Consider the following 50,275-nt stretch of genomic DNA (forward strand, 5'->3'; position numbering starts at 1 on the left):
ACCCCCGACCGCGCACTGGCGTTCTACGTCGGCCTGCGCTCGTTCGCACCCTAGGCGCGACATGAGTGTCTGCATGGAAACCACCAGCGTGCCGCGGTGGGGCATCGAGGCGCGGGCCCTCACCGACGCCGGGCGCACCGTCACGGTCCTGTCGTTCGGCGGGGCCGCCGAGGCGCGGGCGCGGGTGCTCGTCGCGGGCTTCGCCGGACGGCGCGTCAGCTGGCTGCGAATGCCGCCCGGGTGGACGGCGGGCGCCGAGGCCGTCCTGGGTCGCGAGTTGGCGGCGGCCCGCGTCGGATGGCGCCTGGTCCTGGTCGGCGACGAGGTGACGGTGCTGCAGGCGCGGGCGCTGGCCACCGCCGCCGGCGCGCTGGACCAGGAGATCCTCTCCGACGTGGTCGGCACCGACCTGCGGCGCGTGTACTGCGCGCACTGCCATCAGGTGCACGCCACGGACTCGGCGCCGGGCGAGCGCTGCACGTGCCTCACCTGCGGCGCCACGCTCGTCGTCTACCACCACGTCTCGCGCCGTCACGGCGCCTATCTCGGATACATGTGCGATGCGGAGGAACGCCCTTGACGATGCTCGTAGTCGGCTCGCTCGCCGACCTCACCGACGACGTCCGGCACCTGCGTCTCGTCGACCCCGCCGGCGCGGCGCTGCCGTCGTACGCTCCCGGCAGTCACGTCGTCCTCGCGTGCGGCTTCGGGGCGGACGGACGTCCGCGGCGGAACTCGTACTCGCTCACCGGGTCCGGGGTGGAGCCCGGCGCCTACTCGATCTCGGTTCGCCGTGACGACGCCGGCCGCGGCGGGTCGCTGTATATCCACGCCCTGAGTCTCGGCGAGAGCGTCGAGGTGAGTCGTCCGCGCAGCGCGTTCGCGCCGGTGTCGACCGCCCGGCATCACGTGCTGGTCGCGGGCGGGATCGGGGTCACGCCGATCCTCTCGCACGCCCGGGCGGCCGCGCGGTGGGGACGCTCGTTCGAGGTGCACTACGTGTTCCGGGACGGCGACGGTCCACACCTCGACGATCTCGGCAGGCTGTGCGGCAACCGTTTACGGGCCTATCGGGGCGCGGACGAGCTGTGGTCGGCGCTGGGGCCCGCCCTGCTCGACCGCCCGCTCGGCACCCACCTCTACACGTGCGGTCCCGCGCCGCTGATCGACGAGGTGAGCCGTCGAGCGCGCGCCGCGGGCTGGCCGCCGCAACGAATCCATCACGAACACTTCGGGATCGCCGACCTGGATCCGGGAACGGCCTTCACCGTCCGGTTGCGGCGCACCGGCGTCGACGTCGACGTGCCGTCCGGGACGAGCATGATCGACGCGCTGGAACGGCGCGGGGTGGCGGTGCCGAGCCTGTGCCGTCAGGGTGTGTGCGGCGAATGCCGTGTCCCGGTTGCCGCGGGTGCCGTCGCACACCGCGATCTCTATCTGACCGACGACGAGAAGGCTGCGGGTGACTGTGTGATGCCGTGTGTGTCCCGTGCCGGAGGACCCCGATCGGAGCTGGAACTGTGAGTACCGCAATGGATTCCCGAGTGCCGCCGCGGGTGGCCGCCTTCCCGTTCCCGTTCCCCCGCGACACCTACCGCTACAGCACCAACGTCGAGCCCGCCGGCGGCCGCGCGGTGACCGCCGCGGGTGGCTGGGGCGAGCACGTCGTCGACGTCGACGAGCGCTAATCTGACCGAACTCGCCGAACGCGACCGCATCCTGGCGGCGGATCCCACCCGGTTCCAGGCGTTGCCGCACATGGAGATCGCGCAGTGGGACGCGATGCTCACGATCATGCGGTCGCTGGCGGCGTCGTATCCGAGGGTGATGTCGCTCGAGCGTGACGGCGGGATCTGGCGGTGGACCAACCACGCCCTCGACCTCGAGCAGGCGTTCGTGCACGGGGAACGGGCGACGCTGCCGGAGCCGCCGCTGCGGTTCATCGGCCGGCAGATCCAGGAGGACGTCGTGCTGCTCGACCAGCGCGAGGGGCAGCTGTGGGGCGACGCGGGCCTGGTGACGTTCGCGGCCGACTGGTCGCTACGGTTCGACGTCGGCATGAGCTTCCTGCAGATCCACGGCCCCGTCCCACGGATCCACGCCGAGGGCGTGGTCACGCGAGCGCAGAGCTTCCTGATGCGGCTCGAGACGGGACAGCAGTTCCGGCGGACCAACTGGACGCTCACGGTCGACGGCCGGCTCGACACCTCCACCGAGACGTACCCGGAGTGGGGGCGGGACCGGCGGACGCTCGCGGACGGTCCGCTCGCAGAGGTGGGGGAGCGGCTGCACCTGCGGGTGGAGGTGCAGCACCTGATCCGCCTCGGCGCCTCGGGCGCGATCATGTTCCTGGTCCGCACCCACATGCTGCCGTTCACCGACATCGTGCTGGTCCCCGAGTGGGCGCAGCGGGTGCACGCCGTCCTGTCCGAGCTGCCCGACGACATGGCCGAGTACAAGGGCATCCCCCGGATCCGGCAGCCCGGCATCGACTGGCTGGCCCGCTACGGCGTCCGATTCGGGAGCTGAAGGGACCGTTCGTACGCTGCGCGCGCACGAACGGACCCTTCAGCCAGGGGCGGCGGTTACGATCGGCCACATGGCCATCCTGCATGCCGCACAGCTGTCGCCCTCCAAGCCCGAACTGATCGCAGCCTGGATGCCGGCGGCGCCCTACTACTCGGGCGGGACGCCCACGCTCACGCCGGTCGGTGCGTACCGCTTCGACGATCCCGCCGGCGAGGTCGGCATCGAGACGCACCTGGTGCGCGACGCCGACGGCACGATCTACCAGGTGCCCCTGACCTACCGCTCGGCGCCGCTCGCGGGGGCACGGTTGGCGGGCGAGATGGAGCACTCGGTGCTCGGGCACCGCTACGTGTACGACGCCACCACCGACCCCGTCTACGTGCAGCAGTTACTCGCGACGATCTACGGCGGTGGCCGTGAGGTGGAACAGTACGTCGAGGTCGAGGGCTCCGAGCCGAGGCTGATCGACAACACCGCCTACGCGTCGGGCAGCGGTGTGACCGGCGCCCCGACGCCCACCGTCACCGGTGTCGGCGTCGCCGCGGACGGCCCGGACACCGTGATCAGTGCGGGTGGGACCACCGTCGTGGTGCACCACCGCCCGCTCGATGTCGAGCCGGGCGGGCCGGTCCTGCAGGGCGAATGGGACGGCGGCCGAGGAGTTTTCGCGTCGGTGCGCTGACACCGGCTCCCCCCGGATAGCAGAATGTCACATACGTTCAGTTGGACTGAACGTATGTGACATTCGGTCACGCGAGGGGCGGTCAGTTGCCCCGCGCGATCCACTCCTCGAGGTGCGGCGACTCGGTGCCGAGGGTGGTGCCGTCGCCGTGCCCGGTGTGCACGCGGGTCTCGGCGGGCAGCGCGAACAGCTTGTCGCGGATCGACCCGATGATCGTCGGGAAGTCCGAGAACGAGCGGCCGGTGGCGCCCGGACCCCCGGAGAACAGGGTGTCGCCGGAGAACAGCTCGCCGGCCTCGGGCAGGTACAGGCACGTCGAGCCGGGAGAGTGGCCCGGGGTGTGGATGGCCTGGATTTCGGTGCCCGCCACGGCGATCCGCTGACCGTCCTCGAGCGCCTGGTGTCGGACACCCGGGTGGGTCATCTGCCACAGGACGTCGTCGGCCGGGTTCAGCAGGATCGGCGCGTCCAGCTTCTCGGCCAGCTCCGGTGCGACGGTGACGTGGTCGTTGTGACCGTGCGTGCACACGATCCCGACCACCTTGCGGCCGCCGACGGCGTCGATGATCGGCTGCGCGGTGTGCGCGGCGTCGATCACCACCACCTCGTCGTCGTCACCGACGAGCCAGATGTTGTTGTCGACATCCCAGGTGCCGCCGTCGAGTTCGAACGTTCCCGACGTGACGACGCGGTCGACGCGCAACGCGCCGCTCACAGGACCACCACCGAGCGCAGCACCTCGCCGCGGTGCATCGTCTCGAACGCCTGCTCGACGTCCTCGAGCTTGATCCGCTCGGTCACGAACTTCTCGAGCGGCAGGCGACCCTGCTGGTACAGGTCGACGAGCATCGGGAAGTCGCGCTCGGGCAGGCAGTCGCCGTACCACGACGACTTGAGCGAGCCGCCGCGCGAGAAGAAGTCGACCAGCGGCATCTCGAGCGTCATGTCCGGGGTGGGCACGCCGACGAGGACGACGGTGCCGGCGAGATCGCGCGCGTAGAACGCCTGCTTCCAGGTCTCGGGGCGGCCGACGGCGTCGACCACGACGTCGGTGCCGAAGCCGTCGGTGAGTTCCTGGATCGCCTCGACGACGTCGTCGACCTTCGACACGTCGACGGTGTGGGTGGCGCCGAGTTCGACGGCCCACTCGAGCTTCTTGGCATCACGGTCGATCGCGATGATCTTGTTCGCGCCGGCCAGACGCGACCCCATGATCGCGGCGTCGCCGACGCCGCCGCAGCCGATCACGGCCACCGAGTCGCCGCGGGTGACGTTGCCGGTGTTCATGGCGGCACCCATGCCGGCCATGACGCCGCAGCCGAGCAGGCCGACGACGGCCGGATCGGCGGTGGGATCGACCTTGGTGCACTGCCCGGCATGGACGAGGGTCTTGTCGGCGAACGCACCGATGCCCAGGGCCGGCGTCAGTTCGGTGCCGTCCTCGAGGGTCATCTTCTGCTTGGCGTTGTGCGTGTCGAAACAGTACTGCGGGCGACCGCGCTTGCAGGCACGGCACTTTCCGCACACCGCACGCCAGTTGAGTACGACGAAGTCGCCGACCTCGACGGTGTCGACACCCTCGCCGACGGCCTCGACGATGCCCGCCGCCTCGTGTCCGAGGAGGAACGGGAACTCGTCGTTGATGCCGCCGTCACGGTAGGTGAGGTCGGTGTGGCACACGCCGCACGCCGCGATCGCGACGACGGCCTCGCCCGGTCCGGGATCCGGAATCGTGATGTTCACGAGTTCGACGGGCGCATCCTTCGAGCGGGCGATGACGCCCCGTACCTGCTGCGGCATGGTTTCTCCACTCCATTCGGTCGACGTGAACACGGGCGCACACATGGTGGGGTGCGCATCCCACTACGAGGCTAGCCATGAGCGGGCGGCCCCGGGACTGGTCGAGCGGAGGGGTGAACCTGGCCGAACGGTCAGGTCGGTCAGGGGATCGGCCGAATACCGGCCTCGCCACCGAGGGCGGCGGCCTCGGCCCTGGTTGCGACGTCGAGCTTGCGCAGAACGCCCGCGACGTGGAACTTCACCGTGCTCTCGCTGACGCCGAGCCGATCGGCGATGACCCGGTTGCGACGTCCCGCCACCAGGTGCCCCAGTACCTCGAGTTCGCGGGGGCCGAGGTCGGTGAGCGCATGGTGCGCGGTGGGTGCCGTCGGCGCGTGCAGCGGCAGTGCCGCGACCACCCGCGAACCCCAGCCGGGCGTCGACTCGATCTCCACGGTCCCGCCCAGGGTTTCGACGCGGGGACGCAGTTGCCTGTCCAGGTCTGCGATGTCGGCCAGGCCGTGGCCGTCGTCGCGGATGTCCACCACCAGTTCGGTCTCCGGGCAGGTCCAGGCGACCCGGATCCGGCCGACGTCTCCCTGCGCGGACAACGCGAGTACCGCGCCGCGGACGACGGCGCGGGCCGCGTGGGCCACCTCGCCGGGGACGGCGCATCCGGCCACCGGCGGCTCCACCAGGTCCAGGTCGAGGTTCCGGTGGCGCAGTAGTCCGCGCAGTTCACCGCGGAGGCGGGCGAACGCGGTGACGACGGATTCCTCGGCGAACTCCCGGTGCGTGTCCACCGAGGTCCGCAGACCGATCAGGGCCGCCGACGCCGTTTCGCGCGCCGCCGCGCGGGCGCGGGTGTCGTCGAGGTCGTTGGACCGCAGCGTCGAGAGCAGCGTCTCGAGCGTGGTCGCGTGCACCTCGGTGAGTTCGGCGATGGTGCGGGCCCGCTCGGCGGAGGCCGCCCGGGACTCGGCGAGGTAGGCGGGGCTGGCGCCCTGCACCTGCAACTGGATACCGGTCGCGACCAGCCCGAACATGGCTCGGACGGACTCGAGTGGCACCGTCCGGGACAGCGGGCCGCGCGGAACCACGACCAGCAGGGTGTCGGTGTGGTCGAGGATCGCGTACACGTCGCGGGAGCTCCCCGCGATGGTTGCGCGGCCGCGGTGGATCTGACCGTGTTCGAGATCGGCTCGCAGGGAATCCAATTCGGCGATCGTCACCCGATCGACGATGTTCGGGTCGCCGGCAATCTTGCGGGGACGGCCCGTGCACTCGCGCGTGAAGATCACCAGGGCCGTGTGGGGAACCGTCTCGGTGAGCAGCGTCGAGAACCGGCGTCCGATGTCGGAGAGCCGCCCCACCAGAACATCGCGCAGGCCGTCCAGCAGGGTTTCGGTTCCGGTCTCGCTCACCTGGCCACGATATCGGGACGGCGGGTGGGCCGTCCCGACCCACCCGCCGCTGTCCCCACCAGGGTGGGTCAGGAACCGAAGGGCCATTGCAGCGAGCCGAACGACGGCAGCTCGAGCGATCCGAGGACGGTGCCGACCGTGACCGGAAGAATCCCGCCCGCAGCCAAGGACACGGCGGCGCTGAGCGATGCCTTCACTCCCGTCTCGGTGAGCGTGCTGGGCACGGTGACCGCCACTGTGGTCGCCACGTCCGGCGTCGTGGCGGTGATGGTGCCGGAGTGCCGTTGATCGAGAACCGAACGGTGCCACCGGAAACGTGGTTTCAGGGAATCGGGGTGAGTGGCCTGATTGATCGGTACTGGTGTGGCTACCGACGTGTCGAGTCGGTCGGGCCTCGGCCCGATCAGTCCAGTCTCGAAATACTGGACTGATCGATGCTGGAGGAGGGCTCGGGGCGCGGTTCGTCGGGTCGCCGAGCTTCGGCGGTGTCGAGGATGCCTGCCAAAGGTGCTGCGGGGCGAAACTGTTCGGGCCGAAACGGGCCCCTCTCGTGCTCCCCGGGCGCGTACCGGTAGACGAACGCGGCCAGGGCAGCGATGCAGAGGAAGGTGATCAGAGTGCTCATGAGCACGATTCTGGGAAGAAGTGGCGTTGAAATGAACGGCCAGTATGCGAATACTGGACCGCATGATGATGCATGCACTCGGTGCCCGGGCGGTGGCGCGCGACCTCGGCGCCTGGCAGGACGAGTCCGGACGGCGCACGTCGCGCCCCGCGTACCGGGCCCTGGCCGACGGCATCCGACTGCTCGTGCACGACGGTCGCGTTCCGTTGGGGACGGCGCTGCCGAGCGAACGTGAATTCGCGTCGGAGTTGAACGTGAGTCGCACGACGATCACCACGGCGTACGCGGTGCTGCGCGACGAGGGCTATCTGGTGAGCCGGCAGGGATCGCGCAGCACCGTGACCCTGCCGGCCGCCGTCGACTCGGACCGGAGGAGGGTCCACGCCCATCTGCCGGTGCCCGAGGGTGTCGGGGTGGACCTCAGCTACGCCGCCATGGTGGCTCCGGCGGAGGAGATCAGTGAGGCTTACAGCGCTGCGCTGCAGTCTCTTCCGCCGTTCCTCGAGACCCACGGCATGGAGCCGGTGGGGATAACGGTGCTGCGGGAGGCGGTCGCGGCACGCTACCGCGCCCGGGGCCTCGACACCGACGTCTCACAGATCATGATCACCTCGGGTGCCCAGCACGCCCTGCGGCTCCTGCTGGGCGTCCTCACCGCTCCGGGGGAGCGGGTGCTGGTCGACCATCCGACGTACCCCAATGCGCTCGAGGCGATCCGGCGGGTGGGTGCACGCCCGGTTCCGGTGCCGGTGCGACCGGAGGGAGGTGCGGCCCGCGCCTGGGATCTGGGCGGGATCCGAAGCGCCGCACGGCAGACCGCCGCCCGGATGGCGTACCTGCTGCCGGACTTCCACAATCCGACAGGCCTGTGTCTGGACGCGCCGGGCCGGGCCGAACTGGCCCGGATCGCCCACGAGACCCGGATGACCCTCGTCGTCGACGAGACGATGGTCGACGTCTGGCTGGATGCGCCACCGCCACCCCCGGTCGCGTCGTTCGCGCGCGGCGCCGGGGACTCCGACGTCGTGACGGTCGGCTCCGTCTCCAAATCGCACTGGGGCGGATTGCGGGTCGGCTGGATCCGGGCCAATCCGGAACTCATCACGCGCCTGGTGGGTTCGCGGTCTGCGCTGGATCTGGGAACCCCGGTCATGGACCAGTTGGCCGCCGTGCGCCTGCTCCAACGGGGCGACGCCCCGATCGAGGTCCGCCGGGAACAGTTGCGCACACAGCGCGCCGCACTGCTCGACGAGCTGTCGGCCCGCCTACCGGACTGGGTTCCCACGGTCGGCACCGGGGGGATGTCGCTGTGGCTGCGGATGCCCGAACCGGTATCGACGGCGCTGGCCGCGACCGCGCCGAGCCATGGTGTGATCCTGGCGGCCGGAACGCGTTTCGGTGTAGAGGGCGCGTTCGAACGGTTCGTCCGGCTGCCTTACGCGCGACCGGTCGACGAACTCCGGCGCGCGGTGGCCGGCGTCGCGGCGGCCTACGACGCGCTCGGCGTGGCGCGCGAGCCCGCCGAGCCCGCGCTGGTGGTGTGAACGAGTCGCCGCACCCGTAACGGCGGATCACCCGCTCGGTGCGTCCGTCTTCCGCCAGGATGATCCGCATGCGTGAGATCACCCTCGACCTCGATGCGGTACGCCTTCAAGCCCTGACCTGGGGACCGGAGACCGGCCGGCTGGCAGTGCTGCTGCACGGCTTCCCGGACACCGCGCACACCTGGCGGCACCTGGGGCCCGCGCTGGCGGACGAGGGCTGGCGAGTGGTCGCGCCGTTCACCCGCGGGTACGCACCGTCGGCGGTGCCGGAGGACCACAGCGGTCATGTCGCCGCACTGATGGACGACGCCGTCGCGATCCACGCACGACTGGGCGGCGGGTCCGACGCCGTGCTGGTGGGACACGACTGGGGCGCCACCACTGCGAACGCTCTGGCCGCCCACGCCGAGAACCCGTTCGTCGCGGTGGCGTCGCTCTCGGTCCCGCCGTTCGCGGCCCTGCGGACGCCGGCGGCGGTCCGCGTGCTGCCCCGGCAGCTGCGCAACAGTTGGTACGTCCTGTTCAACCAGCTCCCGCTGCTGCCCGAACGCCACGCGGAACGGCTGGTTCGCCGGCTGTGGGCCGACTGGTCACCCGGGTACGACGCCGGTGAGGACCTGCCGGCCGTGCTGGAGGCGATCGCCGATTCGGCGCACCGCCGTGCTGTATTCGGCTACTACCGGAACTTGCTCCGGCCGTTCCCGCGTCCGCCCGCGCGTTACCGGCGCTGGGCCGGAGCCGAGATGCGGCTGCCGGCGGTCCCGACGCTGTATCTCCACGGCGGCGGCGACGGCTGCCTCGATCCGCGGCTCGCCGTGCTGGTGGGGCCCGGACTCCCGCCGGGCAGCGAGACCCACGTGATCGAAGGGGCGGGCCACTTCCTCCAACTCGAGCAGCCGGCGGCGGTCAACGCCCGGATCGTGGAGTTCCTCGCCGGGCACTGACGGCGACGCTCGGCTGGGGCCTCCCCGCCGAGCGTCGCGTGCAGACTGCCGTGGAGCGGCTCAGCGCCAGAGCGTGTCGACGTCGGTCGCGCTGTGGGCGGGCGGCTCGGGCGTGCGGTTGGGCGTGCGCGAGAAGCGCGGCGCCGGGGCGTGCTGCGGCACGCCCTCGATCTCGATGATCCCGCCGCGAGCCGCGACGTGCGGATCCTGCGGGGCCTCGGCGAACGTGAGCACCGGGGTGGTGCAGGCGTCGGTGCCGTCGAAGATCTTGGTCCATTCGTCGCGGGACTTCGACAGGAACCGGTCGGTGAGGATCTGGCGCAGTTCGGGCCAGCGGGCGGCGTCGTTCTGGCCCGGCAGCTCCGCGGGATCCAGTTCGAGGCCCTTCAACAGCACGGCATAGAACTGCGGCTCGATCGCGCCGACGGCCATGTACTTGCCGTCGGAGGTCTCGTAGGTGTCGTAGTACGGGGCGCCACCGTCGAGCATGTTCATGCCACGCTCGTCCGACCACATGCCGATGCGGCGGAAGTTCCAGATGATGTGCGACAGCGCGAGCGTGCCGTCGACCATCGCGGCATCGACGACCTGGCCCTTGCCCGAGGTCTGCCGCTCGATGATCGCCGCGAGGATGCCGAACAGCAGGAACATCGAGCCACCGCCGAAGTCGCCCACCATGTTCAGCGGCGGCACCGGACGCTCGCCCTTGCGGCCGATCGCATGCAGGACGCCGGTCAGCGAGATGTAGTTGATGTCGTGACCCGCGGAGTGGGCGAGCGGTCCGTCCTGCCCCCAGCCGGTCATGCGGCCGTAGACGACGCGGGGGCAGCGCGCGAGCACCACGTCGGGACCGAGACCCATGCGTTCCATCACGCCGGGGCGGAAGCCCTCGATCAGGATGTCGGCGCGACCGAGCAAGTCGAGGACCTTCTCGACGTCGGTGGGGTTCTTCAGGTCGGCCTCGACGACCCGGCGGTTGCGCGCGGTCTGATCCCCGACCGTGCCCTCGGGCGGGATCTGCCCGGCACGCTGCACGCGCACCACGTCCGCACCCAGATCGGCCAGCAGTGTCGCGGCGTGCGGACCCGGTCCGATTCCGGCGAACTCGACGACGCGGATCCCGGTCAGCGGGCCCTTACGCTCGGTCCCTGCAGCAGTCACGGCATACCTCTTTCTGGATGGTCGACCTCATTTCCTGTGACGGTAACCCCTGCGGATGCGACTTTGTGTCGCGGGTCACGGGAAACCGGCCACTTGTCTCCGGCACTGATCGGGGCGCACAGTGGATGGCATGGCCTTCCCCGGAGAACTCGTCGCGTTCCTGGCCAGCACCGACCTGGACGTCTCGTCGATGTTCTACGTCGACACGCTGGGCCTGGCCGTCACCGAGCGCACGCCGTTCGCGCTCGTCGTCGACGGCGGTGGCGGCACCGAACTGCGCATCACCCTCGTCCAGTCGAAGGCCGACACCGGGTACACAGTGTTGGGGTGGCGCACGAAGGATCTGTCGGCGACGGTCGACGACCTGCGGGCCAGAGGCGTCGACTTCCTGCGCTACCAGGGGATGGACCAGGACGAGCACGACGCGTGGACGGCGCCCGACGGCACCCGGGTCGCGTGGTTCCACGATCCGCACGCCAACGTGCTCTCGATCCACCAGCCGCCGGCCTGATCCGGTGGGATTCGCCCTGGCCGCGGGTGCGCGGCTGCACTACGAGGTGCACGGAGACGGCGAGCCACTGGTGCTGTTGCACGGCAACAGCGAGAACCTCGGCTATTTCGCCGGGCAGGTTCCCGCGTTCGCCGCGACCTACCGTGTGCTCGCGCTCGACACCCGCGCGCACGGTGAATCGACCCGGGGCGACGGCCCACTGGACTTCGAGCGCTTCGCCGACGACGTGTGCGCGGTCCTCGACGCGACCGGTGTCGAGAGTGCGCACGTCCTGGGCTACAGCGACGGCGGCAACACCGCCCTCACGCTCGCGCTGCGGCACCCGGCGCGGGTGCGATCGCTGATCGTCAACGCCGCCAACCTCGATCCGGCCGGACTGGGGCCGATGTTCCGGATTCCCGCGACGGCGGCCTGGATGCTCGGCGGTCTGGTGGCGCCGCTGTCGCGAGGCCTCGCGCGGAGACGCGAAATGCTGGGCCTGATGGTGCGGCATCCCCACATCGCGCCGGCCGCGCTCGCCGCGATCGACGTTCCGACGCTGGTGATCGTGGGGGAGCGCGACGTGATCCCCCGGCGCCACACCGACCTGATCACGCGCTCGATCCCGGGTGCCGAACTGGTGGTCCTCCCCGGCGCGGGCCACGCGTCCGCCGAGGAGCGACCCGATCTGTTCAACGCCGCGGTGCTGGACTTCCTGGCCCGCGTGGAGGCGCGCGGCTAGAGGATCTGCGCCGAGACGAACCCGGCGAGCAGCACCGCGAACGCGCCGATCTCGCCGACGACCAGTGCGATCATCGCCACACGCAGTGCCGCGTCGGGGCGCTCGAACTGGTTGGTGGTGTCGCGGCGGGCGCCGTGCACGATGTAGCTGCCGATGGCCGCGACGAAGAAGAACACCAGGATCCCCGCGCACGTCGCATTCGCCGCCGTCGGCCAGCCGCTGAGCTCGACGAACGCCGAAACGAGAAGCGTCGCAAACGAGTACAGGAGCGCCGAGCGGTGCGCGATGTCGACGTACGGGTGCGCGAGATGATTCGGCGACGTGTGCATCTGGTGGTACTTCCACACCCCGAGGAGCAGGGCCAGCAGGAAGATGAGCCCCGCCGCGAGCAGTGTCAGGCGGGTGTCGAGGCCGAGTTCCATCGCGACAGTATGACCTGCGGCAACCGCATATAGTCCGACGCATGCGTCCCGACACTTCCGCTGACATTCCCACCCGGATCGGTACCCCGCTGAGCCCGAGCGCCACCCGCGTGATGCTGCTGGGCTCCGGCGAACTCGGCAAGGAGGTGATCATCGCCCTGCAGCGCCTGGGCGTCGAGGTGATCGCCGTCGATCGCTACGCCGACGCCCCCGGTCACCAGGTGGCGCACCGCGCGCACACCGTCGACATGGGCGACCGCGAACAACTGCTGCGCGTCATCGAGGACGAGCGCCCGCACTTCGTGGTGCCCGAGATCGAGGCCATCGCCACCGAGGCCCTCGCCGAGGTGGAGGAGCGCGGACTGGCCGTCGTCATCCCCACCGCGCGGGCGACGCAGCTGACGATGAACCGGGAAGGCATCCGCCGTCTCGCCGCCGAGGAGCTGGGCCTGCCGACGTCGCCGTACGCGTTCGCCGATTCGCTGGACGAGGTGCGTGCCGCCGCCGAGCAGATCGGGTTCCCGTGCGTCATCAAGCCGGTGATGTCGTCGTCCGGCAAGGGGCAGTCCGTCGCGCGCAGTGCGGACGATCTCGAAAGCTCTTGGGAATACGCGCTTTCCGGCGGACGGGTCAACAAGGGGCGGGTGATCGTCGAGGGCTTCGTCGACTTCGACTACGAGATCACCCAGCTCACCGTCCGCGCCGTGGACGGCACGCACTTCTGCGAGCCGATCGGCCACCTGCAGGACGCCGGCGACTACATCGAGTCGTGGCAGCCGCAGGCGATGACCCCAGCCGCGCTCGCCGCTGCACGTGACGTCGCGGAGAAGGTGACCACCGCGCTGGGCGGACGTGGCATCTTCGGCGTCGAACTGTTCGTCAAGGGCGACGCCGTCTACTTCTCCGAGGTGAGCCCCCGCCCGCACGACACCGGACTGGTGACGCTGCGCTCGCAGCGGTTCTCGGAGTTCGAGTTGCACGCCCGCGCGATCCTCGGCCTGCCCGTCGACACGACGTTGGCTGCCCCCGGCGCGTCCGCGGTGATCTACGGCGGCGTCGAGTCGGTCGGTGTCGCGTTCGAAGGCGTCGCCGACGCCCTGGCGGTGCCGGAGACCGATCTGCGCCTGTTCGGCAAGCCCGAGGCGTTCGCGCGTCGTCGCATGGGCGTCGCGGTGTCCACCGGGCCGGATGTCGAGACGGCCCGCGAACGGGCCCGCGAGGCGGCGTCCCGGGTGCGCGTCGTCGTGCCGGAGTGACGTGAGCGCCGGGGTCGAGGTTCTGCTCGGCCTGGTGATGCTCGTCGGGTTGGTCGGCGTCGTGGTGCCGATCCTGCCCGGCACGCTGCTGATCGCCGGTGCGCTGCTGGTGTGGGCGATCGTCGACGCCAGCGCTGCCGGGTGGGGCGTCTTCGTGGCCGGGGCCGCGCTGATGGTGGGCGCGGGGATCATCAAGTACACGTGGCCCGGACGCCGGATGCGCGACGCCGGCGTCCCCAACCGCTCGGTGATGTTCGGCGGGTTGGTCGGGATCGTCGGCTTCTTCGTGGTGCCGGTGGTGGGACTGCTGCTCGGGTTCCTGCTCGGCACGTACGCGGCCGAGGCGGCCCGGCACCGCACGCACCGCGACGCGTGGGGCTCGACCGTGCACGCCACCAAGGCCGTCGGACTGTCGATCCTGGTCGAACTGTTCGGCGCGCTCCTCGCGGTAGGCCTGTGGCTGGGCGCGGTGCTGTTCGTCTGACCGCCCGGTCGGGCCAGTCACAAGTCGAGTTCGCGGGCGAGCAACGCGGCCTGGACCCGCGACGCCAATCCGAGCTTGCAGAGTACCCGCGACACGTGCGTCTTGATCGTGGGAGCTCCCACCCCCAGTTCCCGGGATAACCCGGCGTTGGACAGGCCCTGCCCCAGCAGTCGCAGCACCTCGAGCTCCCGGTCGGTCAGGTCGGCGAGTGCCGTCGGTGGGGTGCGGCGTGCGGGGACTCGAACGAACTGGTCGATCAACGCGGACGCAGCACGCGGAGCCAGCACGGACTCTCCGGCCGCGACCGTGCGCACCGCAGCGGTCAGTTCATCCGCAGTCGCGGTTTTCACGAGGAACCCCGACGCGCCGGCGCGCAGCGCCCCGAACACGTACTCGTCGAGGTCGAACGTGGTGAGTACGACCACCCGACTGTCGGTGGTGTCGGTAATCGCACGCGTGGCCGTGATGCCGTCCGTGCCGGGCATCCGCACGTCCATCAGGACGACGTCCGGGCGATGGGTGCGGGCGAGGGTCACCGCCGATGTACCCGAATCCGCCTCGGCCACCACGTCGATGTCCGGTTGTCCATCGAGGATCATCGCGAGTCCCGCGCGGATGGCCGCGTGATCGTCTGCCAGCACCACGCGGATCGGCAGTCCATCGCGCTCGTTCATTCGGACGCTCCTCGTGACTCGAGCGGCAGCACCGAATCGACGATCCAGCAGTCCTGTGTCGCGCCGGCGTGGAGTCGGCCACCCAGCAACTGGGCGCGTTCTGTCATGTTGCGCAGTCCCTGTCCTCCGGACGCAGCGGAGGGCTCGTCGCCCGGGCCGCGTGGTATCGGGTTGTGCACGCGCAGCCGAACGGCATCGGCATCCTGCTGGATCGTGATCGAGATCTTCTGACGGGGAGCATGTTTGACCGCATTGGTGATCGATTCTTGCGCTATTCGGTACGTGGCGTGGTCCACGACGCTGGTCAACGTATCGGGATTCGTCGCGACGCTGGCTTCCACGGCGCTTCCGGCCGCGCGCGCACCGACGATCAGCATGTCGAGGTCGCTCAGGCGTAGCGGGGCGCCAGGATCATCCGGATCGCTCTCGGCGCGGAGTAGATCGATCATCGAGCGCATCTCGTCAAGCGCGGCGACGCTCCCCGCCCGGATGGCGGTCAGGACGTTGTCGAGAGTTGGATCGGTCCCGGTCGTCCCTCGAGACAGCGCGGCCTCCGATTGAATCGCGATCGCCGACAGGTGACTCGCGATCACGTCGTGCAGATCCCGAGCCATGCGATTCCGTTCGTGGGCGACCGCGGCCGCCCGGTCCGCCTCCGCGAGGGCCCGCATCGACTCTGCCCGTGCCCGTTCGGCGGCCGCGACCTCCTGGTGACGACGGATCGCGAGCGCCCACCACACGGGCGTCGTGAAGAACAGTGCGAGGACGATCCCCGCCGCCGCGGCTGCGCGGCCGTCCTGCCATCCGACGTAGGCGGCAGCAGTGAGAACGACGACCGCCGCCCCGGTGGAGTAGCAGACCGCCCGGCTGACTCGGGGCCGCCCGTACAACACCGCGGCGTAGACGAGATCGGAGAGAACCAGCCACACGGGGACGGTGGGTCCCAGTGCGAGGTCGATGGCGGTCAGGACCGCCCCCACGGTCAGGGCGGCGGCCGGGTACGTGCTGCGGAAGGTGTCCGCAGCGGCGATCGCGACGAGCAGCGCGACCCGAACACCGGCGGGGGTGGAGCTCGGCCCGGTGCCGAGTTGAAATGCGCCGACGGCATACAGGACCAACCCGATGACGAGCATCCCGCCCGCGATCAGGAGGTCCTCTCGGCGGCGGGAACGGTCGGTCCCCGTGTGCCGACGCGTCCACAGGCCACCACGCGGCGGTGTCGATGGGTGCGCCATCGCTCCATCACAGCACAGCGGGACGCCGGACCCGTCATACCAAGTGATGACGTCGCGGCCGCCCGGAGGCCGATGTGTCGGCTCCAGGGCTCCTGCAGGATTCGTGGCATGCAGATACGACTTGCGGCAGTGTTCGGAGTGCTCCTGATCGTCGTCGGGGCCGCGTTGTGGCTGTTCGCGCGCGACGCCGAGTTCTTCTGGTTCCGCGGTGGACCGCTCGGCGTCGTGCTTGGTTTGGTCGGGGTGATCGACGTCGTCAGCGCGCGTAGGACCGACACCAGTGGCCGTTGACGTGAACGTGGTGCTGCTGGCGTCGCTGGCAGGCCTTGCGCTCGTGGACAGTACGAGCATCGGAACGCTGGTACTGCCGGTGTGGATGCTACTCGCGCCCGGGCGCCCACCCGTCGGTCGCATCGTCCGCTACCTGATCGTCATCGCCGGGTTCTACCTCGTCATCGGCGCGGCCCTCCTTACCGCGGCGCGGATGGGCCTCGACGTCGGAGGCCGGATGTTGGATTCGCCTGCGGCAAAGGCGGTCCAGTTGGCCGTCGGCGCGGCATTGTTCGTGCTGAGCTTCCGCTTCGACTCGAAGAAGCGCCGCGAACGTGGCGAGTCGAGTCGGGTCATCCGTTGGCGCGATCGGGCCCTCTCGGCGGGCGGGTCGGGTGGTGTCACCACACTGGCCCTCTCGGCGGGAACGCTGGAGCTGGTCACGATGATCCCCTACCTCGCGGCCATCGCGCTGATCGTCTCCGTGGGAGCGCCCGCTGCTCTGTCGATCCCGCTGCTGGCCGCCTACTGTCTGGTGATGATCGTCCCGGCCGTGACCCTGCTGGGGCTGCGGATATTGGTCGGGCAGCGCGCCGACGGCGTCCTGCACCGGATCGACGACTTCTTCACTCGCAACGCGGACAGCGCCGTGGGTTGGGCGTTGGGAATCGCGGGCTTTCTGCTCGCGATGGACGCCGCGAGCGCCCTGTTCGCGTTATGAGGACGTCCGGAAGAACCAGTCGTCGTCGTGCCCACGATTGGTCATCGTCGCAGCTCAGCCGCAGCGGTACCACTCGCGCGCGTTGCCGCCGAGGACGGCCTCGAGGTCGTCCCCGACGGCGTCGGCGATGACGTCGACGTCGGCGGCCTCGAACGCGCGGCGGGCACGGGTGCCGGGCAGGTCGGTGCCGAACATGAGGGCCTTCGGGTTGACGGCGTGGATCTGCCGGATGACGCTGCCGACGTCGTCGATCGAGGTCCGTCCGAAGCCGGTGGCCTTCACCTTGGCGCCCCGGTCGACGAGGTTGAGCAGGTACCGCAGCCCGCGCGTCGACATACCCAGGTGGTCGATGCTGACTGCGGGCAGCTTCGCGAACACCGGTTCGAGCGACAGCAGCAGCGTCGCGTCCACGTAGAACTCGGCGTGCCAGCCCACCAGTTCGTACGCCCGCAGGGCCTGCGTCGTGAGGACCTGGACGTCGGTGGCGCTGCGCCGCAGATTGAAGCGCACCCCGCGGACCCCGGCGCGGTCGAGCGCGAGGATGTCGTCGTCGGTGGCGTCGGGGTCGAGGTGCGTGACGCCCACCCAGCCCTCGCCGAGTTCCTCGAGCGCGGCCAGCAGGCCAGGCCCACCGAGCGTGCCCTGGTACGACGCGGTCACCACCGCACCACCGTCGACGCCGAAGCCCGCCATGCGGCGGCGGTAGTCGTCGATCGTGAACGGATCGGGCAGATACCCGTTGTTCTCCACCAGCGGGAACCGCGGATCGATGATGTGCACGTGCGCGTCAAACACGTGTTCATCATGCCTCCCGAAACAGCTGAAGGGGCCCTTCACGCGCTGACGGCGCGTGAAGGGACCCTTCAGCCGGGTGACGGAGTGCGTCAGGCCTTGTGCGGCTCGCTGGCGCGCAGCATGTCCTCGCGCTCGACGACCTTGACGCGTTCGCGGCCCTCGGGCTCACCGAGGGAACGCTCGTGGGCGTCGAGGCGGTACCAGCCCTGCCACGTGGTGTAAGGAACACCCTTGCCCTCGAGGAACTCGATGATCGCGTCCTCGCCCGGCTCGGCGGCACCCGCGAAGTTCGGGGAGTCCTCGAGCAGGCATGCGATGGTCTCGTTCGCGTCGCCCTTGGTGTGGCCGATCAGGCCGACCGGGCCACGCTTGATCCAGCCGGTGACGTAGGTGGCGTCCATGAAGCGTGACGCGCCGTCCGCAGTGTCGTCCGCGAGGACACGCCCAGCCTCGTTGGGGACGGTGCCGGCCTGCTCGTCGAACGGCAGCTTGGCGATGTTCTGCGACAGGTAGCCGACGGCGCGGTACACGGCCTGGACGTCCCAGTCGTTGAACTTGCCGGTACCGCGGACGTTTCCGGTGCCGTCCAGTTCGGTGCGCTCGGTGCGCAGGCCGACGACCTTGCCGTCCTCGCCGAGAACCTCGTGCGGCGACTCGAAGAAGTGCAGGAACAGCTTGTGCGGGCGATCGCCCTGGTCACGGATGGCCCAGTCCTGCAGCGTGTTCGCGACCATGTCGACCTGCTTGGAGCCGCGACGCGCAGCCTCGGAGCCCTCGTCGTAGTCGATGTCCTCGGGGTCGACGATGACCTCGATGGTGGGGGAGTGGTCCAGCTCGCGCAGCTCGAGCGGCGTGAACTTGGCCTGCGCCGGGCCGCGACGGCCGAACACGTGGACCTCGACGGCCTTGTTGTTCTTGAGGCCCTCGTACACGTTCGCGGGGATCTCGGTGGGCAGCAGTTCATCGCCGGTCTTCGCCAGGACGCGGGCGATGTCGAGCGCGACGTTGCCGACGCCCAGCACGGCAACCTTCTCGGCCTCGAGCGGCCACGTGCGCGGGACGTCCGGGTGGCCGTCGTACCAGGAGACGAAGTCGGCGGCGCCGTAGCTGCCCTCCAGGTCGATGCCCGGGATGTTCAGGGCGCGGTCGGCGTTGGCGCCGGTCGAGAAGATCACGGCGTCGTAGTAGCGGCGCAGATCGTCGAGGGTGATGTCGTTGCCGTAGTCGATGTTGCCCAGCAGACGCACAGCGTCCTTGTCCAGCACCTTGTGCAGGGCGGTGATGATGCCCTTGATGCGCGGGTGGTCCGGCGCGACGCCGTATCGGATGAGGCCGAAGGGCGCCGGCATCCGCTCGAACAGGTCGATGCTCACCTCGGTGTCGGACTTCATGAGCGCATCGGCGGCATAGATTCCGGCCGGGCCGGCACCGACGATGGCCACGCGCAGTGGACGAGTCTGGTCAGTCATCTGAGGCGAACTACCTTTTCGATTGGACGGACGTGCTGGTGGTTGTGCGACAGCCGTGTGTGAAGCTCCAGCTTAAACTAAGCCCTACCTAACACGCGGTGCTGTCGGACTGTCGCGGGCGGTGGATTCCCCCGAACCCACCGTCCCCCGCCTTCATGCTAGAACTCGCACGGCGACCGCACCCGATACTCCCGGTGTGTTCTACCCCCGGGTAGTACGCCGTTGTTTGGGAGGTCACAAACAGCGATTGTGCCTTGGACTGTTCGCGACCCGGTTGGAGAGGACCCGGGCAGTCAGGGGAAAATCGCAGGTATGACCGATCAGCAGGAGCCCCTCGACGACCCCTCGCGCACGACGGCGAAGCCCTTCATTCTCGCCGTGTCAATAGTGGCGATCTTGATGATCGGAATTATCGTCTCCGCGCTGCTGCGACCGGCCGAGGAGAGTCGATCCGATGCCGATCGGATCAACGCGTCCGTCAGTGATTTCGTCCGCGCGAGCAACAACGACGATGCGGACGCGATCGACCACATGGTGTGCCAGGGATTTGCCGAGGAACGCTCCCCGATCGCCGGCCGTGAGGGCGAGATCAAGATCGAAGAAGTCACCAATGCGGCCGTGAACGGCACCGCCGCCACCGCGGACGTTCGGATCGACGCGGGCGACGGCAAGGGCGCCGCCACCTCGACGTGGCAGTTCGTCCACGGCGACGGCATCTGGCTCGTCTGTAACTGACCCGCCGCACCTGCACAGTTCTCGCGTTCTCGACCCTCCGCGTGCTACGCCCCACCGGGCACTGTGGAAAGCTGGGACGGTGAGCTACGCAGGTGACATAACGCCGCAGCAAGCCTGGGAGCTGCTGCGCGAGCATCCGGAAGCCGTGCTCGTGGATGTGCGGACCGACGCCGAATGGCGATACGTCGGGTTGCCCGACACGTCGTCGATCGACCGCCGGACCGTGCTCATCGAATGGGTGAGCTATCCCACGGGTGCGCGCAACGAGTCCTTCGTCGACCAGTTGGTCGAGGCGGGCATCGTCGGTGGCGCCGACGCGGAAGCAGCGCGTCCGGTGATTTTCCTGTGTCGCTCCGGGCAACGCTCCATCGGTGCGGCCGAGGCCGCGACCGCCGTCGGTATCGGACCGTCGTACAACGTGCTCGACGGGTTCGAGGGCGGGCTCGGGTCCGACAACCGTCGCGGCACCACCGGCTGGCGCGCCGTGGGCCTGCCGTGGAGGCAGTCGTGAGCGCCATCCCGCAGGGCGGGTCCTTCCGCAAGACGTTGCCCGACTCCGTGCGTCCGGCCACCCTCGGTGTCCGCGGCGGCACGATGCGGTCCGGCTTCGAGGAGACGTCCGAGGCGATCTACCTCAACTCCGGCTTCGTCTACGAGTCCGCCGAGGCGGCCGAGCAGGCGTTCACCGGCGAGGTCGACCACTTCGTGTACTCCCGTTACGGCAACCCCACCGTGAAGATGTTCGAGGAGCGGCTGCGTCTGCTCGACGGCGCCGAGGGCTGCTACGCCACCGCGTCGGGCATGTCCGCGGTGTTCACCGCGCTGGCCGCGCTGCTCGGCAAGGGCGACCGGCTGGTGGCCGCACGCAGCCTGTTCGGCTCGTGCTTCGTGGTGTGCAACGAGATCCTGCCCCGCTGGGGCGTGGAGACCGTGTTCGTCGACGGCGAGGACCTCGACCAGTGGGAGCAGGCGCTGTCGGTGCCCACCACGGCCGTGTTCTTCGAGACGCCGTCCAACCCGATGCAGACCCTCGTGGACGTCCGCAAGGTGTCGGAGATGGCGCACGCCGCCGGTGCCAAGGTGGTGCTCGACAACGTCTTCGCGACCCCGCTGCTGCAGCGCAGCCTGGATCTCGGCGCCGACGTGATCGTGTACTCGGGCACCAAGCACATCGACGGCCAGGGGCGTGTCCTCGGCGGCGCGATCCTGGGTCCCAAGGACTACATCGACGGCCCGGTGCAGCAGCTGATCCGGCACACCGGTCCGGCGCTGAGCCCGTTCAACGCGCACACCCTGCTCAAGGGTCTCGAGACGATGCCGCTGCGCGTGAACCACTCGGTGGACAGCGCCCTGCGTATCGCGCAGTTCCTCGAGGCCGAGGACGCGATCCGTTGGGTCAAGTACCCGTACCTCGAATCGCACCCGCAGCACGAGCTCGCGAAGTCGCAGATGAGCGGTGGCGGCACGGTCGTCACGTTCGAGCTGGACTCGGCCGAGGGCGAGGGGAAGAAGCGTGCCTTCGAGCTGCTGAACAAGCTGCAGGTCATCGACATCTCCAACAACCTCGGTGACTCCAAGTCGCTCATCACCAACCCGGCCACCACCACGCACCGCGCGATGGGACCGGAGGGGCGCGCCGCGATCGGCCTGTCCGACGGCGTCGTGCGCCTGTCGGTCGGCCTGGAGGATCCCGAGGATCTGCTGGAGGATCTGGCGCAGGCACTGCGCTGACGCTCGCTGTGTAGTGGCCGAATGTCACACACGTTCGGTCCGACTGAACGCATGTGACATTCGGCCGGAGCGCGAACGGGAGGGGTTGGGTCATCGACGTCGTACTGCTGGGCACCGGCAGCGCCGACGGGTGGCCCAACCCCTTCTGCGTGTGCGCGTCCTGCCGCACCGCCGCCGCGCGCGGCGAGATCCGCGGTCAGACGGCCGCCCTCGTCGACGGCACGATCCTGCTCGACTGCGGACCGGAGATCCCGCGGGCCGCGGTGCACGCCGGACGTTCCCTCGCCGGCGTCCGCCACATCCTGTTCACCCACGCGCACCCCGACCATGTCGGTCCGGCGGCGCTGCTGTTCCGCGCGTGGGTGCGGCGGGACGAACCCCTCGACGTGATCGGGCCGCCCGAGGCGCTGGACCTGTGCCGCGACTGGGTGGGCCCCGACGACCCGGTGCGGTTCGTCCCGGTTGCCGCCGGTGACCGAATCGACCTGGACGGCTACACGATTCGCGTGCTCGAGGCCGCACACACCGCGATACGTGACGGCGACAGCGTGCTCTACGACGTCGCCGCCCCGGAGGGCGCGCGGATGCTGTGGGCCACCGACACCGGGCCGCTGCCATCGTCGACGCTGGACGCCGTCCAGGATGCGGGATACGACGCGGTGTTCCTCGAGGAGACCTTCGGGACCCGCACCGACCTCTGCGCCGGACACCACGACCTGACGACGTTCCCGCGCACGCTGGCCGCACTGCGCGAATCCGGCGCGATCACCGACGCCACCGACGTGGTGGCCGTGCACCTGAGCCACTACAACCCGCCCACCCCGGAACTGACGGAGCGCCTGGCGCCGTGGGGTGCCCGGGTGGTGGACGACGGGGCGACGGTGACCGTAGGGGCGCAGACGGTGACCGAGACGCCGGGGCTCCGGCGCACCCTCGTCCTCGGCGGCGCCCGCGCCGGCAAGTCCACGTACGCCGAGGCGCTGCTGACGGCGCATCCGCGGGTCACGTACCTGGCGACCGGCGGGGTGCACGAGGGAGATCGGGAGTGGGCGGAGCGGATCGCCCTGCACCGGGCCCGACGCCCGGCGGGGTGGACCACCGTCGAGACGGCGGACGCGTCCGCGGTGCTGCGGTCCGCCCGCGAACCCGTCCTGCTGGACTGCCTCGGCACCTGGCTCACCGGACGCCTCGATCACCACGGCGTCTGGACGGGTGGCGATTGGGCCGCGGTGGATGCCGATGTGAGCGATCTGCTGGACGCGATGCGTTCGGTGACGGTGCCGGTCGTGGTGGTCAGCAACGAGGTGGGCAGCGGTGTGGTGCCGCCGACGTCGGCGGGTCGACGGTTCCGGGACCTGCTGGGGCGGGTGAACTCGGCGGTCGCGGGTGAGTCGGAGAGCGTCGTGCTGGTGGTTGCGGGCGTGGCGACACCGCTGCGCTGAGCGCCCACTCCGGGCCTCTGCGCACGGGAACCCGCGCCGGCGCTCGAGGAATGGGCGCTGACGCCGAATCATTCCTGCGGGAGTCGGCGGCGGCCTAGGCTGTCAGGTGGGGCCGCGGCGGGGGTGTCCGGTTCGAGGTGTTCATGACATCGGTACAGGGTCAATGTGATTCGGCGTTCTCGGCTGTCCGCGATGTCTTCGAGGACAGCTTCGCGGACGGCACGAACCTGGGTGCCGCGGTCGCCGTCTACGCCGACGGCCGACCCGTGGTGGACCTGTGGGGCGGCGTGGCGGACCGGCGCACCGGACGGGCGTGGGCCTGGGACACCCCGTGCGTGGTGTTCTCCTGCACCAAGGCCGTGACCGCGGCGGCGGCGCTGCTGCTCACCGAACGCGGTTACGTGACGGTGGACGCGCCGGTCGCGCAGTGGTGGCCGGAGTTCGCGCAGAACGGCAAGGGCGGCGTCACCGTCGAACATCTGCTCACACACCAGGCCGGACTGCCGGCGTTCGACGAACAGGTGTCGGTGGCACAGGCGGCCGAGCCGGCGGCGATGGCGGAGCGGCTCGCACGGCAGGCCCCGGAGTGGGAACCCGGCACCGATCACGGCTACCACGCCCTGACCTTCGGGTGGCTGGTCGGCGAACTGGTCCGGCGGCACACCGGGAAGACGGTGGGACAGTTCGTCCACGAGGAGTTCGGCACCGACCTGTGGATCGGGGCGCCGGCGGGGACGATCGCCCGCTCGGCCCGGATCAGCGTCCCGCGCCGCGGGGAGCCGTCGTCGCCGCTGACGGACGTCGCGACGCAGACACGGATCGACTCGGCCTACGCCGAGCCCGGCTCGCCGATCTTCCGGGCCACCACGAATCCGGTTGCGTCGTACAACGATCCGGCAGTGCTCGGCGGCGGATGGCCGGCCGCCGGGATGGTGACGACGGCCCGCGCGCTGGCCCGGTTCTATCGCGACCTCGTGCACGGCGTGTCGTTGAGCCATGAGACGCTGGACGACGCGCTGCGCGAACGGGTCCGCGGCCCGGACCGGGTGCTGCTCACCGACAGCGCGTACGGCCTCGGCTTCATGCGTCCGGCGCAGAGTTTCGAGCTACCCGAGGTGGCTCGTGACACCGCGTTCGGTCACCCGGGCGCGGGCGGGGCCGTCGGCCTCGGCGACCCCGACCACGGACTGACGGTCGCGTTCGTGCCGAACCTCAAGCGCGACTACTTCGCCGGTGACCGTCGCGCGTACCGGCTGATCGAGGCCGCGTACGCCTCGATCGCGTGAAACATTCTCTTTCAGAACGGGTTCGCGGTTCGCCCCACCAGATCGGCCACGGATTCGAGGACGAGTGTCGGACGGTACGGGAACGTCTCGACGGTTGCGCGGGTGGAGATTCCGGTGAGCACCAGGATGGTCTGCAGCCCGGCCTCGAGCCCGGACACGACGTCGGTGTCCATCCGGTCGCCGATCATCAGCGTGTTCTCCGAGTGCGCCCCGATCGCGCGCAGCGCCGACCGCATCATCAGTGGATTCGGCTTGCCCACGTAGTACGGCTCACGGCCGGTCGCGCGGGTGATCAGGGCCGCGACCGAACCGGTCGCCGGCAGCGACCCGTCGCGGGACGGGCCGGTGGCGTCCGGGTTGGTGGCGATGAACCGCGCGCCGCGCTCGACGAGACGGATCGCGGTGGTGATCGCCTCGAACGAGTACGTGCGGGTCTCACCGAGCACCACGTAGTCCGGGTCGTTGTCGGTGAGCACGTAGCCGATCTCGTGCAGCGCCGTCGTGAGGCCGGATTCGCCCACCACGTAAGCACTTCCGCCGGGACGCTGGTTCTTCAGGAACGTCGCGGTGGCCAGCGCGGAGGTCCAGATCGACTTCTCCGGGATGTCCAGGCCGCTGCGCAGCAGGCGTGCCCGCAGATCCCGCGGCGTCCGGATCGAGTTGTTGGTCAGGACGATGAACGGCGTTCCCGCCTCCTGCAGTTCGGCGAGGAAGGCGTCGGCGCCGGGAATCATGTGTTCCTCGTGGACGAGCACGCCGTCCATGTCCATGAGATAGGTCCAACCGGGGTTCCGCTCGTCGGTACTCACACCACCAGTATCCGTCATGCCCCGATCGCCGGTCCGAGCACCGCCCACGAGTCCTGCATCTCGGCCTCGAACACACCCCAGGTGTGGCTGCCCACGTCCCGGTAGACGACGGTCGCAGGGATCCCGAGCGACCGCAGGCGGGCGTCCATCACCAGGGTGCAGCGCATCGTGACCGACTCCAGCAGACCGCCCACAACGCCCTGCGGGATGGCGATCAGCGGGTCGAGGCGGTCGATGGCGCCGGGCATACCGGACGCGGCGGACAGGTACAACACCTTGCCGCGCAACCTTTCTGCCTGCACCACCGGGTCGTGCTCGATCCACTGCGGCCCGCCGACGGGACCCCACATGTTGTTGACGTTGCCGCCGCCACGCAGTTCGACCATGGAGCGGACCATCGCCTGCCCGTTGAAGTCGCTGGTTCCCGCGCACCCGCTGTACGAGCCGACGGCGCGATAGACGTCGGGTGCCTGGATCGCGAGGTCGAGCACCGGGCCCGCTGCCATCGACACCCCGCCGAGGGCGTTGACGCCGGTGGTACCGAACTGACGATCGATCACCGTCGGTAGTTCCCGGGTGAGGAAGGTCTGCCACTTGTTGCGGCCCAGCACCGGATCGTCGTCGGCCCAGTCGGTGTACATGGAGAACTTGCCGCCCACCGGCAGCACCACGTTGACGTGCTTGTCGGCGAAGAACTGCGTCACGTCGGTGTTGTTGTACCAGGAGACGCCGTCCTCGCCGCCGGTGATGCCCGTGAGCAGGTAGAACGTGGGTGCCGGCCCGCCACCGACGGGATGGATGACGTCGCTCGAGACCACTCGGTCCATCGACGGCGAGTACACCGAGATGCGGGTGACGCGGTCGCTCACCTGGACCGTCCCCGCCACGTACGCGACGCCCGACGGAGCGGCCCGCGCGGTGAGCGCCCCGCCGAGCAGGGAGACCACCAGCACTCCGACGAGAGTGATCGAGTGGAGGAACCAGTGCTGTGCACCGGCGCTCGCCCCAGAGCTTCTCATCGCGCACCTCCGGCCGAATCGGCCTGAATTGCTTTCTGGCTGAATGAAGCTCACGCCAGCATATCCGCGGGAGTCGTGCCGGGGTGGCGCTTCCGGACGGCGTCGGACCCGGGAGCGTGCATTTTCCGCCCGATCGGTCTTGGATGTTCGGTATGGACGGCAACCGAACTCCCGATCCGGTCCGCGTCGCGGCCGGATCCGTCGCATTCCTCGGCGACGCTCTGCGCTTCGCGGCGGGCACCACGCTGGATCTCGCGCGCCGCGTGCCCGGGTTGGAGGCCGGTCTGGCCGCGCTCGAGTCGCGCGGCGCCGAGACGCTGCGGGCGGCGGACGAGCTCTCCGACCGCGTGCTGCGGGTCGTGGTGCGCCGAGTGGTGGCGGCCGCGCTGGCGGAGGTGGACATCACGGCCGTCGTCCGCGACCACGTCGACCTCGACACCATCGCGGAAGGCATCGACATCGAACGGATCGTCGACCGCGTGGATGTCGACGCCATCGCGGCGCGGGTGGACATCGCGCCGATTCTGGACCGGGTCGACGTCGACGACGTCGCCGCGCGCGTCGACATCGACCGGATCATCGACCGGGTGGACGTGGATGCGATCGCGGCGCGGGTGGACGTGGATGCGATCGCCGCGAAGGTGGACGTGGACGCGGTGATCGAACGGGTCGATCTGGTGGATCTGTCCAACAGCGTGATCGACGGCGTCGACCTGCCGCGGATCATCCGCGAGTCGACCGGGTCGATGTCGACCGAGGCGGTCCGCGGTGCGCGCAGTCAGGGCATGCAGGCGGACGACGCGGTTGCGGGCTTCGTCGGCCGACTGTTCGGCCGGGGCGAGTCGGATGTGCAGGATCCCGGCACCGGTGGTGATCGGTGACCGGCACCGTCCGCGAGGATCCGCCGCACCGCCCAGCCGGCATCGTCACCCGCGGTCTGGCGGCGGTGATCGACATCGGCATCGTGCTGACCATGCTGGTCGGCGTCTATCTGGCCCTGATGTTCGCGCGATTGTTGTTCTCGCCGCAGGATTTTCGCTTTCCGGAGGTTCGGGCGATCCTGTCGGTGACGACGTTCCTGGCGCTGTCGGTGCTGTACCTGACGGCGTTCTGGGCCACGAGCGGTCGAACGGTCGGGGCCGTCGTGATGGGTCTGCGGATGGTCAGCCGCAACGGCCGCCTCGTGCGCTGGCCACGGTGCGCCGCCCGCGCGGTGCTGTGCGTGCTGTTCGGGTTCGGGCTGCTGTGGGTGGCGATCGACCCGAGACGCCGCTCCCTGCAGGACATCGTCCTGCGCACGTCGGTGGTCTACGACTGGCGCGCCGACCCCACGATCGTCGAACACCGCGCCCTGCGCGACTGAGACGGGGGTTACTCCGCGTCGGTTGGTCGGGGCATACTCGAACCCAATCGAATCAGGTAGACGATCGGAGAACCGGTGGTACAGGGACTGAAGTTGGGTTTGAAGGCGTCCGCGGAGCAGTTCGGGCCGCGTGACCTGGTGGAACTGGGCGTGATGGCCGAGGAACACGGCCTCGACAGTGTCACCGTCAGCGACCACTTCCAGCCGTGGCGGCACAACGGCGGCCACGCACCGTTCTCGATCGCCTGGATGACGGCGGTCGGCGAGCGCACCCAGCGCCTGCAGCTCGGCACCTCGGTGATGACGCCGACGTTCCGCTACAACCCGGCCGTCGTGGCGCAGGCGTTCGCGACGATGGGCTGCCTGTACCCGGGACGCGTCATGCTCGGTGTCGGCACCGGTGAGGCGCTCAACGAGATCGCGACCGGCTTCAAGGGCGAATGGCCCGAGTTCAAGGAGCGTTTCGCGCGCCTGCGCGAGTCGGTGCAGCTGATGCGCGACCTGTGGACCGGCGACCGGGTCGACTTCGAGGGCGAGTACTACAGCACCAAGGGCGCCTCGATCTACGACGTTCCCGAGGGCGGCATCCCGGTGTACGTGGCGGCCGGTGGCCCCGTCGTGGCGCGCTACGCGGGCCGCGCGGGCGACGGCTTCATCTGCACGTCCGGCAAGGGCATGGACCTGTACACCGAGAAGCTGATCCCCGCGGTGAAGGAGGGGGCCGAAAAGGCGGCCCGCAACTTCGCGGACATCGACCGGATGATCGAGATCAAGATCTCGTACGACACCGACGCCGACGCCGCGCTCGAGAACACCCGGTTCTGGGCGCCGCTGTCGCTGACGGCGGAGCAGAAGCACTCCATCGACGATCCGATCGAGATGGAGGCGGCCGCCGACGCGCTGCCCATCGAGCAGGTCGCCAAGCGGTGGATCGTGGCGTCGGATCCGGACGAGGCTGTCGCGCAGATCAAGCCGTACATCGATGCCGGCCTCAACCACCTGGTGTTCCACGCGCCCGGTCACGACCAGAAGCGGTTCCTGGACCTCTTCGAGCGCGACCTCGCCCCGCGCCTGCGCGCCCTGGCGTGACGGGCGCCGACGCCGGTTCGCTCGGGGCCGGCATCTAGGCTCGTTCCCATGGAAGCCAGCGAGGAAGTCCGGGCCGCGGCACGCCGAATCGGTGACGTATTCGGCGTGCCGCCGCAGGTGTTGCGGTTCCGGGCGGCGGTGGACCCGGACGGAGACGGCGAGGAACCGCCCGAGGTGTCGATCGCGGTCGGCGACGGATGCCCCGCCCCGGGGTACGCGTCCTACGCGACTCTCGACATGGAGAGGTTCCCGACGAACGTCACCACCGAGGACGGCCGCCCGATTCGCACCGAGCTGATCACCGTCGGACGTGCCGACTATCGGCTCCTGTCCGACGTCCTCGCCCAGTGCGCGTTCCAGATCGCGTCCGGATCATTGCACGTCACCCCGAACACCATCGTTCCCAACGCCGTTCATGCGGCGGATCCGGACCGTTCCACCCGGCACGTGTTGCTGGTCGTCCCGTTCATCTGGTCGGCGCTCGAGATCCTCGTCGAACGAGACGAGGATGTGACCACATGGTTGCAGGCGGTGCCGATCACCGACGCCGAGTTGCAGTTCGCCTCCCGGTTGGGCGCCGACGAACTGTTCACACGACTCGAATCGGCGGGCGCCGACGTGTCCGACATCGACCGCCCCTCGGTGGTCTGACCCCCGCTGGCCGAATGTCACATACGTCCAGTCCAACTGAACGCATGTGACATTCGGCCACAGCGGCGGCGACGGTCAGCGGCGGGTGAGGGCGAACATCCGCAGGTTCCGGTCGGTGCGGCCCTGGTAGACGGCGTACGCGCCGGCCAGTTCGACGAACTGCTTGTACAGCCGGTCCTTCTCCTCGCCGTCGACCTGCTCCGCGAGGACGGGGATGTCGCGTCCGGCCATCGTCACGCTCGCCTCGGGCTGCGCGAGCAGGTTCGACGTCCACGCCGGGTGGTGCGCCTGCCCGAAGTTGCTGCCCACGACCACCAGACGGTCGCCGTCACGGATGTACAGCAGCGGGCTGGTGCGGCGCTGCCCGGACTTGCGTCCGACCGTGTTGAGCAGGACCGTCGGCGCGCCGATGGGGCCGAGGATCGTGTAGCGGCCCTTGCTGCGCAGGAGCAGTCGACGGTCCACCCCGGCGAGCCGGCGGATGGTCCACGACCCCAGCCCGGTCGCCGCGAACGCGGTGCCCGGCCCGCGCAGGATGCTGTTCTCCGAACCCCACCGGACGTCCGGGAATGACGATTCGCTCATGGGCGCCGATTATGCGCGATCGTCACTAGGCTGTCGCTCATGGCTGATTCGGGCACCGTGTCGAGCGTCTACATTGCCTCGCCGGAGGGCGATACCGGGAAGTCCACGGTCGCGTTGGGCGTGCTGCACATGCTGTGCGCGTCCACCGCGCGAGTGGGGGTGTTCCGGCCGATCGCGCGCGGCACCGACGAGACCGACCACATTCACGAACTGCTCGTCGAGCACACCACCGCGGACCTGAGCTACGAGCAGTGCCTGGGCGTGACGTACGAGCAGGTGCACGCCGACCCGGACGGCGCCCTCAGTGAGATCGTCTCCCGCTACCACCAGGTGGCCGAGCAGTGCGACGCAGTCGTGATCGTCGGCAGCGACTACACCGACGTCGCGAGCCCCAGCGAGCTCGGCTACAACGCGCGGATCGCGGCCAACCTCGAGGCGCCGGTGCTGCTGACGTTGCGCGGGGCCCGCCGCACGCCGCACGAGGTGGCGCAGCTCGCGAACCTGTGCACCGCCGAGCTGGCGACCCAGCACGCGCATCTCGTCGCGATAGTCGTCAACCGCTGCGATCCCGATCGGCTCGAGGAGTACGCGGCCGCGCCGGACGCGGCCGGGGTGCCGGTGTGGAGCCTGCCGGAGATTCCGCTGCTGGTCGCCCCGACGATGGCCGAACTGCTCGACGCCATCGACGGCGAGCTGTACAGCGGTGACACCGCGCTCCTACAGCGTGAGGCGCTGCGGGTGATGGTAGGCGGCATGACTGCCGAGCACATCCTCGAGCGGCTGTCCGAGGGCACCGTCGTCATCGCGCCGGGCGACAGGTCCGACGTGCTGCTCGCTCTCGTCAATGCCCATGATGCACAGGGGTTTCCGTCGCTGGCCGGAATCATCATGAACGGCGGGATCGCGCCGCATCCCGCCGTGGCGAAGCTGATTGACGGACTGAACCCACGGCTGCCGATCCTCACCACCGCGATGGGCACGTTCGACACCGCGAGCACCGCGGCGCAGACCCGCGGCCGGGTCGGGGTCGCCTCGCTGCGCAAGGTCGACACCGCACTGAGCCTGATGGAGCGGCGGGTGGACTCGCGGACCCTGACGGATCTCCTGAAGCTCGAGATCCCGTCGGTGATGACCCCGCAGATGTTCGAGTACCAGTTGATCGACCGCGCTCGTGCCGACCGCAAGCGCATCGTTCTGCCCGAGGGCGACGACGATCGGATCCTGCGCGCCGCGGGCAGGCTGCTGCGCCGGCAGGTGGTGGATCTGACGATCCTCGGTGACGAGGCGAAGGTGCGTGGGCGGGCCGCCGAGCTGGGTGTGGACCTGTCGTCGGCCACCGTCCTGGACCCGCACACGTCCGAGTACGTCTCCGCGTTCGCGGCCGAGTACGCCCGGCTGCGGGCGCACCGCGGCATGACGATCGAACGGGCCCGGGAGATCATGGCCGACATCTCGTACTTCGGAACGATGATGGTGCACAAGGGGATTGCCGACGGGATGGTGTCCGGTGCGGCGCACACGACGGCGCACACGATTCGGCCGTCGCTCGAGATCATCAAGACCCAGCCAGGGGTGTCGACGGTGTCGAGCGTGTTCCTGATGTGCCTGTCGGACCGGGTCCTGGCGTACGGGGACTGCGCGGTGGTGCCGGATCCGACGGCCGAGCAGCTGGCCGACATCGCGATCTCGTCGGCCGACACGGCCGCCCGATTCGGGATCGAGTCGCGCGTCGCGATGCTGTCGTATTCGACGGGAGAATCCGGTACGGGCATCGGCGTGGACAAGGTGCGTACCGCGACCGCCCTAGTGCGCGAGCGGCGCCCCGACCTGCCGGTGGAAGGCCCCATTCAGTACGACGCCGCGGTGGAGCCCACAGTCGCGAGCGCGAAGCTGCCCGGTTCGGCGGTGGCGGGCCGGGCCACGGTGTTCGTCTTCCCGGACCTCAACACCGGCAACAACACGTACAAGGCGGTGCAACGCAGCGCGGGCGCCGTCGCGGTGGGGCCGGTCCTGCAGGGTCTGAACAAGCCGGTGAACGATCTGTCCCGCGGCGCGCTGGTCCAGGACATCGTCAACACCGTCGCGATCACGGCGATCCAGGCGCAGGGGGTGTCGTCATGACCGAACGTATTGTGCTGGTGATCAATTCGGGGTCGTCGTCGATCAAGTTCCAACTGGTCCACCCGGTGCCGGGTGATGCCGTGGGCTCGGGTCTGGTGGAGCGGATCGGGGAGCCGGCGGGACGGATCGTCTACCGCCACCCGGGCGGCGTGATCGAACGCGAGCTCTACATTCCAGATCATGCGGCGGGCCTGCGCGCTGCCGAAGAGGTGATCGCCGAGACCGGCCCGCCGCTGCGCGAGCGCGGCATCGTCGCCGTCGGTCACCGGGTGGTCCACGGCGGCGCGGTGTTCCACGAGCCCGTCCTGATCGACGACGCGGTTCTGAAGGAGTTGCGGCGGCTGTCGCCCCTCGCGCCGCTGCACAATCCGCCGAACGTGGTCGGGATCGAGGTGGCGCGCAAGCTGTTGCCGGACGTCCCGCACGTCGCGGTGTTCGATACCGCGTTCTTCCACACGCTGCCCGACGCGGCCGCGACGTATGCGATCGACGCGGAGGTGGCGCGCGCGAATCGAGTGAGGCGCTACGGATTCCACGGAACCTCGCACGAGTACGTGAGCGGGCGGGCGGCGGCGTTCGCCGGCCGCGACGACGCGGAGCTGAACCAGATCGTCCTGCACCTCGGCAACGGGGCGTCGGCGTCCGCGATCCGCGGAGGGCGTGCGATCGACACGTCGATGGGCATGACACCGCTCGAGGGTCTGGTGATGGGCACCCGCAGCGGCGACCTGGATCCCGGCGTCATCCTGCATCTGGCCCGCAACGCCGGAATGAAGGTGGACGAGATCGACGACCTGCTCAACCGGCACTCGGGGCTCAAGGGCCTGTGCGGTGTGAACGACTTCCGCGCGTTGCTGGGGCTCGTCGCCGACGGGGACGGGGCCGCGAAGCTCGCCTACGACGTGTACGTGCACCGGCTGCGCCGCTACATCGGCGCGTACCTCGTCGAACTCGGCGGCGTCGACGTCATCACGTTCACCGGTGGGGTGGGGGAGAACAACGTCGACGTCCGGCGCGACGCCCTTGCGGGTCTCGACCGTCTCGGTATCGTGGTCGACGAGACCCTCAACCAGTCGCCCGATCGGGGCGAGCGCCGCATCAGCACAGAGGGTTCCTCGGTCGAGGTGCTCGTCGTTCCCACCAACGAGGAGCTCGCGATTGCACGGAAGGCGATCGCGTTGACCTGAATCGGGAAGATCGGTGTCCGTCGGCGGGAACTGTCGGGACCTTCGACCCTCGTGGCGGAACCCTCGGACGTCCGACTATGTCCGGTATGGTTGCCAACCCCGAGATCGACACAGCTCCACCACGCACGCTGACACCGTCGCGGCCGACGACGGCAGGTCGTGCGGCAACAGGTTCCAAGGGGTCGTTCATCTACAAGATGATCACGACCACCGATCCCAAGGTGCTCGGGATCATGTACCTCGTCACCGCGTTCGCGTTCTTCCTCATCGGTGGCCTCATGGCGCTGCTGATGCGGAGCGAGTTGGCGATCCCGGGTCTGCAGTTCCTGTCGAACGAGCAGTTCAACCAGCTGTTCACGATGCACGGCACGATCATGCTGCTGCTGTACGCGACCCCGGTCGTGTTCGGCTTCGCCAACTACATCGTTCCGCTGCAGATCGGCGCGCCGGATGTCAGCTTCCCGCGCCTGAACGCGCTGAGCTACTGGTTCTACCTGTTCGGTGGCCTGATCGCGACGGCCGGTTTCATCACCCCGGGTGGTGCCGCCGACTTCGGCTGGACGGCCTACGTGCCGCTGTCGAATGCGGTGCACACACCGGGGGTCGGCGCGGACCTGTGGATCATCGGATTGGCGCTCGGTGGTGTCGGCACCATCCTCGGTGGCGTCAACTTCATCACCACCATCGTGTGCCTGCGTGCCCCCGGTATGACCATGTTCCGGATGCCGATCTTCACGTGGAACATCCTCATCACGTCGCTGCTGATCCTGCTGGTGTTCCCGCTGCTCGCTGCCGCGCTGATCGGTCTGTGGGTGGATCGTCACCTCGGTGCGCACCTGTTCGACCCGGCGACCGGCGGAGTGATGTTGTGGCAGCACCTGTTCTGGTTCTTCGGTCACCCCGAGGTGTACGTGATCGCGCTGCCGTTCTTCGGCATCGTCTCGGAGATCTTCCCGGTCTTCTCGCGTAAGCCGATCTTCGGTTACAGCGGCCTGGTGTACGCGACCATGGGCATCGCGGCCCTGTCGATCGCGGTGTGGGCGCACCACATGTACGCCACCGGTGCGGTGCTGCTGCCGTTCTTCTCCTTCATGACGTTCCTCATCGCTGTCCCGACCGGTGTGAAGTTCTTCAACTGGATCGGCACCATGTGGCGTGGACAGCTCACGTTCGAGTCGCCGATGCTGTTCTCGGTCGGCTTCCTCGTGACCTTCCTCTTCGGCGGCCTGTCGGGCGTCCTGCTGGCGAGCCCGCCGCTCGACTTCCACGTCACCGACACGTATTTCGTCGTCGCGCACTTCCACTACGTGCTCTTCGGCACCATCGTGTTCGCGACCTATGCCGGCATCTACTTCTGGTTCCCGAAGATGACCGGCCGCATGATGGACGAGCGCCTCGCGAAGTGGCACTTCTGGACCACGCTGGTCGGCTTTCACCTCACCTTCCTGGTCCAGCACTGGCTCGGTGCGTCGGGCATGCCGCGTCGCTACGCGGACTACCTGCCCACCGACGGCTTCACCACGCTGAACACGATCTCGACGGTCGGCTCGTTCATCCTCGGTGCCTCGACGCTGCCGTTCCTGTGGAACGTCTTCAAGAGCTACCGCTACGGGCAGATAGTCACCGTCGACGACCCGTGGGGCTACGGCAACTCGCTCGAGTGGGCCACCACCTGCCCGCCGCCGCGCCACAACTTCACCGAGCTGCCCCGGATCCGTTCGGAGCGTCCGGCGTTCGAGCTGCACTACCCGCACATGGTCGACCGCATGCGCGACGAGGCCCACGTGGGACTGGGGCACGGCAAGGACAAGAACGCGGACACGGTCGCCGAACTGCAGCACGAGACGAGGGTCTGACGGTGGACGACGGCACGAGGTACCGCAACTGGATGGTCGAGCCGGCTCCGGCCGAGACCCGGCCCGAACCGCGCCGACTGCTGGCACCGCTGCTCACCGTGGTGCTGGCGCTGGCGACTCCGCTCGTCCTGCCGATCCCCGTCGCCGTCGTCCTCGTCCTCGCGGCGCTGTCCTGGTTCGGTGCGCGAATCCAGGAGTCCGGCAGTTCGAGCCGGGCCGACGGGGCGCTCAGAACAGGCTTCGCGGACGGACGGCGTTCGCAAGATCCACGAGCGTATAGCGGTGAGTGGGCGTAGGCGCACTGCGCGCCATCGCTCGCAGTGAGGACTCCGTCCCCGCGCGCAGGCCGCGTTCGGTGAAGGGAACACCGAGCAGCGGCTCGCGCGCGGTGGTGGGGGTGTGCCCCTCGAGGAGCCATTGGAGCGCGGTGCCGAGCACCACGGTCCGCATCTGCGGCCCGCGGCTCTCGGCCCGCGGCAGGGCCTGCACGCGCCGAGCCGATTCTCGCAACGTGGCTTCGGTGATCTTGCGGATCGGCCGCACCGCGAGGTACGTCAGGACCGCCGTCATCCGGGCGAGGCCGTAGCTGCGCGAGCCGGTCGGCACCTGGTCGAGGGCGGTGACCGCGCCGTGGACGTCGCCGTCGGCGGCGCGGCGTCGGGCCGATCCGAAGGCGGCACTGACGACGTTGCGATCGATCCGCCACACCGTCTCGTAGTAGGAGACGGCCGGAATCCGCCAGCGGTCGACTCCCTCCTCGTCGCTGTGATCGAGCAGCAGCTCGGCGGTCGCACCGAGGGCGAGTTTGGGCGCCACCTCGCCGGGCAGTGCCGAGTACACGGCGTCGAAAGATGCGTAGGCGGAGGTCAGTTCGTTCGACAACAACGACGCGAGCCCTCGGTACCACTCGATGCGCCAGTCGTGCGGGTGCGTCAGGGCCAGCGGCCGCAGCAGTTGCCGGGCCCGGCTCGCCTCGCCGAGATCGAGGTACGAGCGCACCTCCGCGAGCGGCAGTTCCACCGACTTCAGCACCTCGCCGGAGCGGCCTTCCCGGGCCCGATCGAGGACGTCCAGCATCAACTGCGGATCGCTGTGCGCCGCGGCGTTGACCAGTGCGGCACCGGGATCGTCGGAGTCCACCAGCGGCACCGCGAGAGCCTGGGCAACCTTGTAGGCGTCGAGTTTTCGTGCGCGCTCGACGCCGTCGACGAACACGTCGGTCTGTTCCACGAACCCGTCCGCGCCGAACGTCGCGCGTTGGCGGCTGAAGACGGTGGACAGGGCGGGATGCTCCTGGTCGTCCTGGCGGGAGACGATCTCTCGCAGGACCCCGGTGAGCTGAGCGGACAACTCGCGGGCGGAACCGAATCGACGGTCCGGGTCGGGATCGATCGCGCGCAGCAGCAGCCGTCGGTACGAGTCGTACTCGGCGAGCAGCGGGGCCCGCTCGGGGGACGGCAGTCCGTCCACGTAGCGGCCGTTCTCGGACGGCAGATCGAGCGTGAGTGCGGCGAGAGTGCGGCCGACGGTGTAGATGTCGGACGCGACGGTGGGCCCGGTCTCGGTGATCTCGGGTGCCTGGAAACCGGGGGTGCCGTACAGGTAGCCGTAGCTCTCGAGGGGTGCGACGGCGCCCAGGTCGATCAGCTTGACCTGTTCGTCGGTGACCATGACGTTGTCTGGCTTGAGATCGTTGTACGCCAGGCCGATGGAGTGCAGGTACTCGAGGGCAGGCAGGATCTCGAGGATGTACGCGATGGCCTGATCGACGGGCAACCGGTCGGGTCGCCGGTAGGTGGACAGGATGTCGCGCAACGAGTTACCGCCCACGTACTCCATCACCAGGTATCCGGCCGGCGGGGAGCCTTCCTTCTGGAATTCGACGAAGTTGTAGATCTTGACGATGCTCGGGTGCTCCACCTCGGCGAGGAACTGTCGTTCGGATGCGGCGACGGCGCGGGACTCGGCGTCGCCGAGTTGGAGAAGACCCTTGAGGACCACCCACCGGTCGTCGACGTTGCGGTCGATCGCGAGGTAGATCCACCCGAGGCCGCCGTGGGCGATACACCCCTGCACCTCGTACTGGCCGGCGATCACCATGCCGGGGGCGAGTAGTGGCGCGAACTCGAAGCGGGACCCGCAGTTGGCGCAGATACCGGACGTCGGGCCCGGTTCGCCGTCGGTGGACCGTCCCACCGGCTTGTTGCATTTCCAGCAGAACCGTTTGCGCTCCGGGACGTGCGGATCGGTGAGGACTGCGGACGCGGGACCGCGCAGCGGGACCGGTGGCACCTCCACCAGTCCGTCTCCGAGTCGACGTCGTGAGACCGTCCGGGTGCGTTGCGTGCGGGCCCGGCGCCCGGTGGTGGGTGCGCTCTCCTGGGTCGACATCGGCTCGTCCGCGTGCTGTGTGGCGCGCGTCTGCGCGATCTCGCCCGTGTCGACCGTATGCTCTTCTGCCGCATCCTTTCCCGCCATCTATCCTCCGTTCTCGCTGCCTCGTCAGTCCCGGTAGGTGGGGGGTGGTGGTCCCGGTGAGGGGCCCAGTCCGGAGAGCCATCTCTGATAGATCCTCTCCCACGTGCCGTCGTTGCGGATCCTTTCCAGTGTGCCGTTGACGAATCGCACCAGATCATCATTGCCCTTGGTGATTCCGATGCCGTAGGGTTCCGGCCCCAGACTCGGTCCGACCATCCGCAGATACGGATCCTGCGTCGACATCCCGGCCAGCAGCGTGTCGTCGGTGCTGATCGCGTCGACCTGGCGTTGCTGCAGCATCACCAGGCAGTCCGACCACGTCGGGACCGTGACGACGGTGGCGTCGGGTTGCGCCCGGACGATGCGTTCGAGGGAGCGGGTGCCGGCGACCGCGCACACCCGTTTGCCGGCGAGGTCCGCGACGTCGGTGACGGGGGAGCCCGCCATCACCAGGATCCGTTGCTGCGCTTGGTAGTACACCGTGGAGAAGTCCACCCGCTGCCGCCGGTCGCACGTGATGCTCATCGTCCGGGCGACGATATCGACTCTCGAATCCTTCAGGGCCTGTTCACGTTCGGATGAGGTGAGGATGCGGAACTCCACCTTGTCGGGGCTGCCCAGCAGGTCGCGGGCGATCTCCCGGGCGACGTCGACGTCGAAGCCCTCGATGTCCCCGGTCGCGGGATTGCGGAAGCTCATCAGGTTGCTGCCGGTGTCCAGCCCGACGACGAGCCGACCGCGTTCGCGGATGGCGTCGAGCGACGCGCTGGGCGGTATCTCGCCGGCCGGGAACGGTCGCAGGCTGGCGGTCGGGTCTCCGCAGTCCACCGGCGGTGTCGGGGTCGGCGCCGAGGTCACGATCGACGCCCCCTCCGGTAGCGGCGCAACGCTGTACGTCTCGGTGGGCGGGAGGGTGTACGGGTCGGGTGGCGTCGAGCACCCGGCGGCGATCGCGGCCACCACCCCGACGACCACGACGGTTGTCGCAAGGTGCCGAAGCGGCATCACTGGTATTCCCGCAGGCGGGGCCACAGGCCCACCGGTATACCGATGGCCGCGACCACCGTGAGCACCAGCGCGCCGGGCCCGAGAGCCGACAGCACCGTCGACGAACGGGAGATGTCGCCTCTCAGTTCGGCGCGGGCGGCCTCGGCGCCGTCCGACAGAGCGGCGTCGACGATGTCGAACTGCGAGGCCGCCGTCGCGGGATCGGTACCGACCGTCGTCATGGCGGCGGCCGTCCAGTCGCCCACCGTGAGCGCGTCGATCATGCGTTGGTGCGACGCGGTCCAGCCGTCCAGCGCCTGCACCGCCCGGTCGGCGTCGTCGCGTCCGACGTCCACCGAGTAGTTGTCCAGCAGATTGCGCAGTTGGTCGGTGTCGTCGACGAACACCTGCGCGTGCTCGGCCTTCTCGTCGCGGCGGACCAGTTGCAGGATCTCCTGGGTGCGGGCCTGCTGCGCGAGGATGCGCGCCGCCGCGAACGTCGAGAGCGGCTCGGAGCCCTGCCGGACCGCTTCGTGCGCCGACACCGCGGAGATGATCCCCGCGACCAGCATCCACACCAGCAGCGCAGCCATGGCCGTGGTCGTCAACAGGAGCCCGGCGTTGAACGTGCGCCTGGTCCGCCTCGACAGCACCACCTGCGTCGCCACCAGCGCGGCCAGCAATGCCACGAGCAGCCCGATCGCGAACCACGGCGGGCGGGCGAACCCGGACTGCGGCGCCAGCGATGCGGCCGCACGTTCGGTGTGCAGGGCCTGTGCCAACGGCAGCAGGTCCGTCTGCATCAGCGCCGACGCCTCCGCCAGGTACGCGGTGCCGACCGGGTTGCCGGCGCGGTTGTTGGTGCGTGCGGTCTCGACCAGCCCCGTGTACACCGGGAGCTTCGTCGCGATCTCGGTGAGCAGCCGTCGGCCCTGGTCGTCGCCCGGCAGCCCGTCCGACGTCGCGACCAACTCCGCGGCCGCGGTCCCGATGGCCTGCGAATAGCGGTCCCTGTCCTCGCTCGGTTCCACGCCACCGGACAGGAAGGCGGTGGCCGCGGCGGCATCGGCGACCGACAGCGACGCGTACAGGTTCTGTGACGATCGGGCCAGCGGCTCGGTGGTGGACAACAGGGTGTCGATGTCCTGCTTGCGCTCGCCGGCCACCATGGAGGCGATCAGACCCGCCGCCACGGTGCCGAGCAGCAGTGCGACGCCGACGGCGAGCAGGCGGGCGGGTGTCGATCGCAGCAGGTCACGCGCGGCGTGTGGGCGCACGTGGACGCGGGCGGCGCGATTCGGCGGCGCGTCCTCCCACCTCGCGTCCGCCGCGTGCGTCGACTCCGTCGTCGTCTCCGGCACTGCCACGGCTCATACCTCGGTTCGCCGTCCGTTTGGTTCGCCGTTCCGTAGTGCCGAGCATATAAGCAGCACCGGCAGGTTGTTCCGCCGATTCGTGATGCGGCGGGGAATACTGTGGGGACAGGTGAGCGGCTCGGCGGACAGGGCAGGTGAGAGGCACTCCATGCGCGGTGACGGAGACGGTTGGGCGACGACCCCCGACGGGGTACGGCATTGGGGCCGGCACGGTGCGGCGGGGCTGTTGCTGCGTGCCCCGTTGGCCGACGGTTCGGCCGGGGTGCTGTTGCAACACCGTGCCGCGTGGAGTCACCAGGGCGGGACGTGGGCGCTGCCGGGCGGCGCGCGGGACAGCCACGAGACTACGATCCACGCTGCGGTGCGCGAGGCGCAGGAGGAGACCGGTATCGACGTCGGTGCGGTCCATGTGCGCACCGAGCGGGTGACGGCGAGTGTCGCCGGCGGCTGGACGTACACGACGGTGATCGCCGACGCCGACAAGACGCTGGCACTGGTCCCGAACGGGGAGAGCACCGAGCTGCGCTGGGTGCCCGAGGCCCAAGTGGAGCACATGCCGCTGCATCCGGGTTTCGCCACCGCGTGGCCGGGCCTGCGGACCACCGAGGTGCGGGTGCTGCTCGACACCGCGAACGTGCTCGGATCCCGGCCCACCGGTTGGTGGCGCGATCGGCCGGGCGCCACGACGGAGTTGCTGGACCGGATCGCCCAGGTCCTGCCCCGCACGATCGAACTGCCCGACGGCGGATTCGGGTGGCTGCCGCGCATCGAGGCGGTGCTCGAGGGACAGGCCCGCGCCGCCGGCTACGTCGACACGCGGATCCCGGTGCACACCGCCGCCGGCAGCGGCGACGACGAACTGGCGCGGCTCGCGGCCGGCGGCGGGGCACTCACCGCCGTCGTGACCGCCGACCGCGGACTGCGCGACCGGCTGCCCGAGTCGGTGCTCGCACTGTCGCCGTCGGCCGTGCTGAACTGGCTGGACTGACGGCCGGCCGCGGCCCGGCCTGCCTCAGCCGCGGTCGAGCACGAAACGGCGGCCGTGGATCTCCGTCGGACGGATCTCGACGAAGTTGTACTTCGCGGTCGGCACCCACGACTGCAGAGCGAACTCCTCGGCGGCGTTGATCTCGTCGAACCGCACGAGGGTGCGCGCGATGCCGTGGACCACGATGCTCCACGCCGACGTCGCGTCGGCGTGATCGACCTGGAACGTGGTCATCGGCTTGAGTGTGAGCTCGGTGAGCTTGTCGCCCTCGGCGGTACGGAAGTAGATCTTGCCGTCGTGCACCACGTAGTTGACCGGGTAAACATCCGGCCGGTCGTCGGTGACGAGGATGAGCCGACCGAGGCGTTCGGTGGACAACAGGTCCAGCGCGTCCTGTTCGGTGAGAGCGGCGACGGGGTTTGTCCGGTCCTGCATGTCTGCTCCGATCCTCGGTGAGCCTTCACCCTCGACTCTGCCCGCTGCGGCACGCTCGTGCCACCAGGTTCGGGTGTGAGCTGTGCATCACCGTGAGGTGTCCAGAATGCGGCGCAGCTGTCGCGCCTGGGCGGCGAGTTCGCCGTCGGTGGTGAACAGTTCGGTTTCGTCGACGCACTCGTCGGATGTCCACCACACCGTGCGGTGGCGCAGTCGATGCCACGGTCCGGTGGCAGACCCGGCGGCGGGAGCGAAGTGCGCCGTCAACTCGACGGTCGGGATCGGTGCCGGCGCAGTGCGTATCGCGAACAGTCCCGGAGGAAGCGCGTCGAGCAGGATCGCGGCGCGCTCGACACCGGTGAACTCCAACCCCGGGCGCAGCCGGATCCACACGTCGAACTCCGGGTCCGGTCCGCCCGCGAAGGGACGTGCGGCGTTGATCGGACGGATGTCGAGGTGCTGCGAGAAAGGCACGAAGTCGATCGGGATATCCAGTCCCGCAAGACTGTCCGGGTCGACGGCCGTCTCTATCGACGGTGCGTGCCGGGCGGCAGCAGCACCTCGCGACAGACGGACCAGTGCCGTCGCGGCGGTGCCGGCGCGCACCTGCACGCCCGGTGACCGGCCTGCCGGTCCTCGCTGCACCGTCATGTCGATCGGGCCGGGGCGCACCGGGGCGTAGAAGTGCGCGGTGGCGGCGGCGGGGACGGCGCCGGTCTCGACGGAAGCGGCCCGCAGCATCGCCGCGAGCACCATGCCGCCGTGGATGCCGTCGAAAGCGCGCCAGGTGTCGTCGAATCGGGTGGGGAAAGGATCGAAGGTCGTGGTCATGACGAGAACTCCTGTGCGGTAACGGTTTGCGGGGGAATCTGTGCGGTCGGCCGGGGCGACATCGCGAGCGCGGTGACGGCCCCGAGCGCGGCGAGGGCGGCGATGGTCCACCACGCGGCGGTGAAGTCGGACGCCGCGAGAACGGCGACGAGGATCGCGATACCCAGGACGCTGCCGAGTTGGCGGCTGGTATTGACGACCGCGCTGCCGGTGGCGCCTTGGGCGGGCGGCAGCGTCGCGGTGGCGGTCGAGAGAATCGTCGGCAGGGCGAGTCCGACACCGGCGCCGGCGATCAGCCACCCGGGAAGCAGGCCCGTCGCGTAGTTCGGTTCGGTGTGGACGCTCGCGAGGATGAGCACGGTGCCGGCGCCCCACAGTGCACTGCCGAGACCGGCGACGACGCCGGATGGCAGGCGCCGGCCGAGGACCTGGCCGACGATCGCGAAGACCGGGACCAGCAGCGGGCCGGGCGCCACCGCGAGACCGGTGCGCAGTGCCGAGTAGCCCCACTCGGTCTGCATCCACAGGATGTTGGCGAGCAGGCCGGCGGCGAACGACGCGCTGAACGCGACCGCGGTGACGTTGGACCACGCGAACGGGCGCACCCGCAGCAACGCCGGGTCGACCAACGGATTGCGGTGACGCACCGTGCGCCGAGCGAACCAGGCCAGCGCGAGGACTCCGACGGCGACGGCGACCAGGGTGCCGGCGTGCGTCCATCCCCAGTCGGGGCCCTGCACCAACGCCAGCGACACCGCGCCGAGACCGACCGCGAGCAGACCCGCGCCGGGAAGGTCGACGTCGGTGGGGTGCGGATCGCGGGACTCGGGCACGATGCGCGCGGCCGCCCACAGCAGCACCACGCCGATCGGCACGTTGATCAGGAAGATCCAGCGCCACGACGCGGACACCAGCAGTCCGCCGAGTACGGGGCCGAGGGCCGACGCGGCGGCGCCGGTCGCGGCCCACAGGCGCACCCCGAGCGCGCGTCGGGCATCGGGCAGGGCCGCGATGAGCAGGCCCAGGCTGGCAGGGGTGAGCGCGGCGGCGCCCGCGGCCTGCGCCAGGCGGAACAGGACGAGCAGCCACAGTGACGGGGCGAGGGCGCACGCGGCGCTCGCGATCGTGAACAGCGCCAGGCCTGCCAGGAACGCGCGTCGGCGTCCGACGCGGTCGGCCCAGCGGCCGGCCGGGATCAGCAGGGCCGCGTAGACGATCGCGTAGGCGCTGAGGACCCAGCTCAGCTGGGAGAGCGATGTGCCGGCGAAGTCGGTGGCGATGTCGTCGAGGGCGACGTTGACGACGAACAGGTCCAGGGCCGCGACGAACGGCGCCCCGGACAGGATGGCGATGAGCGCACCCGGATTCTGACTTTTGTTTTGCATAGTCAGGTAGTGTGGACCCTGGCTATGGATTTAGCAAGCCAGGGCGTAGTCTGGGTGCATGGAGACGGCACGGCTCGACGGGTTTCTCGCGGACCGCGACGCGTGGCGGGCCACGCAGTGTTCGATCGCGAAGGCGATGGACGTGATCGGTACGCGCTCGGCGATGCTGATCTTGCGCGAGGCGTACTACGGCACAACCCGTTTCGACCACTTCGCGGAACGTGTCGGGATCGCCGAGGCGGTGGCGGCCGCACGGTTGCGGGAACTCACCGCCGAGGGACTGTTCGAGCGGCAGCCCTACAAGGAGCCGGGGCAGCGCACCCGGCACGAGTACGTCCTGACCGAGAAGGGGCGGGATGTGCTGCCCGCTGTGCTGGCGCTGATGCAGTGGGGGGACAAGTACCTGCAGGGCGAGCGCGGTGGGCCGCTGGACCTCGCGGACGACACCTCCGGCGAACCCGTCCACGTCGAGGTGCGCAGCGAATCCGGGCGTCGGGTCCCACTGGGCGAGCTGCGGGTGGTCCCGAACGTCACCGCCGAACAGGCGCGGAGGGCGATGGAACGGGACAGGGAGCGGTAGGGCGGGGCGTCAGCCCTCGGCTTTCTTCTCTTCCCGCCGGTTGCGGAGGAAGACCAGCGGCAGAACGAGCGTGGCGAGGGCGGTCACCAGCCACACGACGAGCGTCGCGAGAACCCACGTGCGCCAACCGGAGATCGACAGGCCGCCGAAGGCGGACGCGATCACCAGGGCGACGAAGGTCGACACCAGTCCGATCCCGCCCAGGAATGCGGGTGCATTCTTGGCCGCGATCTTCGTGATGAACGGTGACAGCACGCTCTGCGCGATCGCGAAGAGCACGACGGCGGTCACGAACCCGGCGGCGCTGACCGACACCTCGGGCAGCAACCACACGGCGGCCAGGATCCCGACCGCGGCCGAGCCCAGGAAGAACGCACACCTGATCAGAAGGCGAATCATGTTCCGGCCCTTTCGTGTAGTTCGGGCGAGTGTATCGATCAGCGGCGCCGTGCGGCGGGTAACGTGGCCGAACGTCCGTGGCGACCTCTCAGGGGAGGGGGGTGGCCGGTAAGAACGGATGCGGGATCGAGACGCTTCATTGCTTAGGCTTGGTATGTAGATCAATCCGGGCAGATCGGTGAGGGGGCCAGGCGGGTGTTGCGGAGAATGTGGCCCGAGGCAGGTGAACTACCGCGTCGGCGGGGCCATCTCGCGGTGCTCGTCCTGTGGGCGATCGCGTCGGTGGTGTTGGTGTTCACGACCGTGCGTCCGTGGATGCCGACGATCGGAATCTTCGCCGGCGGAGCCGACCTGGACGTTTACCGCGACGGCGCGCGGCACGTCATGGAGGATCTGCCGCTCTACACCGAACCGGTGATCCACGGCCTGCTCTACACGTACACGCCGTTCTCGACGCTGATGTTCATCCCGTTCGGACTGTTGCCGGGCGGGATCGACAAGTACATCTGGATGGGGGCCAACCTAGTCCTGCTGGTTGCCATCGTCGCGCTGTGCTGGCGGATGCTCGGGTATCGGATCACGCCGTACCTGGTGGGTGTCTCGGCGCTGCTGGCGGTGGCGTGTACGTTCCTCGAACCGGTCCGCACGACCCTGTTCTACGGCCAGATCAACCTGGTCCTGATGGCACTGGTGCTGTGGGACGTCTCGCGCGGCGAGAACAGCAAGCTCAAGGGCGTCGGTGTCGGTATCGCCGCCGGGATCAAGCTGACGCCGGCGTACTTCGTCCTCTACTACCTGGTGCTGCGGCAGTGGCGGGCCGCGGCCGTGGCCGTGGGGACCATCGCGGCCACCATCGGCGTGAGTTGGCTGGTGCTCCCGAACGATTCGTGGCAGTACTGGACCAAGACGTTCTTCGAGTCCACCCGCATCGCGCAGGACGAGCACCCGTCGAACCAGTCGTTGCGCGGCGTGATCGCGCACCTGACCGGGAAGCCCGCGCCGACGGTGCTGTGGGTGGTGCTCGCGGCGATCGTCGTGGTGGTCAGCATGTGGATCGTGCTGCGTCTGCACCGCGGCGGCGAGCATCTCCTCGCGGTCACGGTCGCGGGGCTGAGCGCCGCGGCAGTCTCGCCGTTCTCGTGGAGCCACCACTGGGTGTGGTTCGTGCCGCTGCTCGTCTACATCGTGCACCGGGCACTGACGAACTGGTGGTGGTGGCTCGCGGCGCTCGTGATCGCGGTCGCGACCGGGGCCTGGCCCTACCGGTGGGACGAGTACGTCGTGGTGGTGGGGCTGTTCCTGTTCCCGCCGTGGTGGACCGTCGCCGACGTCCTGATGAACATCTACATCCTCCTCTACGTCGGAGTGTTGATCGGGGCCGGCATCGTCGCGGCCCGATGCACACCCGACGGAGTGCACGACCATGTACCGGCCGCCGATGCGAACCGGACATAGTGTCACCATGTCGGGCATGCGTATTCGACATGTGATCGCCCTCGTCCCCGCCGCACTGCTGCTCCTGACGGGTTGCAGTGACAGCGAGGAGACCTCCGCGTCCGGCCCGTCGGCAACCACCTCCGTGCAGGGGACGGCCGCTCAGGACGACTCTGCCGCGCTCGACGCCGCGGTCAAGGAGATGTGCAGCCAGGTGACCGCCTTCCTCGACAGTTCCGAGGCCCAGGCGAAGGGGACGGGCGAGTCGTTCGACCGTGCGGCCCAGGGGCAGGCGTTCCTCGATCAGCTGAAGGCGAACTCGGCCGTCTGGGTCGCCTCCTACAACATGCAGGCCGAAGCGGTGGGCGCGCCGCCGCTCGACCCGAGTACCGCCACCTGGGAGGACATGCCCGAGGCGAGCCGCGCAATGATCGAGGACTCGGTCGACGGGGCCGTCTCCGGAACCTGCTGACCGAGGCGCCGAGCGGTGGTCAGCCGCGCAGCGCGTCGGACAGCGCCCGCGCGGCGGCCTCCGGGTCGTCGGCGGCAGTGATGGCGCGCACGACGACGATCCGGGTGGCGCCGGCTTCGAGGATCTGCGGCAGCCGCTCCTGGTCGACGCCGCCGATGGCGAACCACGGCCGCGTCGGAGCGGCGTCGGCGGTGCTGCGGACCAGTTCGATGCCGGACGCCGTCCGGCCCGGCTTGGTGGGGGTGGCCCACACCGGCCCGGTGCAGAAGTAGTCGACGTCCTCTTCGATCGCGGCGAGGCTGGCCTGCGCGCGGTTGTTGGTGGAGCGTCCGATCACGACGTCGGGGCCGACGATCCGGCGCGCGTAGTGCACCGGCAGGTCGTTCTGGCCCAGGTGCAGGACGTCGGCGCCCGCGGCGAGCGCGAGGTCGGCGCGGTCGTTGACGGCGAGCAGCGCGCCGTGCCGGCGGGCCGCGGCACCGATCACCGCGAGCGCGGCCAGCTCCTCCTTGACCTCCATCGGCCCGAGTTCGCGTTCGCCCGCCGAGCCCTTGTCGCGGAGCTGGACGATGTCGACGCCGCCGGCGAGTGCCGCTTCGACGAAGTGGGCCAGATCGCCCTTGTCGCGGCGGGCGTCGGTGCAGAGATAGAGGCGCGCGTCTGCGAGTCGCTCGCGGGGCGTCAGGCGCTTGACGGACTGGGAGGCATGCACACCTGGAACGGTAGTCTCTAATGCGGACGAATCAACACGGGAGTCCCAGGAGCGCAGACTGTGCGCGGGGCTGAGAGGGGGCCTGCCGGCCCCGACCGTCATACCTGACCCGGATCATGCCGGCGCAGGGAGTGAGGTGGAGAAAAGTTGACCCGATCGGTTTCCGTCGTGGGTGGCGGTGTCATCGGCCTGTCGATCGCCTGGCGTGCGGCGCAGCGCGGCTGGACGGTGAAGCTGTACGACCCGGCACCGGGAAGCGGTGCGTCGTGGGTGGCCGGCGGCATGCTGGCCCCGCTGTCGGAGGGCTGGCCCGGTGAGGAGAAGGCGCTGGCGCTGGGGGCGTCGTCGCTGCAGCGGTGGCCGGACTTCGGCGCCGAACTGGAAGCCGTCGCGGGGGTGACACTGTTCACGTCCGACGACTCGCTGACCGTCGCGCTGGACGCCGCCGACGCCGCGGACCTGCACACCATCGCCGAGTGGGTGGCAACGCAGGGGCACGAGCTGAAGATCTTGAACCGCGCGCAGATCCGGGAGTTGGAGCCGTCGCTGGGCCGCGGCATCCGCCTGGCGCTGCAGGCGCCCACCGAGTTGGCCGTCGACAACCGGCTACTGGTGCAGGCGCTGCGGACGGCCGCCGTCGCGGCCGGTGTGGAGCTGATCGAGCAGTCGGTGACCGACCTGGAAACGCTCACCACCGATCAGGTGGTGCTGTCGGCGGGATCGAACTCGGCGCAGCTGTGGCCGGATCTGCCGGTGCGTCCGGTGAAGGGCGAGATCCTGCGTCTTCGGTCCCGGCCGGGCGTGACGCCGGCGCCCCGGCGCACCATCCGCGGCAGTGTGCACGGCCGGCCGTCGTACCTGGTGCCGCGCGCCGACGGCATCGTCGTCGGTGCGACGCAGTACGAGTCGGGCCACGACACCCAGGTCACCGTCGCCGGGGTGCGGGACCTCATCGCCGATGCGGAGGCACTGATGCCCGCGATCGGCGAGTACGAGCTGTACGAGGCGAAAGCCGGTCTGCGCCCGATGAGTCCGGACAACATGCCGATCATCGGCCGCGTCTCGGATCGGGTGGTGCTCGCGACCGGGCACGGGCGCAACGGCATCCTGATGACCCCGGTCACCGCGGACGCGACCGTCGCGATTCTCGACGGCAACCCCCTGGCGGAGGCGGAAAGTGCCGCCGCCGAACGATTCACAGCAGACGTATGAGCGGGCATGAGTGAGGTTTGGATGAGTGAGTTGATCGGTATCACCGTCAACGGTGAGGACCACGAATTCGACGGGCCGCTGACGGTGGCCGAGTTGCTGGATCGGCTGGAACTGCCGCAGCGCGGCATCGCGGTCGCGGTGGACGGTGCGGTGTTCCCGCGCGGCCGGTGGACCGAGTCGGTGGGCCGCGGCTGGGAGATCGAGATCCTCACGGCGGTGCAGGGTGGCTGAGATGGGCAAGCTGACGATCGCCGACCGCACGTTCGGCTCCCGCCTGATCATGGGCACCGGCGGCGCCGCGAACCTCGCGGTGCTCGAGGAGGCGTTGGTGGCGTCGGGCACGGAACTGACCACCGTCGCGATGCGCCGCGTCGACGCCGCGGGCGGCACCGGGGTGCTGGACCTGCTGCGCCGCCTCGACATCGCGCTACTACCGAACACCGCCGGCTGCCGCGGCGCGGCCGAGGCCGTGCTCACCGCGCAGCTCGCGCGCGAGGCGCTCGAGACCGATTGGGTGAAGCTCGAGGTGATCGCCGACGAGCGCACACTGCTGCCCGACGCTATCGAGTTGGTCAGCGCCGCAGAGCAATTGGTGGACGATGGCTTCACCGTGCTGCCGTACACCACGGACGACCCGGTGCTCGCGAAGCGCCTCGAGGACGTGGGCTGTGCCGCGGTGATGCCGCTGGGCTCGCCGATCGGCACCGGTCTGGGCATCTCGAACCCGCACAACATCGAGATGATCGTCGATGCCGCGAACGTGCCGGTGATCCTGGACGCCGGCATCGGCACCGCGAGCGACGCGGTGCTCGCGATGGAGCTGGGCTGTGACGCGGTGCTGCTCGCGACGGCCGTCACGCGCGCGAAGGACCCGGCGTTGATGGCGTCGGCGATGCGCGGCGCGGTCACCGCCGGCTACGAGGCCCGGCACGCCGGCCGCATTCCGAAGCGGTTCTGGGCGCAGGCGTCGTCGCCGATGTAGGGAGACACGCGGATCACGGATTGGTCGAAATACCTGGCCGAACGCGCGCGGGCGACATAGGCTCGGCAGCGACTGCTCCGTTGGTTCCAGTGCCGGGATAGGACATGCCATGTCGACGCTGAATGCAGATCTTCTTCAACTCCTCCGTTCGGATGTCGTGGCGTGGAACGCCCGACGTGACAAAATGCCCGACGCTCCGGACCTTCACGGGATGGATCTGTCGGGTGCCGACCTCGCCGGTGCCAACCTGACGGGCGCCAACATGGCGGGTATCGACCTGTCGGGAGCGGACCTCACGTCCGCGGAACTCGGTGGCGCCAACCTGACGGGAGCCAATCTCGCCGGCGCCGTCGCCGCGGACGCCGACTTCAGCAAGGCGTATCTGACGAACGCCAATCTGTCGGGTGCGGTGCTGACGCTCTCGTTCCTCACGTCGACGTACCTGGCGCACGCGATCCTCGCCGGGGCGGACCTCTCGGGCGCGTACATGACCGGGGCGCACCTCGAGGACGCCGACCTGACGGGAGCCAGATTGGCGGGCGCGTACCTCGCGCACGCGGATCTGACCGGCGCGGTGCTCGCCACGGCCGACGTGAGTGGTGCAGATCTCACCGACGTGACGATGCCGGACGGCGCCGTCCGGGCCTGATCCGGGTGGTCCCCGACTCTGTCTCAGGGTTCGTGTCATCCCTGGGTATGACACGGATGTAGACCTGCGACCGATGCGCGGAGGTCCCCTCATCGGGCATTGTGGTCCCCATGATTGAAGTGAGGGGACTGACGAAGACCTACGGGTCGACGAAAGCGGTGGACGATCTCACGTTCTCCGTGAAGCCGGGCATCGTCACCGGCTTCCTCGGCCCGAACGGTGCCGGCAAGTCGAC

The 50,275-nt window shown here is 69.5% G+C and carries 56 protein-coding genes, 1 pseudogene and 1 riboswitch (1 of these 58 running past the window's edge); of the genes and pseudogenes, 36 read left to right on the forward strand and 21 right to left on the reverse strand.

Annotation, left to right across the window (positions count from 1 at the left end; translation table 11 throughout):
• The 5 genes and pseudogenes from DEU38_RS12720 to DEU38_RS12740 all read left to right on the forward strand — a co-directional run.
• Nucleotides 1-54, forward strand: the end of a protein-coding gene (locus DEU38_RS12720) for an ethanolamine utilization protein (protein WP_114721656.1). It extends 324 nt beyond the left edge of the window; the window shows 54 of its 378 coding nt (coding positions 325-378); the start codon falls outside the window, past its left edge; it ends in the stop codon at nucleotides 52-54.
• A gap of 19 nt (nucleotides 55-73) precedes the next feature.
• Nucleotides 74-580: a dimethylamine monooxygenase subunit DmmA family protein gene (locus DEU38_RS12725; protein ID WP_114721658.1), complete on the forward strand. Its 507-nt coding sequence runs from the start codon at nucleotides 74-76 to the stop codon at nucleotides 578-580.
• A gap of 2 nt (nucleotides 581-582) precedes the next feature.
• The gene (locus DEU38_RS12730) at nucleotides 583-1,524 is read left to right on the forward strand and encodes a PDR/VanB family oxidoreductase (protein WP_114721660.1); all 942 of its coding nucleotides are present in this window, start codon (nucleotides 583-585) and stop codon (nucleotides 1,522-1,524) included.
• A gap of 8 nt (nucleotides 1,525-1,532) precedes the next feature.
• Nucleotides 1,533-2,529, forward strand: a pseudogene (locus DEU38_RS12735) (heme-dependent oxidative N-demethylase family protein).
• 70 nt (nucleotides 2,530-2,599) lie between these two features.
• Nucleotides 2,600-3,211: a CG0192-related protein gene (locus DEU38_RS12740; protein WP_114721662.1), complete on the forward strand. Its 612-nt coding sequence runs from the start codon at nucleotides 2,600-2,602 to the stop codon at nucleotides 3,209-3,211.
• 82 nt (nucleotides 3,212-3,293) lie between these two features.
• On the opposite strand, the gene DEU38_RS12745 is transcribed toward DEU38_RS12740, so the two are convergent.
• The 3 genes from DEU38_RS12745 to DEU38_RS12755 all read right to left on the reverse strand — a co-directional run bounded on the left by DEU38_RS12745 (nucleotide 3,294) and on the right by DEU38_RS12755 (nucleotide 6,414).
• Nucleotides 3,294-3,926, reverse strand: coding sequence for an MBL fold metallo-hydrolase (locus DEU38_RS12745; protein ID WP_114721664.1), 633 nt, complete (start codon nucleotides 3,924-3,926; stop codon nucleotides 3,294-3,296).
• On the reverse strand, nucleotides 3,923-5,011 hold the full coding sequence (locus DEU38_RS12750) for an S-(hydroxymethyl)mycothiol dehydrogenase (protein ID WP_114721666.1): 1,089 nt from the start codon (nucleotides 5,009-5,011) through the stop codon (nucleotides 3,923-3,925). Before DEU38_RS12750 ends, DEU38_RS12745 begins: the two co-directional genes overlap by 4 nt.
• Before the next feature lie 140 nt (nucleotides 5,012-5,151).
• Nucleotides 5,152-6,414, reverse strand: coding sequence for a response regulator transcription factor family protein (locus DEU38_RS12755; RefSeq protein ID WP_114721668.1), 1,263 nt, complete (start codon nucleotides 6,412-6,414; stop codon nucleotides 5,152-5,154).
• A 138-nt stretch (nucleotides 6,415-6,552) separates the two neighbouring features.
• On the opposite strand from DEU38_RS12755, the gene DEU38_RS28455 reads away from it, so the two are divergent.
• On the forward strand, nucleotides 6,553-6,702 hold the full coding sequence (locus tag DEU38_RS28455) for a hypothetical protein (protein WP_181818764.1): 150 nt from the start codon (nucleotides 6,553-6,555) through the stop codon (nucleotides 6,700-6,702).
• Nucleotides 6,703-6,817: 115 nt separating this feature from the next.
• Here DEU38_RS28455 and DEU38_RS12760 read toward each other — a convergent pair whose 3' ends face one another.
• Complete coding sequence (locus DEU38_RS12760) at nucleotides 6,818-7,039, reverse strand: hypothetical protein (RefSeq protein ID WP_258557853.1); 222 nt, start codon at nucleotides 7,037-7,039, stop codon at nucleotides 6,818-6,820.
• Nucleotides 7,040-7,101: 62 nt separating this feature from the next.
• On the opposite strand from DEU38_RS12760, the gene DEU38_RS12765 reads away from it, so the two are divergent.
• Together DEU38_RS12765 and DEU38_RS12770 are read left to right on the forward strand one after the other, a co-directional pair.
• Nucleotides 7,102-8,583 (forward strand): PLP-dependent aminotransferase family protein, encoded by a 1,482-nt coding sequence (locus DEU38_RS12765; protein WP_114721670.1) that lies wholly within the window; start codon nucleotides 7,102-7,104, stop codon nucleotides 8,581-8,583.
• Between the two features lie 68 nt (nucleotides 8,584-8,651).
• Nucleotides 8,652-9,527 carry an alpha/beta fold hydrolase gene (locus DEU38_RS12770; protein ID WP_114721824.1) on the forward strand — a complete coding sequence of 292 codons (876 nt, stop codon included), beginning with the start codon at nucleotides 8,652-8,654 and terminating at the stop codon, nucleotides 9,525-9,527.
• A 60-nt stretch (nucleotides 9,528-9,587) separates the two neighbouring features.
• On the opposite strand, the gene DEU38_RS12775 is transcribed toward DEU38_RS12770, so the two are convergent.
• On the reverse strand, nucleotides 9,588-10,688 hold the full coding sequence (locus DEU38_RS12775) for a CaiB/BaiF CoA-transferase family protein (protein WP_114721672.1): 1,101 nt from the start codon (nucleotides 10,686-10,688) through the stop codon (nucleotides 9,588-9,590).
• Nucleotides 10,689-10,818: 130 nt separating this feature from the next.
• Here DEU38_RS12775 and DEU38_RS12780 point away from each other — a divergent pair, with 130 nt between their 5' ends.
• Nucleotides 10,819-11,199, forward strand: a complete 381-nt coding sequence (locus tag DEU38_RS12780; RefSeq protein WP_114721674.1) for a VOC family protein — start codon at nucleotides 10,819-10,821, stop codon at nucleotides 11,197-11,199.
• Nucleotides 11,200-11,203: 4 nt separating this feature from the next.
• Nucleotides 11,204-11,920, forward strand: a complete 717-nt coding sequence (locus DEU38_RS12785) for an alpha/beta fold hydrolase (RefSeq protein WP_114721676.1) — start codon at nucleotides 11,204-11,206, stop codon at nucleotides 11,918-11,920.
• Here the strand turns inward: DEU38_RS12785 and DEU38_RS12790 are convergent.
• Nucleotides 11,917-12,342 (reverse strand): hypothetical protein, encoded by a 426-nt coding sequence (locus DEU38_RS12790; RefSeq protein ID WP_114721678.1) that lies wholly within the window; start codon nucleotides 12,340-12,342, stop codon nucleotides 11,917-11,919. The genes DEU38_RS12785 and DEU38_RS12790 overlap by 4 nt on opposite strands.
• A gap of 41 nt (nucleotides 12,343-12,383) precedes the next feature.
• Here DEU38_RS12790 and purT point away from each other — a divergent pair, with 41 nt between their 5' ends.
• Nucleotides 12,384-13,598 (forward strand): formate-dependent phosphoribosylglycinamide formyltransferase, encoded by a 1,215-nt coding sequence (purT, locus tag DEU38_RS12795; protein ID WP_114721680.1) that lies wholly within the window; start codon nucleotides 12,384-12,386, stop codon nucleotides 13,596-13,598.
• A gap of 1 nt (nucleotide 13,599) precedes the next feature.
• On the forward strand, nucleotides 13,600-14,082 hold the full coding sequence (locus DEU38_RS12800; protein ID WP_114721682.1) for a DUF456 domain-containing protein: 483 nt from the start codon (nucleotides 13,600-13,602) through the stop codon (nucleotides 14,080-14,082).
• A 17-nt stretch (nucleotides 14,083-14,099) separates the two neighbouring features.
• Here the strand turns inward: DEU38_RS12800 and DEU38_RS12805 are convergent, their stop codons facing one another.
• Together DEU38_RS12805 and DEU38_RS12810 are read right to left on the reverse strand one after the other, a co-directional pair.
• A complete protein-coding gene (locus DEU38_RS12805) occupies nucleotides 14,100-14,756 on the reverse strand; it encodes a response regulator transcription factor (RefSeq protein ID WP_114721684.1) in 657 nt (218 codons plus the stop codon).
• Nucleotides 14,753-15,991, reverse strand: coding sequence for a sensor histidine kinase (locus DEU38_RS12810; RefSeq protein WP_114721686.1), 1,239 nt, complete (start codon nucleotides 15,989-15,991; stop codon nucleotides 14,753-14,755). Before DEU38_RS12810 ends, DEU38_RS12805 begins: the two co-directional genes overlap by 4 nt.
• 108 nt (nucleotides 15,992-16,099) lie before the next feature.
• Here DEU38_RS12810 and DEU38_RS12815 point away from each other — a divergent pair, with 108 nt between their 5' ends.
• Nucleotides 16,100-16,282, forward strand: coding sequence for a hypothetical protein (locus DEU38_RS12815; RefSeq protein WP_114721688.1), 183 nt, complete (start codon nucleotides 16,100-16,102; stop codon nucleotides 16,280-16,282).
• A complete protein-coding gene (locus tag DEU38_RS12820; RefSeq protein WP_258557854.1) occupies nucleotides 16,272-16,982 on the forward strand; it encodes a GAP family protein in 711 nt (236 codons plus the stop codon). Before DEU38_RS12815 ends, DEU38_RS12820 begins: the two co-directional genes overlap by 11 nt.
• Nucleotides 16,983-17,036: 54 nt before the next feature.
• On the opposite strand, the gene DEU38_RS12825 is transcribed toward DEU38_RS12820, so the two are convergent.
• On the reverse strand, nucleotides 17,037-17,777 hold the full coding sequence (locus DEU38_RS12825) for an amidohydrolase (RefSeq protein WP_114721690.1): 741 nt from the start codon (nucleotides 17,775-17,777) through the stop codon (nucleotides 17,037-17,039).
• A gap of 89 nt (nucleotides 17,778-17,866) precedes the next feature.
• Nucleotides 17,867-19,246: an FAD-dependent oxidoreductase gene (locus DEU38_RS12830; RefSeq protein ID WP_114721692.1), complete on the reverse strand. Its 1,380-nt coding sequence runs from the start codon at nucleotides 19,244-19,246 to the stop codon at nucleotides 17,867-17,869.
• Between the two features lie 312 nt (nucleotides 19,247-19,558).
• On the opposite strand from DEU38_RS12830, the gene DEU38_RS12835 reads away from it, so the two are divergent.
• From DEU38_RS12835 to DEU38_RS12855, 5 genes are all read left to right on the forward strand, one after another.
• Complete coding sequence (locus tag DEU38_RS12835; protein ID WP_114721694.1) at nucleotides 19,559-19,981, forward strand: hypothetical protein; 423 nt, start codon at nucleotides 19,559-19,561, stop codon at nucleotides 19,979-19,981.
• A 79-nt stretch (nucleotides 19,982-20,060) separates the two neighbouring features.
• The gene (locus DEU38_RS12840; protein ID WP_114721696.1) at nucleotides 20,061-20,492 is read left to right on the forward strand and encodes a rhodanese-like domain-containing protein; all 432 of its coding nucleotides are present in this window, start codon (nucleotides 20,061-20,063) and stop codon (nucleotides 20,490-20,492) included.
• Nucleotides 20,489-21,712 (forward strand): O-succinylhomoserine sulfhydrylase, encoded by a 1,224-nt coding sequence (locus tag DEU38_RS12845; RefSeq protein WP_114721826.1) that lies wholly within the window; start codon nucleotides 20,489-20,491, stop codon nucleotides 21,710-21,712. Before DEU38_RS12840 ends, DEU38_RS12845 begins: the two co-directional genes overlap by 4 nt.
• 92 nt (nucleotides 21,713-21,804) lie before the next feature.
• Complete coding sequence (locus tag DEU38_RS12850) at nucleotides 21,805-23,154, forward strand: bifunctional adenosylcobinamide kinase/adenosylcobinamide-phosphate guanylyltransferase (RefSeq protein ID WP_181818769.1); 1,350 nt, start codon at nucleotides 21,805-21,807, stop codon at nucleotides 23,152-23,154.
• A 143-nt stretch (nucleotides 23,155-23,297) separates the two neighbouring features.
• The gene (locus tag DEU38_RS12855; RefSeq protein WP_181818765.1) at nucleotides 23,298-24,440 is read left to right on the forward strand and encodes a serine hydrolase domain-containing protein; all 1,143 of its coding nucleotides are present in this window, start codon (nucleotides 23,298-23,300) and stop codon (nucleotides 24,438-24,440) included.
• Nucleotides 24,441-24,451: 11 nt separating this feature from the next.
• On the opposite strand, the gene DEU38_RS12860 is transcribed toward DEU38_RS12855, so the two are convergent.
• Both DEU38_RS12860 and DEU38_RS12865 read right to left on the reverse strand, forming a co-directional pair.
• Nucleotides 24,452-25,267, reverse strand: a complete 816-nt coding sequence (locus DEU38_RS12860; RefSeq protein ID WP_114721828.1) for an HAD-IIA family hydrolase — start codon at nucleotides 25,265-25,267, stop codon at nucleotides 24,452-24,454.
• Nucleotides 25,264-26,268 carry an alpha/beta hydrolase family protein gene (locus DEU38_RS12865; protein WP_114721700.1) on the reverse strand — a complete coding sequence of 335 codons (1,005 nt, stop codon included), beginning with the start codon at nucleotides 26,266-26,268 and terminating at the stop codon, nucleotides 25,264-25,266. Before DEU38_RS12865 ends, DEU38_RS12860 begins: the two co-directional genes overlap by 4 nt.
• Before the next feature lie 152 nt (nucleotides 26,269-26,420).
• On the opposite strand from DEU38_RS12865, the gene DEU38_RS12870 reads away from it, so the two are divergent.
• The 4 genes from DEU38_RS12870 to DEU38_RS12885 all read left to right on the forward strand — a co-directional run bounded on the left by DEU38_RS12870 (nucleotide 26,421) and on the right by DEU38_RS12885 (nucleotide 29,371).
• Nucleotides 26,421-27,149, forward strand: coding sequence for a hypothetical protein (locus tag DEU38_RS12870; protein ID WP_114721702.1), 729 nt, complete (start codon nucleotides 26,421-26,423; stop codon nucleotides 27,147-27,149).
• Entirely contained in the window at nucleotides 27,146-27,631 is a 486-nt protein-coding gene (locus tag DEU38_RS12875) for an RDD family protein (RefSeq protein ID WP_114721704.1), read from the forward strand. Before DEU38_RS12870 ends, DEU38_RS12875 begins: the two co-directional genes overlap by 4 nt.
• A 75-nt stretch (nucleotides 27,632-27,706) precedes the next feature.
• Nucleotides 27,707-28,720: a glucose-6-phosphate dehydrogenase (coenzyme-F420) gene (gene fgd, locus DEU38_RS12880; protein WP_114721706.1), complete on the forward strand. Its 1,014-nt coding sequence runs from the start codon at nucleotides 27,707-27,709 to the stop codon at nucleotides 28,718-28,720.
• 48 nt (nucleotides 28,721-28,768) lie between these two features.
• Nucleotides 28,769-29,371 (forward strand): suppressor of fused domain protein, encoded by a 603-nt coding sequence (locus DEU38_RS12885; protein ID WP_114721708.1) that lies wholly within the window; start codon nucleotides 28,769-28,771, stop codon nucleotides 29,369-29,371.
• A 75-nt stretch (nucleotides 29,372-29,446) separates the two neighbouring features.
• Here the strand turns inward: DEU38_RS12885 and DEU38_RS12890 are convergent, their stop codons facing one another.
• Nucleotides 29,447-29,956 (reverse strand): nitroreductase/quinone reductase family protein, encoded by a 510-nt coding sequence (locus DEU38_RS12890; protein ID WP_114721710.1) that lies wholly within the window; start codon nucleotides 29,954-29,956, stop codon nucleotides 29,447-29,449.
• A 39-nt stretch (nucleotides 29,957-29,995) separates the two neighbouring features.
• Between DEU38_RS12890 and pta the strand changes: the two genes are divergently transcribed.
• From pta to DEU38_RS12910, 4 genes are all read left to right on the forward strand, one after another.
• Nucleotides 29,996-32,077, forward strand: coding sequence for a phosphate acetyltransferase (gene pta, locus DEU38_RS12895; protein WP_114721712.1), 2,082 nt, complete (start codon nucleotides 29,996-29,998; stop codon nucleotides 32,075-32,077).
• The gene (locus DEU38_RS12900; protein ID WP_114721714.1) at nucleotides 32,074-33,264 is read left to right on the forward strand and encodes an acetate kinase; all 1,191 of its coding nucleotides are present in this window, start codon (nucleotides 32,074-32,076) and stop codon (nucleotides 33,262-33,264) included. Before pta ends, DEU38_RS12900 begins: the two co-directional genes overlap by 4 nt.
• 86 nt (nucleotides 33,265-33,350) lie before the next feature.
• Complete coding sequence (gene ctaD, locus DEU38_RS12905) at nucleotides 33,351-35,120, forward strand: cytochrome c oxidase subunit I (protein WP_114721829.1); 1,770 nt, start codon at nucleotides 33,351-33,353, stop codon at nucleotides 35,118-35,120.
• A gap of 2 nt (nucleotides 35,121-35,122) precedes the next feature.
• Complete coding sequence (locus DEU38_RS12910; protein ID WP_114721716.1) at nucleotides 35,123-35,416, forward strand: hypothetical protein; 294 nt, start codon at nucleotides 35,123-35,125, stop codon at nucleotides 35,414-35,416.
• On the opposite strand, the gene DEU38_RS12915 is transcribed toward DEU38_RS12910, so the two are convergent.
• The 3 genes from DEU38_RS12915 to DEU38_RS12925 are packed head-to-tail and all read right to left on the reverse strand — an operon-like array spanning nucleotide 35,349 to nucleotide 39,952.
• Entirely contained in the window at nucleotides 35,349-37,598 is a 2,250-nt protein-coding gene (locus DEU38_RS12915; protein WP_114721718.1) for a serine/threonine-protein kinase, read from the reverse strand. The genes DEU38_RS12910 and DEU38_RS12915 overlap by 68 nt on opposite strands.
• A gap of 24 nt (nucleotides 37,599-37,622) precedes the next feature.
• Entirely contained in the window at nucleotides 37,623-38,603 is a 981-nt protein-coding gene (locus DEU38_RS12920) for a glutamate ABC transporter substrate-binding protein (RefSeq protein WP_114721720.1), read from the reverse strand.
• The gene (locus DEU38_RS12925) at nucleotides 38,603-39,952 is read right to left on the reverse strand and encodes a hypothetical protein (RefSeq protein ID WP_181818766.1); all 1,350 of its coding nucleotides are present in this window, start codon (nucleotides 39,950-39,952) and stop codon (nucleotides 38,603-38,605) included. Before DEU38_RS12925 ends, DEU38_RS12920 begins: the two co-directional genes overlap by 1 nt.
• Before the next feature lie 157 nt (nucleotides 39,953-40,109).
• On the opposite strand from DEU38_RS12925, the gene DEU38_RS12930 reads away from it, so the two are divergent.
• A complete protein-coding gene (locus DEU38_RS12930) occupies nucleotides 40,110-40,949 on the forward strand; it encodes an NUDIX hydrolase (protein WP_114721722.1) in 840 nt (279 codons plus the stop codon).
• A 24-nt stretch (nucleotides 40,950-40,973) separates the two neighbouring features.
• Here the strand turns inward: DEU38_RS12930 and DEU38_RS12935 are convergent, their stop codons facing one another.
• The 3 genes from DEU38_RS12935 to DEU38_RS12945 form a co-directional block, all read right to left on the reverse strand.
• Complete coding sequence (locus tag DEU38_RS12935; protein ID WP_114721724.1) at nucleotides 40,974-41,384, reverse strand: pyridoxamine 5'-phosphate oxidase family protein; 411 nt, start codon at nucleotides 41,382-41,384, stop codon at nucleotides 40,974-40,976.
• Nucleotides 41,385-41,471: 87 nt separating this feature from the next.
• Nucleotides 41,472-42,215, reverse strand: a complete 744-nt coding sequence (locus tag DEU38_RS12940; RefSeq protein WP_114721726.1) for an acyl-CoA thioesterase II — start codon at nucleotides 42,213-42,215, stop codon at nucleotides 41,472-41,474.
• A complete protein-coding gene (locus DEU38_RS12945) occupies nucleotides 42,212-43,600 on the reverse strand; it encodes an MFS transporter (protein WP_114721728.1) in 1,389 nt (462 codons plus the stop codon). The genes DEU38_RS12940 and DEU38_RS12945 overlap by 4 nt, the downstream gene beginning before the upstream one ends.
• A 58-nt stretch (nucleotides 43,601-43,658) precedes the next feature.
• Between DEU38_RS12945 and DEU38_RS12950 the strand changes: the two genes are divergently transcribed.
• Nucleotides 43,659-44,180, forward strand: coding sequence for a helix-turn-helix domain-containing protein (locus DEU38_RS12950; protein WP_114721730.1), 522 nt, complete (start codon nucleotides 43,659-43,661; stop codon nucleotides 44,178-44,180).
• Between the two features lie 9 nt (nucleotides 44,181-44,189).
• On the opposite strand, the gene DEU38_RS12955 is transcribed toward DEU38_RS12950, so the two are convergent.
• A complete protein-coding gene (locus DEU38_RS12955) occupies nucleotides 44,190-44,579 on the reverse strand; it encodes a phage holin family protein (protein WP_114721732.1) in 390 nt (129 codons plus the stop codon).
• A gap of 207 nt (nucleotides 44,580-44,786) precedes the next feature.
• On the opposite strand from DEU38_RS12955, the gene DEU38_RS12960 reads away from it, so the two are divergent.
• Both DEU38_RS12960 and DEU38_RS12965 read left to right on the forward strand, forming a co-directional pair.
• Nucleotides 44,787-46,034, forward strand: coding sequence for a glycosyltransferase 87 family protein (locus DEU38_RS12960; protein ID WP_114721734.1), 1,248 nt, complete (start codon nucleotides 44,787-44,789; stop codon nucleotides 46,032-46,034).
• A 16-nt stretch (nucleotides 46,035-46,050) separates the two neighbouring features.
• Entirely contained in the window at nucleotides 46,051-46,485 is a 435-nt protein-coding gene (locus tag DEU38_RS12965) for a hypothetical protein (RefSeq protein ID WP_114721830.1), read from the forward strand.
• A gap of 19 nt (nucleotides 46,486-46,504) precedes the next feature.
• On the opposite strand, the gene thiE is transcribed toward DEU38_RS12965, so the two are convergent.
• A complete protein-coding gene (gene thiE / locus DEU38_RS12970; protein ID WP_114721736.1) occupies nucleotides 46,505-47,197 on the reverse strand; it encodes a thiamine phosphate synthase in 693 nt (230 codons plus the stop codon).
• A gap of 26 nt (nucleotides 47,198-47,223) precedes the next feature.
• A riboswitch (TPP riboswitch) is annotated at nucleotides 47,224-47,345 on the forward strand.
• Here thiE and thiO point away from each other — a divergent pair.
• The 5 genes from thiO to DEU38_RS12995 all read left to right on the forward strand — a co-directional run.
• Nucleotides 47,345-48,409, forward strand: coding sequence for a glycine oxidase ThiO (gene thiO, locus DEU38_RS12975; protein WP_114721738.1), 1,065 nt, complete (start codon nucleotides 47,345-47,347; stop codon nucleotides 48,407-48,409). Its footprint overlaps the riboswitch before it by 1 nt.
• A 21-nt stretch (nucleotides 48,410-48,430) precedes the next feature.
• Complete coding sequence (gene thiS, locus DEU38_RS12980) at nucleotides 48,431-48,640, forward strand: sulfur carrier protein ThiS (protein WP_114721831.1); 210 nt, start codon at nucleotides 48,431-48,433, stop codon at nucleotides 48,638-48,640.
• 1 nt (nucleotide 48,641) lies between these two features.
• On the forward strand, nucleotides 48,642-49,391 hold the full coding sequence (locus DEU38_RS12985) for a thiazole synthase (RefSeq protein WP_302675465.1): 750 nt from the start codon (nucleotides 48,642-48,644) through the stop codon (nucleotides 49,389-49,391).
• A 211-nt stretch (nucleotides 49,392-49,602) separates the two neighbouring features.
• Complete coding sequence (locus DEU38_RS12990) at nucleotides 49,603-50,040, forward strand: pentapeptide repeat-containing protein (RefSeq protein WP_258557855.1); 438 nt, start codon at nucleotides 49,603-49,605, stop codon at nucleotides 50,038-50,040.
• A 110-nt stretch (nucleotides 50,041-50,150) separates the two neighbouring features.
• A partial coding sequence (locus DEU38_RS12995; RefSeq protein WP_114721832.1) for an ATP-binding cassette domain-containing protein occupies nucleotides 50,151-50,275 on the forward strand: 125 nt, incomplete at its 3' end.

Source organism: Rhodococcus sp. AG1013 (genome assembly GCF_003350365.1).
In the GTDB taxonomy this organism is placed as follows: Bacteria; Actinomycetota; Actinomycetes; order Mycobacteriales; family Mycobacteriaceae; genus Prescottella.

Excerpts from the sequence above, each read along its gene's own strand:
- DEU38_RS12915 (WP_114721718.1), bottom strand. The coding sequence starts at position 37,598 with ATGGCGGGAAAGGATGCGGCAGAAGAGCATACGGTCGACACGGGCGAG.
- DEU38_RS12945 (WP_114721728.1), bottom strand. The coding sequence starts at position 43,600 with ATGCAAAACAAAAGTCAGAATCCGGGTGCGCTCATCGCCATCCTGTCC.
- DEU38_RS12835 (WP_114721694.1), top strand. The coding sequence starts at position 19,559 with ATGACCGATCAGCAGGAGCCCCTCGACGACCCCTCGCGCACGACGGCG.
- pta (WP_114721712.1), top strand. The coding sequence starts at position 29,996 with ATGGCTGATTCGGGCACCGTGTCGAGCGTCTACATTGCCTCGCCGGAG.
- DEU38_RS12750 (WP_114721666.1), bottom strand. The coding sequence starts at position 5,011 with ATGCCGCAGCAGGTACGGGGCGTCATCGCCCGCTCGAAGGATGCGCCC.
- DEU38_RS12815 (WP_114721688.1), top strand. The coding sequence starts at position 16,100 with ATGCAGATACGACTTGCGGCAGTGTTCGGAGTGCTCCTGATCGTCGTC.
- DEU38_RS12865 (WP_114721700.1), bottom strand. The coding sequence starts at position 26,268 with ATGAGAAGCTCTGGGGCGAGCGCCGGTGCACAGCACTGGTTCCTCCAC.
- DEU38_RS12900 (WP_114721714.1), top strand. The coding sequence starts at position 32,074 with ATGACCGAACGTATTGTGCTGGTGATCAATTCGGGGTCGTCGTCGATC.
- DEU38_RS12955 (WP_114721732.1), bottom strand. The coding sequence starts at position 44,579 with ATGATTCGCCTTCTGATCAGGTGTGCGTTCTTCCTGGGCTCGGCCGCG.
- DEU38_RS12725 (WP_114721658.1), top strand. The coding sequence starts at position 74 with ATGGAAACCACCAGCGTGCCGCGGTGGGGCATCGAGGCGCGGGCCCTC.
- thiS (WP_114721831.1), top strand. The coding sequence starts at position 48,431 with ATGAGTGAGTTGATCGGTATCACCGTCAACGGTGAGGACCACGAATTC.
- DEU38_RS12985 (WP_302675465.1), top strand. The coding sequence starts at position 48,642 with ATGGGCAAGCTGACGATCGCCGACCGCACGTTCGGCTCCCGCCTGATC.
- DEU38_RS12780 (WP_114721674.1), top strand. The coding sequence starts at position 10,819 with ATGGCCTTCCCCGGAGAACTCGTCGCGTTCCTGGCCAGCACCGACCTG.
- purT (WP_114721680.1), top strand. The coding sequence starts at position 12,384 with ATGCGTCCCGACACTTCCGCTGACATTCCCACCCGGATCGGTACCCCG.
- DEU38_RS12805 (WP_114721684.1), bottom strand. The coding sequence starts at position 14,756 with ATGAACGAGCGCGATGGACTGCCGATCCGCGTGGTGCTGGCAGACGAT.
- DEU38_RS12930 (WP_114721722.1), top strand. The coding sequence starts at position 40,110 with ATGCGCGGTGACGGAGACGGTTGGGCGACGACCCCCGACGGGGTACGG.
- DEU38_RS12935 (WP_114721724.1), bottom strand. The coding sequence starts at position 41,384 with ATGCAGGACCGGACAAACCCCGTCGCCGCTCTCACCGAACAGGACGCG.
- DEU38_RS12830 (WP_114721692.1), bottom strand. The coding sequence starts at position 19,246 with ATGACTGACCAGACTCGTCCACTGCGCGTGGCCATCGTCGGTGCCGGC.
- DEU38_RS12885 (WP_114721708.1), top strand. The coding sequence starts at position 28,769 with ATGGAAGCCAGCGAGGAAGTCCGGGCCGCGGCACGCCGAATCGGTGAC.
- DEU38_RS12770 (WP_114721824.1), top strand. The coding sequence starts at position 8,652 with ATGCGTGAGATCACCCTCGACCTCGATGCGGTACGCCTTCAAGCCCTG.
- DEU38_RS12810 (WP_114721686.1), bottom strand. The coding sequence starts at position 15,991 with ATGGCGCACCCATCGACACCGCCGCGTGGTGGCCTGTGGACGCGTCGG.
- DEU38_RS12765 (WP_114721670.1), top strand. The coding sequence starts at position 7,102 with ATGATGATGCATGCACTCGGTGCCCGGGCGGTGGCGCGCGACCTCGGC.
- DEU38_RS12990 (WP_258557855.1), top strand. The coding sequence starts at position 49,603 with ATGGATCTGTCGGGTGCCGACCTCGCCGGTGCCAACCTGACGGGCGCC.
- DEU38_RS12855 (WP_181818765.1), top strand. The coding sequence starts at position 23,298 with ATGACATCGGTACAGGGTCAATGTGATTCGGCGTTCTCGGCTGTCCGC.
- DEU38_RS12940 (WP_114721726.1), bottom strand. The coding sequence starts at position 42,215 with ATGACCACGACCTTCGATCCTTTCCCCACCCGATTCGACGACACCTGG.
- DEU38_RS12790 (WP_114721678.1), bottom strand. The coding sequence starts at position 12,342 with ATGGAACTCGGCCTCGACACCCGCCTGACACTGCTCGCGGCGGGGCTC.
- DEU38_RS12870 (WP_114721702.1), top strand. The coding sequence starts at position 26,421 with ATGGACGGCAACCGAACTCCCGATCCGGTCCGCGTCGCGGCCGGATCC.
- DEU38_RS12960 (WP_114721734.1), top strand. The coding sequence starts at position 44,787 with ATGTGGCCCGAGGCAGGTGAACTACCGCGTCGGCGGGGCCATCTCGCG.
- DEU38_RS12965 (WP_114721830.1), top strand. The coding sequence starts at position 46,051 with ATGCGTATTCGACATGTGATCGCCCTCGTCCCCGCCGCACTGCTGCTC.
- DEU38_RS12950 (WP_114721730.1), top strand. The coding sequence starts at position 43,659 with ATGGAGACGGCACGGCTCGACGGGTTTCTCGCGGACCGCGACGCGTGG.
- DEU38_RS12860 (WP_114721828.1), bottom strand. The coding sequence starts at position 25,267 with ATGACGGATACTGGTGGTGTGAGTACCGACGAGCGGAACCCCGGTTGG.
- DEU38_RS12760 (WP_258557853.1), bottom strand. The coding sequence starts at position 7,039 with ATGAGCACTCTGATCACCTTCCTCTGCATCGCTGCCCTGGCCGCGTTC.
- ctaD (WP_114721829.1), top strand. The coding sequence starts at position 33,351 with ATGGTTGCCAACCCCGAGATCGACACAGCTCCACCACGCACGCTGACA.
- DEU38_RS12890 (WP_114721710.1), bottom strand. The coding sequence starts at position 29,956 with ATGAGCGAATCGTCATTCCCGGACGTCCGGTGGGGTTCGGAGAACAGC.
- DEU38_RS12730 (WP_114721660.1), top strand. The coding sequence starts at position 583 with ATGCTCGTAGTCGGCTCGCTCGCCGACCTCACCGACGACGTCCGGCAC.
- DEU38_RS12740 (WP_114721662.1), top strand. The coding sequence starts at position 2,600 with ATGGCCATCCTGCATGCCGCACAGCTGTCGCCCTCCAAGCCCGAACTG.
- DEU38_RS12920 (WP_114721720.1), bottom strand. The coding sequence starts at position 38,603 with ATGCCGCTTCGGCACCTTGCGACAACCGTCGTGGTCGTCGGGGTGGTG.